Annotated in this window: 32 protein-coding genes and 1 pseudogene; 18 read left to right on the top strand and 15 right to left on the bottom strand. The window is 66.8% G+C overall.

Translation table 11 applies throughout. The features are described from left to right. Nucleotides 1–129: 129 nt before the first annotated feature. On the bottom strand, nt 130–996 hold the full coding sequence (locus ACOQFS_RS01305) for a creatininase family protein (protein ID WP_421561182.1): 867 nt from the start codon (nt 994–996) through the stop codon (nt 130–132). A gap of 39 nt (nt 997–1,035) precedes the next feature. Between ACOQFS_RS01305 and ACOQFS_RS01300 the strand changes: the two genes are divergently transcribed. The 4 genes from ACOQFS_RS01300 (at nt 1,036) to ACOQFS_RS01285 (ending at nt 8,916) form a co-directional block, all read left to right on the top strand. Next, nucleotides 1,036–1,788, top strand: a complete 753-nt coding sequence (locus ACOQFS_RS01300; protein WP_421561181.1) for an alanyl-tRNA editing protein — start codon at nt 1,036–1,038, stop codon at nt 1,786–1,788. A 188-nt stretch (nt 1,789–1,976) separates the two neighbouring features. Continuing rightward, entirely contained in the window at nt 1,977–5,822 is a 3,846-nt protein-coding gene (locus ACOQFS_RS01295) for a DUF748 domain-containing protein (RefSeq protein ID WP_421561180.1), read from the top strand. A 153-nt stretch (nt 5,823–5,975) separates the two neighbouring features. Further along, a complete protein-coding gene (locus ACOQFS_RS01290; RefSeq protein ID WP_421561179.1) occupies nt 5,976–8,243 on the top strand; it encodes a protein-disulfide reductase DsbD family protein in 2,268 nt (755 codons plus the stop codon). 58 nt (nt 8,244–8,301) lie between these two features. Next, entirely contained in the window at nt 8,302–8,916 is a 615-nt protein-coding gene (locus ACOQFS_RS01285; protein ID WP_421561178.1) for a thioredoxin family protein, read from the top strand. Between the two features lie 42 nt (nt 8,917–8,958). On the opposite strand, the gene ACOQFS_RS01280 is transcribed toward ACOQFS_RS01285, so the two are convergent. From ACOQFS_RS01280 to ACOQFS_RS01255, 6 genes are all read right to left on the bottom strand, one after another. Beyond that, nucleotides 8,959–12,108, bottom strand: coding sequence for a type I restriction endonuclease subunit R (locus ACOQFS_RS01280; protein ID WP_421561177.1), 3,150 nt, complete (start codon nt 12,106–12,108; stop codon nt 8,959–8,961). A 419-nt stretch (nt 12,109–12,527) separates the two neighbouring features. Beyond that, nucleotides 12,528–13,031: a hypothetical protein gene (locus tag ACOQFS_RS01275; protein ID WP_421561176.1), complete on the bottom strand. Its 504-nt coding sequence runs from the start codon at nt 13,029–13,031 to the stop codon at nt 12,528–12,530. Then, nucleotides 13,031–13,732, bottom strand: coding sequence for a DUF3800 domain-containing protein (locus tag ACOQFS_RS01270; RefSeq protein WP_421561175.1), 702 nt, complete (start codon nt 13,730–13,732; stop codon nt 13,031–13,033). The genes ACOQFS_RS01275 and ACOQFS_RS01270 overlap by 1 nt, the downstream gene beginning before the upstream one ends. A 163-nt stretch (nt 13,733–13,895) precedes the next feature. Then, entirely contained in the window at nt 13,896–15,179 is a 1,284-nt protein-coding gene (locus ACOQFS_RS01265) for an FRG domain-containing protein (protein WP_421561174.1), read from the bottom strand. Then, nucleotides 15,176–16,444: a restriction endonuclease subunit S gene (locus ACOQFS_RS01260; RefSeq protein WP_421561173.1), complete on the bottom strand. Its 1,269-nt coding sequence runs from the start codon at nt 16,442–16,444 to the stop codon at nt 15,176–15,178. Before ACOQFS_RS01260 ends, ACOQFS_RS01265 begins: the two co-directional genes overlap by 4 nt. After that, nucleotides 16,434–18,152 (bottom strand): type I restriction-modification system subunit M, encoded by a 1,719-nt coding sequence (locus ACOQFS_RS01255; protein WP_421561172.1) that lies wholly within the window; start codon nt 18,150–18,152, stop codon nt 16,434–16,436. Before ACOQFS_RS01255 ends, ACOQFS_RS01260 begins: the two co-directional genes overlap by 11 nt. A gap of 57 nt (nt 18,153–18,209) precedes the next feature. Between ACOQFS_RS01255 and ACOQFS_RS01250 the strand changes: the two genes are divergently transcribed. After that, a complete protein-coding gene (locus ACOQFS_RS01250) occupies nt 18,210–18,725 on the top strand; it encodes a CoA-binding protein (protein ID WP_421561184.1) in 516 nt (171 codons plus the stop codon). A gap of 56 nt (nt 18,726–18,781) precedes the next feature. Continuing rightward, nucleotides 18,782–20,106, top strand: a pseudogene (locus tag ACOQFS_RS01245) (O-acetylhomoserine aminocarboxypropyltransferase/cysteine synthase family protein). A gap of 154 nt (nt 20,107–20,260) precedes the next feature. Here ACOQFS_RS01245 and ACOQFS_RS01240 read toward each other — a convergent pair. The 3 genes from ACOQFS_RS01240 to ACOQFS_RS01230 form a co-directional block, all read right to left on the bottom strand. Then, complete coding sequence (locus ACOQFS_RS01240) at nt 20,261–21,946, bottom strand: response regulator (protein ID WP_421561171.1); 1,686 nt, start codon at nt 21,944–21,946, stop codon at nt 20,261–20,263. Between the two features lie 13 nt (nt 21,947–21,959). Continuing rightward, on the bottom strand, nt 21,960–23,495 hold the full coding sequence (locus tag ACOQFS_RS01235) for an ATPase domain-containing protein (protein ID WP_421561170.1): 1,536 nt from the start codon (nt 23,493–23,495) through the stop codon (nt 21,960–21,962). A gap of 210 nt (nt 23,496–23,705) precedes the next feature. After that, entirely contained in the window at nt 23,706–24,515 is an 810-nt protein-coding gene (locus tag ACOQFS_RS01230; RefSeq protein WP_421561169.1) for an IclR family transcriptional regulator, read from the bottom strand. Between the two features lie 142 nt (nt 24,516–24,657). Between ACOQFS_RS01230 and ACOQFS_RS01225 the strand changes: the two genes are divergently transcribed. The 3 genes from ACOQFS_RS01225 (at nt 24,658) to ACOQFS_RS01215 (ending at nt 27,669) form a co-directional block, all read left to right on the top strand. Next, nucleotides 24,658–25,614, top strand: coding sequence for an MBL fold metallo-hydrolase (locus tag ACOQFS_RS01225; protein WP_421561168.1), 957 nt, complete (start codon nt 24,658–24,660; stop codon nt 25,612–25,614). 194 nt (nt 25,615–25,808) lie between these two features. After that, nucleotides 25,809–27,461 carry an FAD-dependent oxidoreductase gene (locus ACOQFS_RS01220; RefSeq protein WP_421561167.1) on the top strand — a complete coding sequence of 551 codons (1,653 nt, stop codon included), beginning with the start codon at nt 25,809–25,811 and terminating at the stop codon, nt 27,459–27,461. Between the two features lie 13 nt (nt 27,462–27,474). Continuing rightward, entirely contained in the window at nt 27,475–27,669 is a 195-nt protein-coding gene (locus ACOQFS_RS01215) for a DUF2783 domain-containing protein (protein ID WP_421561166.1), read from the top strand. Between the two features lie 18 nt (nt 27,670–27,687). Here the strand turns inward: ACOQFS_RS01215 and ACOQFS_RS01210 are convergent, their stop codons facing one another. Beyond that, complete coding sequence (locus ACOQFS_RS01210; protein WP_421561165.1) at nt 27,688–28,668, bottom strand: TerC family protein; 981 nt, start codon at nt 28,666–28,668, stop codon at nt 27,688–27,690. Between the two features lie 176 nt (nt 28,669–28,844). Between ACOQFS_RS01210 and ACOQFS_RS01205 the strand changes: the two genes are divergently transcribed. After that, nucleotides 28,845–29,747, top strand: coding sequence for a LysR family transcriptional regulator (locus ACOQFS_RS01205; protein WP_421561164.1), 903 nt, complete (start codon nt 28,845–28,847; stop codon nt 29,745–29,747). 63 nt (nt 29,748–29,810) lie between these two features. On the opposite strand, the gene ACOQFS_RS01200 is transcribed toward ACOQFS_RS01205, so the two are convergent. Continuing rightward, nucleotides 29,811–31,139 (bottom strand): sulfatase, encoded by a 1,329-nt coding sequence (locus ACOQFS_RS01200; RefSeq protein WP_421561163.1) that lies wholly within the window; start codon nt 31,137–31,139, stop codon nt 29,811–29,813. 266 nt (nt 31,140–31,405) lie between these two features. Then, complete coding sequence (locus tag ACOQFS_RS01195; protein ID WP_421561162.1) at nt 31,406–32,362, bottom strand: Bug family tripartite tricarboxylate transporter substrate binding protein; 957 nt, start codon at nt 32,360–32,362, stop codon at nt 31,406–31,408. An 85-nt stretch (nt 32,363–32,447) separates the two neighbouring features. On the opposite strand from ACOQFS_RS01195, the gene ACOQFS_RS01190 reads away from it, so the two are divergent. The 5 genes from ACOQFS_RS01190 to ACOQFS_RS01170 all read left to right on the top strand — a co-directional run bounded on the left by ACOQFS_RS01190 (nt 32,448) and on the right by ACOQFS_RS01170 (nt 39,130). After that, nucleotides 32,448–33,020 (top strand): MarR family winged helix-turn-helix transcriptional regulator, encoded by a 573-nt coding sequence (locus tag ACOQFS_RS01190; RefSeq protein ID WP_421561161.1) that lies wholly within the window; start codon nt 32,448–32,450, stop codon nt 33,018–33,020. 70 nt (nt 33,021–33,090) lie between these two features. Further along, the gene (locus ACOQFS_RS01185; protein ID WP_421561160.1) at nt 33,091–34,671 is read left to right on the top strand and encodes an MFS transporter; all 1,581 of its coding nucleotides are present in this window, start codon (nt 33,091–33,093) and stop codon (nt 34,669–34,671) included. A 32-nt stretch (nt 34,672–34,703) separates the two neighbouring features. Then, nucleotides 34,704–35,816, top strand: a complete 1,113-nt coding sequence (gene hemE / locus ACOQFS_RS01180) for a uroporphyrinogen decarboxylase (RefSeq protein WP_421561159.1) — start codon at nt 34,704–34,706, stop codon at nt 35,814–35,816. A 702-nt stretch (nt 35,817–36,518) separates the two neighbouring features. Continuing rightward, complete coding sequence (priA, locus tag ACOQFS_RS01175) at nt 36,519–38,684, top strand: replication restart helicase PriA (RefSeq protein WP_421561158.1); 2,166 nt, start codon at nt 36,519–36,521, stop codon at nt 38,682–38,684. Between the two features lie 161 nt (nt 38,685–38,845). Further along, nucleotides 38,846–39,130 carry a cupin gene (locus ACOQFS_RS01170; protein WP_421561157.1) on the top strand — a complete coding sequence of 95 codons (285 nt, stop codon included), beginning with the start codon at nt 38,846–38,848 and terminating at the stop codon, nt 39,128–39,130. Nucleotides 39,131–39,152: 22 nt separating this feature from the next. Here the strand turns inward: ACOQFS_RS01170 and ACOQFS_RS01165 are convergent, their stop codons facing one another. Together ACOQFS_RS01165 and ACOQFS_RS01160 are read right to left on the bottom strand one after the other, a co-directional pair. After that, nucleotides 39,153–40,106 (bottom strand): AEC family transporter, encoded by a 954-nt coding sequence (locus ACOQFS_RS01165; protein WP_421561156.1) that lies wholly within the window; start codon nt 40,104–40,106, stop codon nt 39,153–39,155. 113 nt (nt 40,107–40,219) lie between these two features. Continuing rightward, nucleotides 40,220–41,407 (bottom strand): ABC transporter substrate-binding protein, encoded by a 1,188-nt coding sequence (locus ACOQFS_RS01160; protein WP_421561183.1) that lies wholly within the window; start codon nt 41,405–41,407, stop codon nt 40,220–40,222. A 431-nt stretch (nt 41,408–41,838) separates the two neighbouring features. On the opposite strand from ACOQFS_RS01160, the gene ACOQFS_RS01155 reads away from it, so the two are divergent. The 3 genes from ACOQFS_RS01155 to ACOQFS_RS01145 all read left to right on the top strand — a co-directional run bounded on the left by ACOQFS_RS01155 (nt 41,839) and on the right by ACOQFS_RS01145 (nt 45,651). After that, a complete protein-coding gene (locus ACOQFS_RS01155) occupies nt 41,839–43,917 on the top strand; it encodes an ATP-dependent helicase (protein WP_421561155.1) in 2,079 nt (692 codons plus the stop codon). 160 nt (nt 43,918–44,077) lie between these two features. Further along, a complete protein-coding gene (locus tag ACOQFS_RS01150) occupies nt 44,078–44,428 on the top strand; it encodes a hypothetical protein (RefSeq protein ID WP_421561154.1) in 351 nt (116 codons plus the stop codon). After that, nucleotides 44,353–45,651, top strand: coding sequence for a phospholipase A (locus ACOQFS_RS01145; RefSeq protein WP_421561153.1), 1,299 nt, complete (start codon nt 44,353–44,355; stop codon nt 45,649–45,651). Before ACOQFS_RS01150 ends, ACOQFS_RS01145 begins: the two co-directional genes overlap by 76 nt. Nucleotides 45,652–45,907 lie beyond the last annotated feature (256 nt).

Raw genomic sequence — 45,907 nt, 5'->3', positions numbered from 1 at the left:
CGCAGCCCTCGCTGCGGGGCGGCCCTTGCTCGGCTGCCCCGGAGATGGGGCCGCGCCCGTTGCGGTCGCTGTGACGAGGGCTTCGCTGTAGGGGTCTGGCCTTGCCGGTCCCCGGGGGTGCGCCACCAATCACGCGCCCGTGGGTGCGTCGCGCAGCGTGTCGAGCGGCAGGGCTGCCAGTTCCTGCAGTAGCGCGGCGAGCTGCACGCCGGCCGCCTCCACCACCGCCCGGCCTTTGTCGGCCGTGGCCGCCGCCGCGTTGCCCACCGCCCCGGCAGGGTGGTAGTCCTGCATCTGCCAGCCCAGCTTGGCGCTTTTGCCATTGCCCAGAATGGCGTGGCGCTCGGCGCGGTCTTGCGACGTCGACCGGAAATGCTGGGCATGCTGCATCTGCACCGTGCTGGGCGCCAGGTGCAGCATCATCGATGTCTCGATCTCGCCCGCGTGGATGCCGAAGCGGTGCTCCTCGGCGCTGAACTGGCCGGCCACCGCATCGGGCAGCGGCAGGCTGAACCAGCTGGCGCTGTAGACGATGAGGCCGCAGCGCGTGCGCAACTCGCGCGCCACGATGTCCATCACGCTGACCTGGCCACCGTGGCCGTTGAAGAGCAGCAGCTTCTTGACGCCCGCACGGGCCACGCATTCGCCCAGCTCCGTCCACAGCGCGATCACCGTGGCGGGCGACAGCGTGAGCGTGCCGGGAAAGCGGATGTGCTCGGGGCTCAGGCCCACGTTCTGCGGCGGCAGGAAGAGCACCGGCAGGTTGGCAGGCAGCTGCGGCAGCGCCGCGTCGATCACGCCCTGCAGCAAGGTGGCATCCACCGACAAGGGCAGATGCGGCCCATGCTGCTCGATGGCCGCCACGGGCAGCACGGCCACCACCTGGTCCGCCTGGCCGGTGGTTTTGAGGGCGGCAAAGTCGCGGGCGGAGAGCTCGGCCCAGAAACGGGAGGGCAGCGCGGCGAAAGCGGAGGGGGGCACGGCGGCAGCGGTCATGGCGCGATGGTAGTCGCAGCGGCCCGCTACCATCGCCGCATGACCCACGACCTCTTCCGCCAAGACGCCTACCTGCGCGAATGCAGCGCCCACATCACCGCCGTCACCGACGCCGGGATCGTGCTCGACCAGACCGTGTTCTACCCCCTGGGCGGCGGCCAAGCCGGCGACAGCGGCGTGCTGATGCTGGCCGACGGCAGCGAGATCGCCATCGCCGACACCCGCAAGGGCAAGGACGCCGAGGGCAAACCCACCAGCGACATCGTGCACATGCCCGCCCCCGGGCAAGACGACCGCCTGGCGCAGCTGACGGAGGGCACCGCCGTCACGGCCCGCATCGACTGGGAGCGCCGCCACCGCATGATGCGCCTGCACACCACCAGCCACCTGCTGTGCCATGTGGTGCCGCAGCTGGTCAACGGCTGCTCCATCACGCCCGACTACGCGCGGCTCGACTTCGCGATGACCGACCCGCTGGACAAGGAGCAGCTGACCGCCGCCATCGCCACCCTGGTCGCAGCCGCCCACCCGCTCACCGTGGCCTCGATCAGCGACGAGGAGCTGGATGCCAACCCCGCACTGGTCAAGAGCATGAGCGTGCAGCCCCCGCGCGGCACCGGCCGCATCCGCACCATCCGCATCGGCGGCGACGGCAGCACACCCCTGATCGACCTGCAACCCTGCGGCGGCACACACGTGGCCAACACCGCCGAAATCGGCCCCATCATCGTCACGAAGATTGAGAAGAAAAGCGCCACCACCCGCAGGGTGGTGCTGGGCTTTGCCCCGTGAGCGAAGCGAAATACGGCGCTTGCAGCGCTGGGCGGGGCTCGGCGTGCTGGGGCCGAACGTTGCATCGGCTTACGCGGGTCGCCGCGCAACACGGACAATAGCGCCCGCGCGCAGCGCGAGCCCGTCCCTTGGGCCGTGGTGACCGGCTCTGCCTCCCACGCTGCGGCGCCTCTCCCTGCTCCGTTGCCATGTCGATGTCCCTGCGCTCCGTCTTCGTTGTGTCCCTCCTGCGCCAGCAGCCCTGGTTTCGCCCCGTGGTGCGCGTGTTGGCCGGGTGGGTCGCGGTGTGCCTGGTCGCCTGGCTGGTCGTCCCGCCGCTGGCCAAGGGGCCGCTGGAGCGGCTTGCGTCCGAGCGCCTCGGGCGCGAGGTCACGGTGGGCGGCGTCGACTTCCGGCCGTGGAGCCTGGAGTTCACGCTGCGGGAGGTCACCGTGGCGGGCGTGCGGGGAGCATCCGCGCAGCTGACCATCGGCCGCATTCACGCCGACGGCGAGCTGCAGTCGCTGCTGCGCTGGGCGCCCGTGGTGGACGCCCTCACCATCGACACCCCCGTGCTGCGCATCACGCACCTGGGTGACGGCCGCTATGACGTGGACGACATCATCGCCAGGCTCACGGCGCCCGCCAGCCCCGCAGTGCCCGACACCGAGCCCGACAAAGGCCCCGCGCGCCTGGCCCTGTACAACCTGGCGCTTGCGGGCGGCAGCATTGACTTTATCGACACCACCGTCAGCGAGACCCACGAGGTGCGCGCGCTGTCCCTCAAAGTCCCGTTCATCAGCACCCTGCCGTCGCAGCGCGAGGTGAAGGTGGAGCCCCACCTGGCGTTCACGCTCGACGGCAGCCGCTTCGACTCGTCGGCGCAGGGCACGCCGTTTGCGCAGACCGGCCAGGCCGACGCGCAGATCCGGTTGGAAGGGCTGAACCTCGCCCCTTATCTGGCCTATCTGCCCGCCGGCCTGCCCTTCAAGGTGCAGGCCGCCACGCTGGATGCCCATGTGAAAGTGGCCTTTGAACAGCACCCGCGCCTGGCCGTGGCGCTGAGCGGCACCGTGCAGGCCAGCGGCGTGCGCATTGCAGACCGCCAGGGGGCCGAGCTGCTGAGCTACGAGCGGCTGAAGATCGACATGGCCGATGTGCGCCCGCTGGAGCAGATGGCACGCCTGTCGCATGTGGAGCTGACATCGCCCGTGCTGACGGTCACACGCGACGCCTTGGGCCGGATCAACCTGGCGCAACGGGCCGCGCCCGCATCTGCGGCCGACCTCTCGCCCTCTGCGCTGGGCGGCGCCCGCACCAGCGCGGCACCAGCCGCCTCGTCGGCAGCCTCACCGGCGACCGGTGCATCCAGCGCAGCCGCCCGCGCCCCCCAGGCCGCAGCCGCCACTCCTGCCTGGGCCGTGGAAGTCGCTACGGCCGCCGTGCGCGGCGGCACGCTGCGCTGGTCGGACCAGACCACGCGCCCCGCCGCCAGCCTGCAGGCCACGGCCGTCACGCTGGAGGCGGCCGACCTCGCGTGGCCCCTTGCCCCTGCGAACGCCAGGCCGCTCAGCTTTCAGGGTGGGCTCAACCTGCAGGCGGGCACGCTGCGCTTCACCGGCGAAGCAACGCGGCAAAGCGCCCAGCTGCGCACCACGCTGAACGCACTGTCGCTGCAACTGGCTGCCCCCTATCTGGCCGGCGTGCTGGAACCCACGCTGGCCGGACAGCTCAGCGGCGACCTCGGTGTGCGGTGGCAAGCCCCTGCAGAGCCGTCCGCGCAGAACGGCTCCACCGGCTCCACCGGCATCACCGTGCACGCCGGCCCGCTGGCGGTGGAGCAGCTCACCGTCCGCCAGGGCAAGGCCACATGGGCCAGCGTGGGCACGCTCGAGATCGCGGGCGCCGAGCTGCCCCTGGACACCCGCATCGCCACGCTGCAGCGCCTGAGCCTTCGCCAGCCGCAACTGACCTTGGAACGTGGCGCGGACGGGCGCTGGATGTTCGAGCGCTGGCTGAAGGCGGCCCCGCAGGCCCAGGGCGGTGCTGCCGACGCGCCCGAGGTGCCCGCGCCCTCAGAGCCGTCCCGCTGGACGCTGCGCGTGGCCGACTTTTCGCTGCAAGGGGGTTCGGTCGCCTTTGCCGACAAGGCCCAGCCGCGCCCCGTGGCACTCTCTGTGACGGGCCTGGGCATTGCCGCGCGCAACCTGGCCAGCGACGGCAGCAAGCCCGAGCCGCTGCGGCTCACGGCGCGCGTCGCGGCTGCCGGCCACGGCGACGGGTTGCCCCACGGCCAGATGGACTTCGAAGGCAGCCTGGCCGTGCAGCCGCTGGCCGTGCAGGGCCAGCTGGCGGCCACGCGACTGCCGCTGCACGCGCTGGATGGCTACCTGGCCAGCCAGCTTGCCGTGCAGCTGCTGCGCGCCGACGTGGGCTACCGGGGACAGGTCGCGCTGGAGCCGGTCCGCCAGGGCATGCGCCTGCGTCTGGCGGGCGACGGGGTGGTGGAGGCGCTCACGGCCCACAGCACCGCCGCCTTCACCCCCAAGACCGAAGCCCAGGTGGGCGAGGAGCTGCTGTCCTGGAAAAGCCTGAACCTGCAGGGCCTGGCCATCGACACCGGTGCGGGCACCGCACCGCGCGTGGAGGTCAAGGAAACCAGCCTCGTGGATTTCTTCGCACGCGTCACGGTGAACGAGGCCGGCCGCATCAACCTGAGCGACATCACCAAGACCCCGGCTGAAGTGCAGGCGGCAAACGCCGCCAGCGCGCAGGCCAACGCCCGCGCCGCCCCTGGCGCGCCAGCGGCGACCACCGCAGCGGCGCCGGTCCCGGCACCCACGGCGGCCGCTGGCCAGACCGACCCGCTGGCGCCCGTGGTGGTCATCGGCCCGGTGAGCCTGGTCAATGGCAAGGTGCTGTTCTCGGACTATTTCGTCAAGCCCAACTACACGGCCAACCTGTCCGAGCTGACCGGCAAGCTGGGGGCCTTCTCGACATTGCCGACCGGCGGTGCGCCCGCGCTGGCCGAGCTGGAGCTGCGCGGCCGCGCCGAGGGGTCGGCGGCGCTGGAAGTCACCGGCAAGCTCAACCCGCTGGCGCGGCCTCTGGCGCTGGACATAAAGGGCAAGGTGCAGGGCCTGGAGCTGCCGCCCCTGTCCCCGTACGCTGTCAAGTACGCGGGCCACGGCATCGAGCGGGGCAAGCTCAGCATGGACGTGCGCTACCAGGTGCTGCCCGGCGGGCGTCTCACGGCCAGCAACCGGGTGGTGCTGCAGCAGCTGGCGTTCGGCGATCCCGTGCCCGACGCACCCGGCAGCCTGCCGGTCAAGCTGGCCACGGCGCTCCTGGCCGACCGCCAGGGCGTGATCGACCTGGACCTGCCCCTCAGCGGCTCGCTGAACGACCCCGAATTCCGCCTGGGCCCCGTGATCGGCAGGCTGCTGCTCAGCCTGGTCGGCAAGGCGCTGACATCGCCTTTCAGCCTTCTGGCGAGTGCCCTGGGGGGCAGCGATGCGGCGCAGGGCCAGGTTCCGTTTGCGCCGGGCAGTGCCGCACTGACGGACGCGGCCCGGCAGAACCTGGACAAGGTGGCGCAGGCCCTTGCGGAGCGCCCCAGCCTGCTGCTCACGGTGACTGGCACCGCCAGCCTCGCGCACGAGCGCGACGGCCTGCTGCGCGCGCGCCTGGCACAGCAGCTGCTGGCCGAAAAGCGCCGCGCCACGCCCGGCGACGCCTCGGCGGTGCAGCCGCACGAGTACCCGGCCCTGCTGCGCGAGGCGTACCGCCGTGCCGACATGCCCAAGCCGCGCAATCTGGTGGGCGTTGCCAGGGAATTGAGCGAGCCCGAGATGGAGGCCCTGCTGCTGGCCCAGCACACCGCCACCGAGGCCCAGGCTGCCGAGCTGGCCGCACAGCGCGCCCAGGCGGTGCGCGCCTACCTCGTTCAGCAGCGCAGGCTGCCCGCTGAGCGCCTGTTCGTGGCCGCGCCCTCATCAGGCCCCGGCCCGCAGCCCTGGACACCGCGCGCCGAGCTGAGCCTGGCCACGCGCTGAGCCGGAAGGCGGCCGCCGCCGCCACGGGGCAAGGGGCATAGCGGGCACGGGTTGGGCGACCCGCCGCACAATGGCGCACCCGGCGGCACGCCCGGCGCCCGGCTTGCAGGGCGCCGGAACCAACGGCGCCGCGCCCGCTCCCACACCGCAACCATGTCGTCACGCCTGATTTCCCGCCTCGCGGTTACTATATTTTTGATAGCTGCCAGCGCTTTATGGACAAGCGCTAACGCCCAATTTGGCAACAAATCTTCCGCCGCGGGGGGCGGCAGCGTGGTCACCACCCCGCACGTGCGTGCCGAGCTGCTGGCCCATGCCCCCCAGGGCGTGGCGCCGGGCCAGCCGGTGTGGCTGGGCCTGTCGATCACCCACCAGCCCGAATGGCACACCTACTGGAAGAACCCCGGCGACTCGGGCCTGCCCACCGAGCTGGCCTGGACCTTGCCCGCCGGGCTGGACGCTGGCGAGATCGCCTGGCCGTTGCCCAAGAAGATCCCCATCGGCACGCTGGCCAACTATGGCTACGAGGGCACGGTGCTGCTGCCCGTGCCGGTCACCGTGGCCAGCACCTTCGCACCGGGCGCGCTGGTGCGGGACGCCACCATCCGGCTGCGCGCCTCGTGGCTGGTGTGCCGCAAGGAGTGCATCCCTGAGGAGGGCGAATTCACGCTGCAGCTGCCGATCCAGAGCACCACGGCACTGCACGGCGCTGCGTTCGACGCGGCGGCCCAAACCCAGCCCCGGCCCGTGCTGGCGGGCACGGGCGGCATCGTTCCCGACAGCCAGGCGCAGATTGCCGACGACGGCAAGGCGCTGAGCGTGAGCGTGCATGGCCTGCCCGTGGCGCTGCGCGGCAAAGCCCTGGACCTGTTCCCCGAGACCTCCGAGGTCATCGACAACGCCGCGCAGTGGCCGCAGGCCTGGAACGGCAGCGTGTGGACTGCGCAGATCCCCCTGTCGGCCCAGCGCAGCGCCAGCCCCAGCCTGATGCCCGTGGTGCTGGCCGAGCAGGCCGCGCCCGGCCATGGCAGCGGCCCCGACACGCGCACCGGCTACCGCGCCGAGCTGAAGGTGCTGGGCACCTGGCCGCAGGGCGCATCGGTGGCGGCCATATCGCCCGCGCTGGAGGCGGCCCTCAAGGCCAATGCGGCCAACGCCGCGCAGTCGGGTGGCGCGGCCGCGCCGGTGGCAGGCTCCGGCGCCTCGTCCCTCACCCTCACCGCCGCGCTGCTGGGCGCGCTGCTCGGCGGGCTCATCCTCAACCTCATGCCCTGCGTGTTCCCGGTGCTGGCGATCAAGGTGGTGGGCTTCACCCGGCACGCGCATAACCGGCGTGCGCACCGCATCAGCGGCCTCGCCTACACGGCGGGCGTGGTGCTGTCGTTCATGCTGCTCGGCGCGCTCATGCTGGGCCTGCGTGCGGCGGGCGAGGCGGTGGGCTGGGGCTTTCAGCTGCAGTCGCCCGCCGTGGTGGCATCGCTGGCGGCGCTGTTCACGCTGATCGCGCTCAATCTCGCGGGCGTGTTCGAGTTCGGGCATTTTCTGCCTTCTTCGGTGGCCAGCCTGCAGGCGCGCCACCCGGTGGCCGACAGCTTCCTCACCGGCGTGCTGGCCGTGGCCGTGGCCTCGCCCTGCACCGCGCCGTTCATGGGCGCGTCGCTGGGCCTCACGGCCACGCTGCCCGCGCCGCAGGCCCTGGCCGTGTTCGCGGCGCTGGGGCTGGGGCTGGCCCTGCCCTACCTCGCGGCCAGCTTGGTGCCCGCCGTGGCCCGCGCTCTGCCCCGCCCCGGCGCGTGGATGGAGACCTTTCGCAGGCTCATGGCCTTCCCGATGTTCGCCACCGTGGTCTGGCTGGTGTGGGTGCTGGGCCAGCAAAGCGGCATCGACGGCGCCGGTGCGCTCTTGATCCTGCTGGTGGGGCTGTCGCTGGTGGTGTGGGCGCTGTCGCTGGCGGGCCGCGCGCGGGTGTGGATGGCCAGCGTGTCGCTGGCGGCCATGGCGCTGTTGGTCTGGGCCTTTGCGCCGCACGTCACGCAGATCCCCGCCGCACAGTCCGCCACGGCGTCCACGCAGGCTTTGGCCGATGGCTGGCAGCCCTGGGCGCCGGGCGCGGCCGAACAGATCGTGGCCAGCGGCCGCCCGGTGTTTGTGGACTTCACCGCCGCCTGGTGCGTGACCTGCCAGTACAACAAGAAGACCACGCTGGCCGATGCCGGTGTGCTGGCCGACCTTGAGGCCAAGAACGTGGCGCTGCTGCGCGCCGACTGGACGCGCCGCGACCCCGCCATCACCGCCGCGCTGGCCGCGCTGGGCCGCAGCGGCGTGCCCGTGTACGTGTTCTACCGCCCCGGCCAGCCGCCGGTGGTGCTGACCGAGGTGCTCAGCGTGGACGAGGTGCGCGCCACCATCGCCCAGCTGTAGCCCTTGCTCCCCTCCCGCTTTCGCCCCCCCGCCAACCCCCACCGACAGGAGATTCGCCATGAAGCTGCTTCGCCGTACGTTGATCGCCACCGCCGCCCTGGTCGCCCTGGGCGCGCAGGCCGCCGCCACCGTGGGCCAGCCCGCGCCCGACTTCACGCTCAAGGACACGTCGGGCAAGACCGTGCGCCTGTCGGACTACAAGGGCAAGCACGTGGTGCTGGAATGGACCAACCCCGGCTGCCCCTTTGTGCGCAAGCACTACGACAGCGGCAACATGCCCGCCACGCAGAAAGACGCCACCGGCCAGGGCGTGGTGTGGCTGTCCATCAATTCCACCGAAAAGGCCAGCAGCGACTACCTGGAGCCCGCCCAGCTGATGGCCTGGAAGACCGAGCGCAAGGCCGCACCCACCGCCGTGCTGATGGACGAGGAAGGCACCGTGGGCAAGAGCTACGGCGCGCGCACCACGCCGCACATGTACATCGTCAACCCGCAGGGCGTGCTGGTGTACGCGGGTGGCATCGACAGCATCCCCTCGGCCCGCCCGGCGGACATCGAGAAGGCCACCAACTATGTGAAGGCGGGGCTGACCGAGGCGCTGGCAGGCAAGCCGATCTCGGCGGCGACGACGAAGCCTTACGGCTGCAGCATCAAGTACAAGTCGCCCGCCTGACCCGGTACTTTGTCGGGACGGCTCACCAAAAAATCCCCCCCGCTAAATCGTCCAAGCACTCGACAACGACTCCGCCTGCTTTAGCACCAACTCCACGGCCTCCAGCTGCATGTCAGGCGGGTACTTCCACTTCTGCAGACACCGCCGAACCAGGATGCGGAGCTTGGCACGCACGCTTTCGCGCACCTGCCAATCCACCGAAGTGCTAGCCCGCAGCTTCTCAGTGATCTCTATAGCGATCTTTTTCAGCACTTCATCGCCCAGCTCTCGCACGGCACTTTCATTGTTGGCGAGTGCGTCGTAGAACGCGATTTCGTCGCGCCCAAGTCCCAGCGCATCCTCGCGCTTGAGCGCCGCCTGAAACTCCTTGGCCATCTGGATCAGTTCTTCGATGACCTGAGCCGTCTCTACCGCACGGTTGTGGTACTTGCGCAGTGTCTCCAGCAGCCGGTCGCCGTACTTCTTTTCCTGCACCACGTTGTTGCGTGCCCGCGCCTTGATCTCGTCGCGCAGCAGCTTCTCCAGCAGCTCCACCGCCAGGTTGCGGCTATCCATCTGCCGCACGTCGTCCAGAAATTCGTCCGACAGCAGCCCAATGTTGGGCTTGTCCAGCCCGGCCAGCGCAAACACATCGGCTACACCGTCTGAAATGATGGCGTTGTCCAAAATCTGTTTGAGCGCACTGTTCTTCTCGGCGTCACTGCGCTTCTTGTCCACAGTGGTGAACTTGCCAATGGCCGCCTTGATGGCCGAGAAGAAGGCAATCTCCTTGCGCAGCGCAGCCGATTCATCCAGCGTGCCGCACAGAGAGAACGCCTTGGCCACCGCCACCATGGTGTCGAGAAAGCGCGTCTTGCCGTCCTTCAACCCCAGGATGTGGTTGGCTGCAGGCACTAGCAGTGGCAGGGCCTGGGCCTCAAACGCGCTGTAGTCAAAGCCTTGCATCATGCCGCGCACGATGTCCATTTTCTCCATCAGCACCGCCAACGCCTCCGCAGCGCTGTGCGTGGGGTCGCCCTTGCCTTTGGCGTCGGTATAAGCCTTCAGTGCCGCCTTGAGTTCGTTGGCAATGCCGATGTAGTCCACCACCAAGCCGCCCGGCTTGTTCTTGAACACGCGGTTGACCCGCGCAATGGCCTGCATCAGGTTGTGGCCCTTCATGGGCTTGTCGATGTACATGGTGTGGCAGCACGGCGCATCAAACCCCGTCAACCACATGTCGCGCACGATCACCAGCCTCAAAGGGTCGCGCACATCTTTGAAGCGCGCCTCCAGCCGCTTCTTCACCTGCTTGCTGTACAGGTGCGGCTGCAGCAGCGCCTTATCGGCGGCAGAGCCTGTCATCACGATCTTGATGGCGCCCCGCTCTGGGTCAGCGCTGTGCCAGTCGGGGCGCAGGCTGACGATGGCGTTGTAGAGCTGGGCGCAAATGTCTCGGCTCATGCACACGATCATGGCCTTGCCATCCGCCACAGAGATGCGCGCCTCAAAGTGCTGAATCAGATCGCGCGCCACCTGCTGCAGCCGGGGCTCGGAGCCCACCAGCTTCTCCAGCGCCGCCCATTCACTCTTGGTCTTCTCGCGGCTGGCAATGTCCTCTTCGTCCTCGACGACTTCATCGACCTGCGCATTCAGCGCATCAATATCGGCCTGGTTCACGTCCAGCTTGGCCAGACGGCTTTCGTAAAAGATGGGCACCGTTGCGCCGTCATCCACCGCATCCTGAATGTCATAGATGCTGACGTAGTCGCCAAACACCGCACGCGTGTCTTTGTCCTCCAGCGAAATGGGTGTGCCGGTAAAGCCGATGAACGTGGCGTTCTTCAGCGCATCGCGCAGGTGCTTGGCGTAGCCAAACACATAGCGCCCCGTCTTGGTGTCCAGTCGCCCCTTGGTGCCGTACTGGCTGCGGTGGGCCTCGTCCGAGATCACCACGATGTTGGTGCGCGTGGAGAGCAAGGGGTGCGCCTCTTCGCCATCCAGCAGCGCAAACTTTTGCACCGTAGTGAAGATGATGCCGCCCGCCTCGCGCGAGGCCAGCATCTGTCGCAACTCGTCGCGGTCGCCAGCCTGCACAGGGGTGGTTTTGAGTAGATCACTGGCGGCGCTGAAGGTGGCGAACAGCTGGCCATCCAGATCGTTGCGGTCGGTCACCACCACCAGCGTGGGGTTCTTCATTTCGGGCTGCTGCAGCAACTTGCCCGCGTAGCAGGCCATGGTGATGCTCTTGCCCGAGCCCTGTGTGTGCCAAACCACGCCCGCCTTGCGCGAGCCCGGCTGCACCTCTTTGCCATAGGTCGCGCGCTCTTCATGCACCTCCAACACGCTTTTGCCCACGTCTTGCGCCGCAATCACCGTGGCGCGCACCGCTTCGCGCACCGCATGGAACTGGTGGTAGCCCGCCACCTTCTTCACGATGTGGTCGCCATCCTGCTCAAACAGCACAAAGTGCCGCACATAGTCTAGGAACAGCTCGGGCTTGAAAAAGCCCCGCACCACCGTCTCCAGCTCCATCTGCAAGCGGGGCCGGTCATCTTCGTTGGCAATGGTGCGCCAGGGCAGCATGCGCTCCGCATTGGCCGTGAGCGAGCCCACCCGGGCCGTGAAACCATCGCTCACCACCAAGGCCGCGTTGGTGTTGAACAGGTCGCTGATCTCGTCCTTGTAGGTCTGCAGCTGGTTGAAGGCGTCCCACACGTCCGTCTGTTCGTTGGCGGGGTTCTTCAACTCCACCACCGCCAAGGGCAGGCCGTTGATGAAGGCGATCACATCCGGGCGGCGCGGCTGCTTGGTGCCGGTGATGGTGAACTGGTTCACCACCAAAAAATCGTTGTTGCTGGGCTGCGCAAAGTCGATGAAGTGCACCAGATCGGTCTTCTTCTCATCCCCCACCGCAAACTCCACCAGCAAACCGCCCAGCAACAAGCGGTGCACGCTGCGGTTGCGCACCACCATTTGCGGCTCGCTCACCGTTTGCAGCGCATGTGCAGCCTGCTCCAGCGCGGCGGGCGGAATGTGCGGGTTGATGCGCGCCAGCGCCGTGAGCAAGCGCTCGCGCAGCACCACCTGCCGGTAGTCGGTGCGCTCCGGGGCGCTGCTGTCGGGCGCAATGTCCGGGCCGTGGGCAAACCGCCAGCCAGCGTCCTGAAACCAGCCCAGGCAGAGTTCTTCGAGTTGTTGCTCGTTCAGCATGTGAAATTACTTGCCGTTGCACCCGCCACGATTTGCGATGAAATAAGAAAAACCATAACAATCAACGACTTGGCAAACATAGAACGACCATTCCGCATTTGCGATGGGATAGCAACGGGCACAAGACGCGATGACCTGTCGATGGATTCGACACGTCGCAAAAACATGTCGAAAAACACGAGAAAAATCGACCTATCTGGAGATCGGCCACCCCCATGCTCCCGGTTTGAGGCCCATGCTGCAGGGCCACATTAGTCACACAGAGCCCCAAAAAGTGAGAAGCTCGCCCCCACCGCGCACATCGCCCTGCATTACGCCGGGTTTGCCGGTTCCAGGTGCGTCTGGTAAACTCCTATGCAGCTCATCTACCACGTGTAGAAGGAGTATCCGAAGCCCTTGCACAGCAATGTGCCGGGGCTTCAGTCTTTTTGGGCTGCCCGCCATGCGTCCCGCTCCTTGGTGAATTTGCGGATCGTGTGCGACCGCAGGCAGTACGCGGTCTTGAGCAGATAGAAACGCGGGCCCTGTTGCGTCAGGCGCTTGGCTAGCACCACAGCGAAATCGTGCTCCTCCGCCCAGATCACCACATGGGTTTCTCGGCCACGCTCGTTCTCCCACCACGAAAAGCCTGCTTCATGGGCATTTTGAATACACCAAGCCACCCACCGTACACGCTCGCAACGGCGTAGATCGGGAATGCGCTCATCCTCATCGCGATTGCCCTGATCCGGCGCCTCCGAGATCAAGTGCCAAAAACCGTAGCCCTTGCGTTTGGACTCTGGCATGTAGCGCACCTTGACCGGGTCGCCCCTGAACACCAGGCCCGCATGTGCCACGGTCTCCAAATACGCTGCGTAGAGAGCATCCTCGTAGATGGCCCAGTCAGGGTAACTGGCCAACAACATCAGTTCTGGCGGCGGCATCAGGTCTGCGCCTTCCAGACGAACAGGTTGAACTTCTCCGCCCGCAACAGCGAGCTTTGCTCCAATCGAAGTCCCGAGCGGTGCCGCAGGTGTGCCACCAGCGCCTGTTTGGCGGGGCTGTCGTGCAGCCCCCGGTGCACATAAGACAGCGCACCAATCAGCACGTCGGCCAGCTGCAGCAACAGCACATCGTGGGACTGCACCAGTTCAATCGACTCAATGATGCTGCGATCAAAGTCGTAGTTGGCGTTGCACAGCACATCGTGCAGCTTGAGCACCTTCTTTTGCCCCCGCGTGTCCTTGATGTCCAGATAGATGCGGTAACGCTTCTCAGGGTCGATCAGGCGATTGAGCAGCGTGTACCACTGCTTGTAATAAAAATCGTCGTGGTTCTGCGCAAACCGCCCGTGGTCCAGCGCCTGCTTGTCTGGCACCACCAGCCCGCGAAAGTGCAGCAGTGGCTCATCAAAAAACAAGTCCAGCAGCGCCTGGTAAAACGGCAACTGGCCCGGCGACACCTTGACCCACTTGATTTCAAAACTGGCGGGCAAGCCATGCTCTGCCTTCAGCGCCTTGATCTTGCGCGCCAGGAATTTGCGGTGCGATGCCGGGCACCACAAGGCCCCGAGCACCATGGCCTTCATGCCATCGTTTTCCAGGTGACAGGACTCGTCGCAGTAGATGTGGATGGATTCGGTCATACTCCACCCTCCAATGCAGCGTCATAGTTTGCGACCATGGCGTTGGAGGTAGGCCAAAAATCGTCGGGCGGTGCAAACCCACCCGCGCATGTATAGGCCATTTTGTCTTCGAGTAACACGGACTCGCTTACGAAAGCTTGGTCTTTGAGGGCCCAAATTTCGATCATGGGACGGGGTCTCCACCAGCCTTCTTGACCAATTCCAAAACCTGCTCAGTCACCGTATCCCACAGAACTTGCGGGTAGCCATGCTTTCGCAGCGCAACACGGATACCGGTGCGCAGCCCCGCTTGCACCCCCTCGCGCTTGTCCCAATCCACCACTTGATTGCTGGCGAGAACCCTGGCCAGTTCCTGTGCAATCACCGCAACTCGACCTGGTTCTACCTGCTGCGCCTCTGCAAGTGCGCGTAGAACGTCCTCAATGCTGTGCGCAGAGGTTGCGTTCGCTGGAGGAACGTCGGCTGTTGGAACCGGTGGCTGAGCAGCGGGCGCAGAGACATTCGCCGCTGCTTTCGCCGCCTGGCGCGCAATCTCCGCGGCTTGCTCCGCCTCGGCCGTGAGGATGTTGCAGTAATCCGATGCGCCAATCAGATCCGGGAACAGACTGGCGTGGTGAACGTTCATGCGCCGCAAGTGGTGCACGCAGGCATCGCGTTCTTCGTTTCGGATGTAGATCTTGCAGATGTAGCGGGCGAGGATTTCTGGCTGCTCTTCTTCAGATGCAGACCGCAACTCTTCGTCAGTGAAACCCTCCTCATCGGCGAGCACATCTGTCAGTTTGTTTTCCAGCGTCGCGTCAAACGGCGAGAAGGTGAACAGACCAGCCTGATTCACCAGCCGCCCATGGTGATCTTTGCGCGGCTCAAAAACTCGGATGCCTGTTTCAGTTTCGTTATTTACCAAGAAGCTCTTGTTCAGAACATAGACCGCGCGGTAAGGGTTGTCCTTTTCGTCTCGGTCGTCTTCTTTGTGGAACGCGAAGAACAGAGCCACATAGGGCGAATAGGTCCAGTCGAGGAGCGGCGTCATCAACCCATGGTGTTGCCCCACAGACCACAGCTCGTCATCTTCGTTCACCAGCGCTGTGTCATTCAACCGCCCGCGCACCGCACGCTTGAAACGGTCTAGCTGGCCCTCGGCCAGTACCTCTGTGATGATGCCGTTGGTTGTTACCCGACCCAGCGTGGGCATCAGCCCCCAATCGTGACGGCGGTGCCCACGGAACACCAGCTGCACCCCATGACGATTGAAAAAATCGTTCTCCAGCAGATTCGTAAAGTCACGCCAGCTTTCTATGCGGGTCACTGGAATACGGCCGCTCAATTCATCAGCCATGACCTCGAAGCGCTTGGCGCTCCCATCAGCATCCCAGAGTGGAATTTTTTCGAAGTAGTCGCTTGATTGCGGCATGTTGCCCTCAGAGGACACAAGCTCTGTTTCACTCACGCTTCAGCCTCCGCCATGGCATCGGCAACCGACAGTTCGCCAGAGAGGAGTTTGGGGAGGAGTGCGTCGCGAAGATGGGCCAGTGACTGGCTGGATTCCAGATTTGAGCGCATTGCATTGCGCAGAGACACTACTTGAATATCAAACTGCTGCAGCGCAGTTGAATCAGGCAGAACTAATTCGAGGCGATAGACATTCTCTCGGTTGAGGCCGGGCACAGCCGCATCGGTATTCATCTTCTCCAGCCCCATAGTCTGCATTGCGTAGAAGCAAAACGTCAGTGGCGCTGCCAATGGCCTCACGTAGTAGGTCGTATCGATTGGGAAAAATGGCTTATCTTCCCAGTACAGACTGCCTACCGTGCCTTTACGGCCAACGATGATTGAGCCATTCGGAACAAGTGGCATGTTGTGATGGCCAGTGATACCGCCGGAGCCATAAACCGGCACATTGCCTTCCTGTCTGTCAGTTGACTTGAGTGCTTTACCATAAGCCAGTTCGATCACGCCACCTACTCGCTGAACAGACCACCCCTTCGGAATCTCCCCCAACTCCGACTCTTCCATCTCATCAGGAAACAGCGCGGCATTGGCGGCGAGTTGTTCGTATTGCTCGGGTGGCAGGGCGTCGAGTTCGGCGCCCCCCTTGCCGCTGAGGGCACTCATCGCGGCGCGCAGCGGGTCGCGGCCTTCGGCTTTGGCGGCAATCTTGGCTTTGACCGGGTCGAAATCGACAAACCACGATTGGAAGATGGCTTGCGCCATGGTTTCGAGGGTTTGGTTGATGCGGCGGTTGAGGTCGATCTTTGCGTCAAGCGAACCAAGCACCTGAACGATTGATCTTTGAGATTCAGGGTCAGGGTAGCGAACAGGAATTCGATTTAAATTGCCCTGCGTTAACTTGGGCATTACGGCACCAGTGAGGTAGGACTGAATATCGGCGTTCTGCAGGAAATAGTGCAGGTACTCAGTTGTCACTTCACCCTTTCCCGTCACGATATGGGCGTGGTTGTTGACCCAGAACTTCCCATCCGCCATGAAAGCGATGGGTGTCTGTCTAGTTCGAAGATTTTCGCCGTCCTCAGCAATCAAAAGATGGCGCCCTTCGAACAAGTAGCCGTCGACATAGTCAACGATTCCAGACGCTCCATAGTACGGGAACGGTCCCTTTTTTCGTTCAGACTCTTTGACGGGTCTTCTTTTCCCGTCATGGTTGACGGTGACCTCACCTAGTGGTTTCTCAAACCATTGAATATCAGAAGCCATAGCCTAACCCAGCCAAATTCTTCTTGATTTCCCCCTCCAGCTTGGCACTCTCAGTGAACTGATCCGCTAACTGCGCCGTTAGAATTTTCATCTTTTCGGCGAAGACTTCTCCGCTTTCCTCCTGCTCCTCAGCCCCTACATAGCGCCCCGGCGTCAGCACATGATCATGTTTGCGGATGTCGTCGAGTGATGCCGAATAACAGAAGCCCGGCGCGTCTGCATAGGCTTCTCCGTGCTGCCAGGCGTGGAAGGTATCTGCCACCTTGTTGATGTCATCAACCGTGAAGTCGCGCAGCACACGGTCCTTCATGTAGCCAAGCTGGCGGGCGTCTATGAACAGAAGCTGCCCGCGCCGGTCGCGCTTCTTTCTGTCCAGGTTGAAGCCATTGGCCTTGTCTTTGGTCAGGAACCAGATGCAGGCCGGAATCTGCGTGTTGGTGAACAGCTGGCCGGGCAAGGCCACCATGCATTCCACGTAATCGCGCTCCACCAACTGTTTGCGGATCTCGCCCTCGTTGTTGGTATTGCTGCTCATGGAGCCATTGGCCAGCAGCAGGGCCATGCTGCCGGTGGGGGCCAGGTGGTAGAGCATGTGCTGCAGCCAGGCAAAGTTGGCATTGCCTTGGGGTGGGGTGCAGCCAGGCAGCCAGCGCGGGTCGTTCTCCAGCTTGGCGCTCCACCATTCCTTCATGTTGAAGGGCGGATTGGCCATCACGTAATCGGCGCGCAGGTCGGGGTGCAGGTCGTTTTGCAGGGTGTCGCCGGGCTGGCCACCAAAGTTGAAGTCCAGCCCGCGTATGGCCATGTTCATGGCGGCGAGCTTCCAGGTGGTGGGGTTGCTCTCTTGGCCGTACACGCTGATCTGGCCCGTCTTGCCCTTGACCACGGCGCCGCCGTGCTCGGCAATGAATTCTTCGCTCTGCACAAAAAAGCCACCCGAGCCCATGGCCGGGTCGTACACGCGGCCTTTGAAGGGCTGCAGCATTTCCACAATCAGCGTGACGATGCTTTTTGGCGTGTAGTACTGGCCGCCCTTCTTGCCTTCGGCCAGGGCGAATTGGCCGAGAAAATATTCGTACACATGGCCCAGGATGTCTTTGCTTTTGAGGCTGAGTACCTGCCCACCAAAGGTGGGTTGGCTGAAGTTGGTGTCTGAGAAGTGGGCAATCAAGTCGGCCAGCTTGTGGCTGTCGATCTGGGTGCGTGCAAAGTCTTTGTTGAGCACGTTCTTGAGCTTGGGATTCTCGCGCTCCACGGCTTCCATGGCGTTGTCGATGAGCCAACCCACCGTGCGCATTTTTTCGGGGGTGTCTTTGCCTTGCGCATTCCACGGCAATGCATCGCCGGGCGGTATCTGGGCACAGTCGCGCAGGGTTTGCCAGCGGGCCTCCAGCGGCACCCAAAAGACGTTTTTCTCGGTGTAGTAGTCGCGCACCTCCAACTCGGCGGCGATGTTTTCTTCGTACTCTGCCGTGCCCACGCCACCGTATTCGGCAGGGTCCATGTAGTAGTCGTGCTCGGGGTTTTGGAACTGCGCGCGCAGCTCGTTCTGCCGTTCTTCAAATGCGTCGGAGACGTACTTCAAAAAGATCAGCCCCAGTACTACGTGTTTGTAGACCGAGGCATCCAGGGACGAGCGCAGTTTGTCGGCGGCGGTCCAGAGCTTTTTTTCGAGGTCGGTGAAGAATTGTTGTTCTATGGGATTCATGGCATGGGTTGGCTGGATTGCTCCACGCTATTCTGGCCCATGCGTACACTGCTGCGCATGCTGCACACCCCCGACACCATCAGCACCCTGCGCCACGTGCTGACCCACTGCCGCACGCTCGCGGTGGTGGGCCTTTCGCCCCAGTGGCACCGACCCAGCTACTTTGCCGCCAAGTACATGCAGGCGCATGGCTACCGCATCGTGCCGGTCAACCCGATCGTCGCGCGCGAGGGCGGGCAGATCCTGGGAGAAGCCGCCTACGCCAGCGTGACCGAGGCGGCCGCCGCGCTGGCCACGCAGGGGCAGAAGATCGACATGGTGGACTGCTTTCGCAAGAGCGAGGACATCCCGCCGCTGGCCGAAGAGGCCGTCGCCATCGGCGCCCAGTGCCTGTGGCTGCAGCTGGGCGTGGTGAACGAGGCGGCCGGGCAACGCGCCGAAGCCGCCGGGCTGCAGGTGATCCAGAACCGCTGCGTGAAGATCGAACACGCGCGGCTGTTTGGGGGCCTGGGCTGGATGGGCGTGAACACCAAGGTGATCTCCGCCAAGCGCCTTCGTCAGCTCCCTTATTGATAGCTTCCAGCGCTTACCCCATAAGCGCTGGAGGCCAATTTGATTCAAATCTTTCAATGACCACCACGCCCCCACCCTCCTCCGGCGCCGACCGCGCCTTCGGCTTTGGCACCCGCGCCGTCCACGCCGGCGCGCAGCCCGACCCGGTGACCGGCGCACGCGCCACGCCCATCCACCAGACCACCAGCTTTGTCTTCGACAACGCCGAGCACGCGAGCAGCCTGTTCAACCTGCAGACCTTTGGCAATGTCTACAGCCGCATCAGCAACCCCACGGTGGCGGTGTTCGAAGAGCGCATCGCCAGCCTTGAAAACGGCCGCGCCGCCCTGGCCTGCGCCAGCGGCATGGCCGCGCAGATGGCGGCACTGCTGGCCATCCTCAAAACGGGCGACCACATCGTGGCGGCCAGCACGCTGTATGGCGGCACGGTGGGGCAGCTGGGCGTGGGCTTCTCTCGCCTGGGCATCGAGACCACCTTTGTGGACCCGGCCGACCCCATCCACTTCGCGCGCGCCATGCGGCCCAACACCCGCGCCGTGTACGGCGAAACCATCGGCAACCCGCTGGTCAACGTGCTCGACATCGCCGCCATTGCCGACATGGCCCATACCTACGACGTGCCATTGGTCGTCGACAACACGGTGGCCAGCCCCTACCTGTGCAACCCGCTGGACTTTGGCGCTGACATCGTGGTGCACAGCGCCACCAAGTACATCGGCGGCCACGGCACCACCATAGGCGGCGTGGTGGTGGAAGGGGGCCGGTTCCCGTGGGACAACGGCAAATTCCCCGAGATGGTGGAGCCCAGCCGCGCCTACCACGGCGTGAAGTTCTAGAGACCTTTGGCGACTTTGGCTACACGATGAAGGCGCGCATGGAGGTCAACCGCACCTTTGGCGGCGTGCTGTCGCCCATGGCCGCGTGGCAGCTGCTGCAGGGCGCCGAAACCCTGCACCTGCGCATGCGCGAGCACTGCCGCAATGCGCTCGCCGTGGCGAAGTTCTTGCAGAGCCACCCGCGGGTGGCGTGGGTCAACTATCCGGGGCTGACGGATTCGCCGTACTACGACCTGGCGCACAAGCAGTTCCGTGCGGTGGACGGTGCACCGGGCGCCTCGGGCATCCTCACGTTTGGCGTGAAGGGGGGTGCGGCCGCCGGTGAGAAATTCATCGACGCCTGCGAGTTCTTGAGCCACCTCGCCAACATCGGCGATGCCAAGACGCTGGTGATTCACCCCGCGTCGACCACGCACCGCCAGCTGAACGAAGAGGAACTGGCCCGCGCGGGTGTGAGCGCAGACATGGTGCGGCTGTCGGTGGGTATCGAGGATCTGGATGACATCCTGTGGGACATCGATCAGGCGCTGGGGCGCTGCGGGTGACGGCGGAGGACGTCGGCGACACACAAGGTTCGGCAATCAGCCAATCACTCACATATTGATAGCGCTAAGCGCTTACTGGATAAGCGCTGACGGCAAAAAACATTCAAATTTTCAGCCAGCCAGGCACCCGTGCCTGTCGCCCGCCGGGGGCGGGCTACCCCCGCTGCCGCGCCAGTTCCGCGCCCACCGCCGCGTTCAGCGTTTCCAGGTCAAACGGTTTCTTCAGGATGGACTGCGCCCCCACCAGGCGCTCCACCTCGGCCATGTCGGCGTAGCCGGTGGCCACCAGCACGGGGATGTGGGGATAAAGCGCGCGGGCGGCGACGATGAACTCGGCGCCATTCATGCCGGGCATGAGGTAGTCAGCCATGATCAGGTCGGGTTGGGTGCGGCGCAGTTCGCGCAGGCCGGCTTCGCCGTCGCAGGCCTCGCGCACGCTGTATTTCAGCAGCCGCAGGCCCTCGGCAATGCCTTGGCGCACGGCTTCATCGTCTTCCACCACCAGCAGTTCCACGCGCCTTTCGGCCTGGCCGTTGCCTCCGCCGCCATTGCGCGCAGCCGCATCGGCGCCGCCCGCGCCACCGTGCGCGGCCTGGGCCACCTGGGGGAACTGCAGCACCACCGTCGTGCCTTCGCCTTCCACGCTGTGGATCTCTGCGCTGCCGCCCGACTGGCGCGCAAAGCCGTAGACCTGGCTGAGCCCCAGGCCCGTGCCCTCGCCGTCGCCCTTGGTGGTGAAAAAGGGGTCGAACACCTTGGCCTGCAGGGCTTCGGGGATGCCGCAGCCGGTGTCCTCCACGCTGATCTGCACGCGTGGCGTGGCATGTTCGGCCGATGCGGGCTCGGTGCGGGTGCGGATGGTGAGCCGGCCACCATCGGGCATGGCGTCACGCGAGTTGACGGCCATGTTGAGCAGCGCCATCTCCAGCTGGGCTCCGTCGAGCAGTGCCCAGGCGTCGGTGTCGGCCAGCTCCATGTGCACCTGCACCTTGGAGCCGACCGACACCTCGATCAGCTCGCGCAGGTTGCTCACAAGCGCGTTCACTTCGTGCAGCTTGGGCAGCAGGCTCTGCGCACGCGCGAACGACAGCAGCTGCCCCGTGAGGCGTGCGCCCCGGTCCACCGATTCCTTCGCGCGGCGCGCGAAGTCGGCAATGCGCGCGTCGCTGCCCAGCCGCATGATGAGCTGCAGGTTCAGGCTGACCGCGTGCAGCAGGTTGTTGAAGTCGTGCGCTATGCCGCCCGTGAGCCGACCGATGGCTTCGAGCTTCTGGCTTTGCACGACCTTGTTCTGGATGCGCTCCTTCTCGGCGATCTCGCGCATCAGCAGGTCGTTGGCGCCCGCAAGGTCGCTGGTGCGTTCGGCGATGCGGTTTTCGAGCGCGGCGTTCAGCTGCTCCACCGTCTGCTTGGCGGCCTCGATGTCGAGCAGGTGCCTTCGCGTGGCGTACTGCCGCGCGCGGGCGCGCATGGCCGAGCGCACGGCACTCATCAAAGTTTCGGGATTAACCGGCCGCTCCAGCAGCACTACGTTGCCCAGCGCCTGCAGCGATGCCGCCGCCGACGCAGAGCGCCGGCTGGCCTGGCGGGTGCTCAGCACCACAAACGGAAAATCGGACCACGCGGGCTGCTGCACCAGGAACTGGCCCAGCGCCTGGTCCAGCCCCCGGCCCAGCACTTCCTCGGTCACGATCGCGGCGGCGGCGGAATTCTCCAGCTCGGCCAGCAGGCAGGGTGCGTCGGGGCAAACCATGCAGCGGATGTCGGCGCCCTGCAGCACCGACGCAATCACCTGCGCGTCGCGGCCATGGGGCGCAAGGATGAGAACGCGGCTTTCCATGCAATCCTTGCGGTCAGCCGCCGGGGGTGACGTTGTCGGCGTCGCCCAGCAGCGCCTGGCGGCCCCCATAGTGCGCGGCCCCGGCCAGGATGCCCTGGAAATCGGTCAGCGGCTCGCCGATCTCCACCCCGGCGGCCCCCAGGCGAAACTCCCGGATCGTGGACTCGTGCTGCAGCGTGCGGCTCTTGATGACCGTGATCGCCTTGAGCACGCTGCCCCCCGCTTCGAAATAGCGGTAATACACCATGGCGTCGCTGAGATAGCTCAGGTCGATATCCGAGCGGATGTCGCTCACGGTGCCATGCAGCGACAGGATGACCAGCGTGACGATGCCCTGCTGGTTGAGATAGGCCAGCAGCTCGTGCATCTGCAGCAGCAGAAACTGCCCGCCCGGCATGGCCTGCATGTAGGAGTTGAGGCTGTCGATCACGACCATCCGCACGCCATCGCGTTCGACGGCGTCGCGCACGGACTGGGCAAACTGCCCGGGCGACACCTCGGCAGGGTCGAACGAACGCAGCAGGAACTGGCCGGATGCCAGCTCGGATTCGATCGGGAGCCCCAGCGCCTGCGCGCGCTGGCGCAGGGTGTGCTGGCCCTCGTCGAACAGGTAGTAGGCCACCTTCTCGCCGCGCGCCATGGCCGCCACCGCGCAGCTGACGGCCGTGGTCGACTTGCCGACGCCGGCCGGCCCGGCAAACAGCAGGTTGCTGCCCGGCGTGAGGCCGCCGCCCAGCATGGCATCGAACGCGGCACTGCCGGTGGACAGGGGCGTGGGGTTGAAGGTGCGCCCATGCTCGCCGGCGGCCAGGCGCGGAAAGACAACGAGACCGCCCCGCTCCAGCGAGAAATCATGGTCGCCGCTGCGGAACTGGACCCCGCGCAGCTTCACCACCCGCAAAGAGCGCTTGTCGGGCCCGTAGTCGTGGGTGTTCTGGTTGAGGTGAATCACGCCGTGCGCGATGCTGTGCAGCTGCTGGTCGCCCTCGCCGGCCGACTTGTCGTCCAGCATCAGCACCGTGCAGCCCTGCTGCGAGAAGAACCGCTTGAGCGCCAGGATCTGGCGGCGGTAGCGCAGCGGGCTTTGCGCCAGCATGCGCAATTCGGACAGGCTGTCGAACGCGACCCGGTGCGGCTTGAGCCGCGTCACGAGCTGCATCACATCGCGCGTGGTTTCGCCCAGCTCGAACTCCGAAGGGTGCAGGATGGTCTGCTCGGCGTCTTCGCTCAGGCCTTCGTCGCTCACCAGGTCATACACCTCCACGCCGTTCAGGTTCCAGCCATGCGACTGCGCCACCTGGGCCAGCTCTTCGGAGGTTTCGGACAGCGTGATGTACAGGCCCCGCTCGCCCTTGTCGCGTCCGCACAGCAGAAACTGCAGCGCCAGAGTCGTCTTGCCCGTGCCGGGGCTGCCTTCGACCAGGTACAGGTGCTTGGGCGGCAGCCCCCCAAAAAGCACGTTGTCGAGCCCGCTGATGCCCGTGGAGGCCGGGCTTGGAAGCGCCGGCGCCGGGGCCGGCGCGGAGGAATGGGGGGCGTTGTCTGGCAAGCTCGGTCCTTTCAGCAGATGCCCCCCGCCGGGGGCACGGGCGGGGTGGGGCACGACGGCGATGACGACTCGCGGCGTGCACGGCGGCCACTCGTGGATCGGGCGATTCTAGGAGTGCGGCGCAGCCAACCGTGTCAGCCGAATGCGACGGATGCATTGGCGCAAATTCCTACGTTAGCGCCCTCGCGCGTCCGGGATGTCGGCGGTGCCTCAGACGCTGACCGGCGCGCCCAGGCGCTGCGACATGGCCTGTGCGGCATCGCAGAGCAGCCGGGCCGTCTCGCTGCCCGGGCCAGTAGTCAGCGTGGCGCTGGGGCCGATCACCGCCAGGCACAGCACCAGCTGTCCGAAGCCGTCGAACACCGGCGTGGCCAGGGCGCTGATGCCGGGCAACAGCTGGTCGGTGACCTGCGCCACACGCTGCGCGCGCACGGCCTCGAGTTCTGCGGCAAAGGCAGGCTCGTCCAGCGCCCCCGCGAACCCCTCGGCCTGGAGCGCCGCGGCGGCGCGCGCACGCGGGCCAAAGGCGGCAAACACCTTGCCCGTGGCCGTGTGCCGCACCGAGGCCGTAGTGCCGTGGCGCATGGCCACATAGACCGCCGTGGGCCCTTCTTCCACGCGGATGACGGTGGGGCCGCTGTCGCCCCACACCGAGGCCGACACGGTGTAGCCGATGCGCTGCGCCAGCGCGGGCAGCTCGGCAATCGCCAGCCGCACCGGGTCGACCTGCTGCAGGCTGATGAGGCCAAGCTGCATGGCCAGAGGGCCCAGGCCGTAGTGACCGCTCACCGCGTCTTGCTCGATCAGGCCCAGCTTGCCAAAACTGACCAGATAGGGATGGGCCTTGGCGGCCGTCATGTCGGCGGCGCGGGCCAGGTCCTTGAGGGCCATGCGGCGGCCAGTGCGGGCCAGCACCTTGAGCAGCTGGCCGCCCACCTCCACGCTCTGGATACCGCGCGGCGTGCGCGCGGGGGTGTCGTCGTCGTCCGGGCTGGGCAGGTCGGGGGGGAGAAAAGGCATGGCGCGATTGTCCATGCGACGGGCGGTCAGACGCAGCTGCGGGTTTACACCTAAGCAAATGCGTTAGACATAGGCAAATCTTTTGCCTAGCATGTCGACATTCTGTTTAGTTGAATACATTCATCCATTACAAATTTTCGCCATGAACACCAAGACCTTTGCCTCCGCCGCCGACCTCGAAGAAAAGAAGGTGAGCTTCGACAAGCTCTCTGACCATGCGTACGCCTACACGGCCGAGGGCGACCCCAACACCGGCATCATCATTGGCGACGACGCCGTGATGGTCATCGACACCCAGGCCACACCGGTGATGGCGCAGGACGTGATCCGCCGCATCCGCGAGGTGACGGACAAGCCCATCCAATACGTGCTGCTGAGCCACTACCACGCCGTGCGCGTGCTGGGCGCGAGTGCCTATGGCGCCGAGCACATCATTGCCAGCGAGGACACGCGCGACCTGATCGTGGAGCGCGGCCAGTTCGACAAGGACAGCGAGATCGGCCGCTTTCCGCGCCTGTTCCAGAACGTGGAGAGCGTGCCGGACGGCCTGACCTGGCCCACGATGACCTTCCGCCAGAAGATGACGCTGTGGCTGGGCCAGCTGGAGGTGCAGATCCTGCAGCTGGGCCGGGGCCACACCAAGGGCGACACGGTGGCCTGGCTGCCGCAGGAAAAGATCCTGTTCAGCGGCGACCTGGTGGAGTTCGACGCCACGCCGTATGCGGGCGACGCGTACTTCAAGGACTGGCCGCAGACCCTGGACAACATCGCAGCCCTCAAGCCCGAAAAGCTGGTGCCCGGCCGCGGTGCCGCGCTGCAGACGCCCGAGCAGGTGCAGGCGGGCCTGGCGGGCACACGCGCCTTCATCAGCGACCTGTATGAGAGCGTGCAGGCCAGCGCTGCGCAAGGCGAAGACCTGCGCAAGGTGTACGAGGCCACGTTTGCCAAGCTGCAGCCCCAGTACGGCCACTGGGTGATCTTCAACCACTGCATGCCGTTTGACGTGACCCGCGCGTACGACGAGGCCACGCAATACCCGGACCCACGCATCTGGACGGCCGAGCGTGACATCCAGATGTGGAAGGCTTTAGAAGGCTAGGCAGAGAACAACCCCCTGAGGCGCTGCGCGCCTTCCCCCTTCTCTCGAACCGCTGCGCGATTCGGGAAGGGGGACGCAGCCCTCGCTGCGGGGCGGCCCTTGCTCGGCTGCCCTCGTCCAGGGCGCGCCGGTTGCAAAGGGCTGTGCTCTCAACAGGCATCGGTAAGACACACACATGTAAAGGTCGCAGAACCATGAACCCCAGAGACATCCCTGCCGAGGCCTTCCACGCGGCGGGCGCCGAGGTGCAGGCGCTCGACTTTGGCTACGTGCGCTCGCCCGACCAGGACGGCGTCACGCCCGCGCGGCACCCGGTGGTGATCGTCGGCGCGGGCCCCGTGGGGCTGTCGCTGGCCATCGACCTGGCCCAGCGCGGGCAGCGCGTGGTGGTGCTGGACAACGACCACCGGCTCTCCACCGGCTCGCGCGCCATCTGCTTTGCCAAGCGCACGCTGGAGATCTGGGACCGGCTGGGCGTGGGCCAGCGCATGGTGGACAAGGGCGTGTCGTGGAACGTGGGCAAGGTGTTCCTGCAGGATGCGCCGCTGTATGAGTTCAACCTGCTGCCCGAAGAGGGCCACGAGCGCCCCGCCTTCATCAACCTGCAGCAGTACTACGCCGAGGCCTGCCTGGTGGGGCGCGCGCTGCAGTTGCCGGGCATCGACATCCGCTGGCGCAACCAGGTGACGGCCGTGGCGCCCCGCGCGGATGGCGCTCTTTTGACCATCGACACCCCGGATGGCCCGTACCCGATGGACGCGCAGTGGCTGGTGGCCTGTGATGGATCGCGCTCGCCCACCCGGCAGATGCTGGGCCTGCAGGCGCCGGGCCGCACGTTTCACGACCGCTTTTTGATTGCCGATGTGAAGCTGGCGGGCGGCACGAACTTCCCGACCGAGCGCTGGTTCTGGTTCGACCCGCCGTTCCACCCGGGCCAGAGCGTGCTCTTGCACCGCCAGCCCGACAACGTGTGGCGCATCGACTTCCAGCTGGGCTGGGACGCCGACCCCGACGAAGAAAAGAAGCCCGAGAACATCATCCCGCGCGTGCGGGCGCTGCTGGGTGCCGATGCGCAGTTCACGCTGGAATGGGCGAGCGTCTACACCTTTGCCTGCCAGCGCATGGACCGCTTTGTGCACGGCCGCGTGGTGTTTGCGGGCGACAGCGCCCACGGCGTGTCGCCCTTTGGCGCGCGCGGCGCCAACAGCGGCGTGCAGGACGCCGAGAACCTGGCCTGGAAGCTGGACTGGGTGCTTCAGGGCCGCGCCAGCCCCGCGCTGGTGGGCACCTACGGCCCCGAGCGCGAGTACGCAGCCGACGAGAACATCTGCCACTCCACCCGCGCCACCGACTTCATCACCCCCAAGAGCGAGGTGAGCCGCCTGTTCCGCGACGCGGTGCTGCAGTTGGCGCGCGAGCACGCGTTTGCGCGCCGCATCGTCAACAGCGGGCGCCTGTCGGTGCCGGCCACGCTGCACACGTCGCCGCTGAACACGCCCGACACCGACACCTTTGCCGGCACCCAGGTGCCGGGCGCCGTGCTGCTGGATGCGCCCTTGGAGAAGCACGGCCAGCCCACCTGGCTGCTGCGCGAGCTGGGGCCGGACTTCACGCTGCTGGTGTTTGGGGCAGCGCCCGCCTGGGCGCAGGGCCTGCCCCATGTGAAGGTGCTGCAGATGGGCCCCGACGTGGCCGACCCGCAGGGCCTGGCCGCACAGCGGCTGGACGCAACGCCGCACACTGCCTATCTGGTGCGGCCCGACCAGCATGTGTGCGCCCGCTGGCGCGCCCCCACCGAGGCCGCCGTGCGCAGCGCGCTGGCGCGCGCCACCGCCTCGGTGCATTGACGAGAACACGCCCATGCTGAACACCGCCCCCCACCTGCAGGCTTGCGACGACTTTTACGAAGCACTGATCGCCGCGCACCAGGGCCTGTCTGCGGCTGAGAGCCACGCCATGAACGCGCGCCTGGTGCTGCTGCTGGCCAACCACATCGGCGACCAGGCCACGCTGCAGCATGCGCTGCTGCTGGCCCGCGGCGCCGCCGACCACTGACGACGCTGCACCCGCTCGTCAGTCTTTGCGGCCCAATGCCGGGCCGCCGTGGCCGCTTTCGCTCGAGTTGCGCAGCGACAGCACGATGGAGCCGGCAATCAGCGTGGCCGTCACCAGCAGCGCATAGCCGATCGGGATCTTCACCAGGTCGATGAGCAGCATCTTGCCGCCGATGAACACCAGCACCAGGGCCAGGCCGTAGGCCAGCAGGTGGAAGCGGCTGGCCAGGTCGGCCAGCAAAAAGTACAGCGCGCGCAGGCCCAGGATGGCGAAGATGTTGGCAGTGAGCACGATGAACGGGTCGGTGGTGATCGCGAAGATCGCCGGGATGCTGTCCACCGCAAAGATGATGTCGGTGGTGCCGATCAGCACCAGCACGGCAAACAGGGGCGTGAAGTGCTTGACGCCGTTGACCATGGTCGAGAGCTTCTCGCCGTCGAACTGGTCGGTGATGGGGATGCGCTTCTTCAGAAACTTCAGCACCGGGTTGGAAGAAATCTCCGGCTCCTGCCCGGCCGCAAACCACATCTTGACGCCGGTGATCACCAGGAAGGCGCCGAACACATACAGCAGCCAGTGGAAGGTGGCCAGCAGCCAGGCGCCCGCCAGGATGAGCAAGGTGCGCAGCACGATGGCGCCGATGATGCCGATGATGAGCGCGCGCTTCTGGTACTGTGGGGGCACGGCGAAGTAGCTGAACAGCATCAGGAACACGAAGATGTTGTCCACCGACAGGCTCTTTTCCACCAGGTAGCCGGTGATGAACTGCATCGACACTGTGTTCGCCACCTCGCGCCCCTGGCTGCCGTCCAGGTACCACCACAGGATGGCCACAAACACAAAGGCCAGCGAGAACCACATCAGGCTCCAGTTCAGCGCCTCCTTCATCGTCACCCGGTGCGCGCCCTGTCGCTCCATCACCAAGAGGTCGATGGCAATGGCCACCACCACAAAGACGGCAAATCCCGCCCACATCCACCACGTGCCTATCGTTTCCATGCGTGCTCCATCAAGGGAATGGCATTGGCCAGCACCCTGCCCGGCCGCCAAAGCCCCGCACTGTAGGGACGCAATTGATTCTTTAAAACCTGCCTTATTGGTAGGATTGGTTCGGTTTTTACGAACCAAAATTGCGGTAGACGCGCGCCCCGCGCGCAGGCACCTGAGAGGACACGATGAGCCAGAGCTTCAACTACCGTCATCTTTTCTACTTCTGGGTGGTGGCCAAGGAAGGCGGCATCGCCCGGGCCGCCGAGCGGCTGGACATGGCCGTGCAGACCATCAGCGCCCAGGTGCGCGAGCTGGAGAAGTCGCTGGGCGTGAGCCTGCTGCGCACCGAGGGCCGCAGCCTGACGCTGACGGAGGCCGGGGTGGCCGCGCTGCACGAGGCGGACCACATCTTTGCGCTGGGCGAGCAACTGCCGCAGCGCGTGCGCGAAGCCGCCAGCGGCCCCACCGTGCGGCTGAACCTGGGCATTTCGGACGGCATTGCCAAGCTGGCCGTGCACCGACTGCTGACCCCCGTGCTGAACGAGCCGCACCTGCGCCTGCTGTGCCACGAGGGCGAGTTCCAGCCGCTGCTGGGCGAGCTGGCGCTGCACAAGCTGCATGCCGTGCTGGCCGACCGGCCCGCGCCGCCCAACCCGGCCCTCAAGACCACGAGCGAGCTGCTGGGCACCAGCCCCCTGGCCTGGTATGCGCCGCCCGCCTGGGCCGCTGCTGCGGCCGAGGGGTTTCCGCGCAGCCTGGCCAGCGTGCCGGTGCTGCTGCCCACCGACCATGCCGCCATGCGCGCGCGCATCGACCAATGGCTGGAGCGCGAACGCATTCGCCCGCAGATTGCCGGCGAGTTTGAGGACAGCGCGCTCTTGAGCACCTTTGCGTCCACCGGCATGGGCGTGATGCCGGCGCCGGTGTCGCTGGGCGCGCATCTGGCGCAGACGCACGGGCTGGTGCAGGTGGGCACCACCCCCGACGTGCAGGAGCAGTTCCACCTGATCTACAACGCGCGCAAGGTGATGCACCCGCTGCTCACGCGGCTGCTGGAGGCCGGCAAGGACGGAATGCTACTTAATTGATAGCTGCAAGCGCTTTACCAGTAAGCGCTGAAGGCAAAAAAACAATCAAAAAAATCGACCGCTTCACCGCTGCGGCATGTCCTTGGCCGAATAGCCCAGGCTCACCGTCGCGTCTTCCGGGACCGCAGGCATCGAGGCGTTCCACGCCTCCCATGCCGCCCGCATGTGCAGCAGCCGCTCGGGCTCCACGGGCGCCCGGTTGGCGCGCTCGCGCTCGTCCAGCGCCAGGTTGAACAGATAGTCGTTGCCGTCCACACGCAGGTATTTCCAGTCGCCCTGGCGCATGGCGCGCTGGCCCCGGTGGTTCATGCGCCAGAACAGCGCGGGCTCGTCATGCACGGAGGCATCGCGCAGCAGCGGCATGAGCGAGCGGCCATCCAGCGGGTGGTCCGGCGCGGCGGGCACACCGGCCGCATCCAGCATGGTGGCCGACCAGTCCATGGTCATGCAGGTCTGCGCACTCACGCCACCGGGCGCAATCACGGCGGGCCAGTGCGCGATCCACGGCACGCGGATGCCGCCCTCGGTCAGGTCCATCTTGCCGCCCACCAGCGGCCAGCTGTCTGAAAAGCGCTCGCCGCCGTTGTCGCTCGTGAACACCACCAAGGTGTCGCGCTCAATGCCATGGCGCTGCAGCGCGGCCATGATGCGGCCGATGCCCTCGTCCATGTGGTGGATCATGCGGCGATAGGTCTCGATGTTGCCGCCGTGCAGGTGGAACAGGTTGCCCTTGACCTCCTGCGCCAGCGCCTCGTCGTCGCGTGTTTCCCACGGCCAGTGCGGCGCCGTGTAATGCAGGCTCAGAAAGAATGGCGTGCCGTCTTTCGCGCCCTCCGCCATGCGCTGCACGTAGTCGAGCGCGTGGTCGGTGATGAGGTCGGTGAGGTAGCCGTCCTGCTGCTTTTCTTCTTCGCCCAGGTACAGGTCGTGTTGGCCGCCGGAGCTGCAGTGCGTGAAGTAGTCCACCCCGCCCGACATGGGGCCAAAGAACTCCTCATAACCCGAACGCAGTGGCCCGAACGCGGGCGGGTAGCCCAGGTGCCACTTGCCCATCAGCGCCGTGCGGTAGCCCGCTGCGCGCAGCAACGAGGGCAGCGTGGGGTGCTCGGGCGGCAGGCCCAGGGTGGTGCTGCCGCGGCTCTTGCTGTTGATGGGCTCCTCGGCCGCGCCGCGCAGGCGGTATTGGTAGCGCGCCGTCATCAGCGCAAAGCGCGTGGGCGAGCAGACGGGCGAGTTGGCATAGCCCTGGGTCAGCTTCAGGCCGTGGGCCGCCAACTGGTCGAGCACCGGTGACACCGGGCCAAAGGCCGCGTTGCGGCCGCCGTAGCAGCCGAGGTCGGCGTAGCCGAGGTCATCGGCGACGATAAAGAGGATGTTGGGGCGCTGGGGCATGGGGCTGGTACCGGGGAATCGGGTGATCGGTTTGCACTCACCACCGCCTTGGACCGTTCGGGCTGAGCTTGTCGAAGCCTTGCGCTGCGCTTCGACGGGCTCAGCGTGAACGGTTGGCGCGGGGTGGCTGGCGGCGGAGCTGGGAACCTATGAACAACGCTCGGCGACGTCGTTAAAACCGTTCGGGCTGAGCCTGTCGAAGCCTTGCGCTGCGCTTCGACAGGCTCAGCGTGAACGGTTGGAGGTTGAGTCACTGCCCATGGACATCAAGGCTTGAACCCCGAGCGCTGTACCACCGGCGCCCACTGCGCGCGGTAGGCCTTGAGCATGGCTTCGGTCTGCGCCATGGTGGCCGCCACGGGCTCCATCTTGGCGGCCTCGAACTTGCGCTGGGTGTCGGGGTCTTTCATCACCTCGTGGATCAGCGACGCCAGCCGATCGGCCTGGGGCTTGGGCATGCTCAACGGGGCGAAGAAGGTGTTCCAGCCCGTCGCCGCAATGTCGAGCCCGCCCTCCTTGAAAGTGGGGATGCCGCTGGCCAGCGCGCTGCGTTTGGCACCCGACACGGCCAGGATGCGGATCTTGCCGGCCTCGTGCTGCGGCAGCAGCGTGTCAAAGGTATCGAACGCCACAGGCACCTGGCCGCCCAACAGATCGTTGAGCAAGGGGCCGGAGCCCCGGTAGCCCACCACCTCGCCATTGACCTTGGCGGCTTCGCCCACCATCAGGCCAAAGAAGTGCGGCAGGCTGCCGGTGGCGGGCACACCGAAGTTGGCTTTGTCGGGGTTGGCCTTCAGCCAGGCCATGAGGTGAGGCAGTTCCTTCACCGGCACGGCGCTGCCCACGGCCACGCCAAACTCGTAGCTGTTGACATGGCTCACCGGGCGGAAGTCGCGCTCGGGGTCGTAGCCTGCGTCCGGGAACACCAGCGGCGCCACCAGCATCACGGCCGGGTTGGCCAGCAGCAGCGTGGGCTGGTGGGCGGGCGCGGCCTTGACGGCCTGGGCCGACAGGCGGCCGCCCGCGCCGGTCTTGTTCTCCACGATGACGGGCGTGCCGAGCTTGGCCCCCAGCTTGTCGGCCACGATGCGGGCCACGCGGTCGGTGGAGCCGCCGGGGGCATAACCCACGACGATGCGCAGCGGGGCGTCCTGCGCCTGTGCCAAGGTGGCGCACAGGGCCAGCACGGCGGTGAGGGCAGAGGTGGCAAGGGGTTTCCACATGGTTGGTGTCTCCTCGGTCAGTGGCAGTGCCACGGGTTGATGGGCGCAATGTATTGGCCACACAATCGATTGATCTAATCAACTCATGCCCGTGGATACCCTGATGCCCGTGCCCGCCCCGGCCCCTCCTGCCGACCCCGCCCCGCCGGGCCACCGCCTGACCCACCCGCAGGCCGCCAACGACCTGCTGATGTACCGCTTGAACCGCCTGCTCGCGGTGGCGGGCAGCCTGGTGGTGCGCTTGTGCGAAGGCGGCTACGGCATCACACGGCGCGAGTGGGGGCTGCTGATGATGCTGGCCCAGCACCCGCGCATGCCCCCGGCCGAGCTGGCCCAGCGCCTGGGCCTGGACCGCGCGCGCACCTCGCGCGCCATCACCTCGCTGCTGGCCAAAAAGCTCATCACCCGCAACGCCATGCCCGGCGACCGGCGCCAGGCGGTGCTGAGCCTCACGCCCGCGGGCCAGGCCGTGCACGATGGGCTGCTCCCGCAGGTGAAGGCGCTCAACCAGGACCTGCTGGCCGGGCTGGGGGCCGACGCCGTGGCAGGCCTGGACCAGGCCCTGGCCCACATGCAGCAGCGGGCCGAGGCGCTGGTGGCGCGCCGCACCGATGTGCCGCGCACCTACCGGCTGCGGGGCGGGCGGCATCCCGATTGAATGCAGGGCCAGCCCAGCCCCACCAGCCCTATACGCCCCCAAGAACAACACGGAAGCGAACCCCACGACCATGTCCCAGACCTCGAACTCCCTGTGGAGCCCCCTGCGCCAGCCCGCGTTTCGGGGCCTGTGGATCTGCGGCGGCATCTTCTTTGTGGGCAGCGGCATGCAGAGCATGGCCGCCGCCTGGCTGATGGTGGAGCTCACGGGCTCGTCGTTTCTGGCGGCGCTGGTGCAGACAGCCGTTTTCTTGCCGATGTTTTTGCTGGCCCTGCCCGCAGGCGTGCTGGCCGACACCACGGACCGCCGGCGCCTGATCTCCGGCGCGCTGCTGGCACAGGTGGCCGCCTGCGCGCTGCTCACGCTGCTGGTGCTGGGTGGCTGGGGCGGGCCCGGGGCCGTGCTGCTGCTCGTGTTCGTGTGCGGCTGCTGCACGGCCATGCTCACGCCGGCATGGAACTCTTCGGTCATCGACCCCGTGCCGCGCGACGAATGGCCGCAGGCCATCACCGCCGTGAGCATTGCCTACAACGCCGCGCGCGCCGTGGGCCCCACGCTGGCGGGGCTGGTGTTTGCGCAGCTGGGCGCTGGGTGGGTGTTTGCCATCACGGTGACCACCTCGCTGGTGATGTGGGAGTCCATCCGCCGCTGGCCGCCCAAGGAACACCCGCCGTCCAAGCTGCCGGCCGAACGCCTGTGGGGCGGCACCCTGAGCGGCCTGCGCTTTGCCTGGCACTCGCGCATGATCCTCGCGCAGCTGGTGCGGGTGATGGCCTTCAGCGCCGCAGGCTCGGCCCTGTGGGCGCTGCTGCCGGTGATTGCCCAGCGCCTGGGCACGGGCGCACCGGGCTTTGGCTTGCTGATGGGCTGCATGGGCACGGGCGCGGTGGCCGTGGGGCTGGTGCTGGGGCGGCTGCGGGCGCGGTTCGGGCTGGAGGCCATCGTGGGCACGGGCGGCGTCGTTTTCGGCGCGGCCATGCTGGTGGCGGCGCTCACCCAGATCGCCTGGGTGGTCTACATCGCCATGCTGTTTGCGGGCGCGGCCTGGATGTCGGCCATGTCCACCTTCAACACCGCCACGCAGGCGAGTGCGCCGCAGTGGGTGCGCTCGCGCGCGGTGGCCATGCACATGGTGGCGGCGCTGGGTGCGTTTGCGATGGGCTCGGCGTTCTGGGGCGCGGCGTCGGACATCGTGGGCCTGTCGCCCACGCTGTGCGCCGCCACCGCGCTGATGGTGGCCGGTCTGCTGCTGGCGCGCCCCATGCCGCTGCGCATGGGCGCGCTGCATGAAGTGACCCAGGCCACGCCCTGGGACGAACTCTTCATCGAGGCCGAGCCCCTGCCCGAGGCCGGCCCGGTGGCTGTGGAGGTGGGCTACCGCATCGCCCCCGGCACCGACGCCGCCTTTCTCGACACCATCAGCCGCATGAAGGCGCCGCGCCGGCGCGACGGCGCCACCTTCTGGCGCGTGTACAAGGACCTGGGCGACCCCTCGCACTATGTGGAGCGCTTCATCGTCGAGTCCTGGGCCGATTACCTGCACCAGCGCGCCCGCGCCACCATGGCCGACCAGGCGCTGGAAACGGAGGTGCGGGCTTTCTTGGCGCCCGGCGAGGTGGTGCGCATGTCGCACTACATCGCCGAGCGCTGACCCTGGGGGGAAGCGCCTGCGACAATCGGTGCATGACTTTCGCCCCCCTGCAAAACGACACCTTCCTGCGCGCCTGCCGCCGCCAGGCCACCGACTACACCCCCCTGTGGCTGATGCGCCAGGCCGGCCGCTACCTGCCGGAGTACAAGGCCACGCGCGCCCAGGCGGGCAGCTTCATGGGGCTGGCCACCAATGTGGACTACGCCACCGAAGTGACCCTGCAGCCGCTGGAACGCTTCCCGCTCGATGCGGCCATCCTGTTCAGCGACATCCTCACCGTGCCCGACGCGATGGGCCTGGGCCTGTCATTTGCCGAGGGCGAGGGCCCGCGCTTTGCCAAAGTGGTGCGCGATGAGGCCGCCGTGGCCGAGCTGGCCGTGCCCGACATGGACAAGCTGCGCTATGTGTTCGACGCGGTCACCAGCATCCGCAAGGCGCTCAACGGCCGTGTGCCGCTGATCGGCTTTTCGGGCAGCCCCTGGACGCTGGCCTGCTACATGGTCGAAGGCAAGGGCAGCGACGACTACCGCCTGGTCAAGAGCCTGATGTACGCACGCCCCGACCTGATGCACCGCATCCTGGCTATCAATGCCGACGCCGTGGCCGCCTACCTGAACGCCCAGATCGACGCGGGCGCCCAGGCCGTGATGATCTTTGATAGCTGGGGCGGGGTGCTGGCCGATGGCGCCTTCCAGGCATTCAGCCTGGCCTACACCCGGCGCGTGCTGGCGCAATTGAAACGCACGGGCGTGGACGGCACCGACGTGCCCCGCATCGTGTTCACCAAGGGCGGCGGCATCTGGCTGCCCGAGATGAAAGACCTGGACTGCGAGGTGCTGGGCCTGGACTGGACGGCCAACCTGGGCGCCGCCCGCGCCATCGTGGGCGGCCAAGCGGGCGGCCCTGGCAAGGCGCTGCAGGGCAACATCGACCCCAATGTGCTGTTTGCGCCGCCGGCGCAGATCGAGCAGCAGGTGCGCCATGTGCTCGACAGCTTTGGCGCCCCCCACACCGACCGCAGCACCACCGGCCCCACCCACATCTTCAATCTGGGCCACGGCATCAGCCAGTTCACACCGCCCGAGCATGTGGCGGCGCTGGTAGAGGCGGTGCACAGCCACTCTCGGGCGCAGCGCCGCGGCTGAGCGTGGGCCGTAGCCCGGCAAAGCCCCGCACTATCGGAGGTCAGTGGACGATGACTTATGCACAAAAGCGGGGCATCGGGCTTGCGCGCGGGGCGCGCGCAACTGGTTTCTTCAAATACTTTTCCAAAATGCTAAGTGCTTGAATTTGCTGGGTTTTTAAACCCTGCTTTTTTGACAGGCATTCCAGCGAAAGCACGGATTTTCAAGGGCTTGCAGGCCAAACACAGTGGATATCAACAAAGTTATCCACAGAAATTCTGGATTTCTTTCATTTACCGAAACAAATCAAGCACTTGGGACGCATATCGGAGAAAGCGCTGAACATCGGGGGCCCCGCGCTAGCACAGAAATGGGGCTCAAAAATCCCTTGACGCGCCCGGCCTGTTCGACTTATGCACACGAATCTTGATGCGGCGCAGCATTGCCCGCTCTTGCCGCAGGAACGGCCAATCGATTCAAAAATCTCTTCAAGCCATTGATTCATAAGGATTTTTTCTCTTTTCCATTGCCAAAGCCCGTGCCAGCCTGCCCCCGCATCCTGGGTGTTGCAGCCCCATGCGCCTGCGGATGTCAACAAAGTTATCCACAGAATGCGGCAGGCAAGCCGGCGGGCGGCCGCAAATCAAGCACTTAGCGTGTAAAGCTCCACCGCACTGTCGTCCGTGCGGCCCCCATCGCACCGCGTACCCAGAGACCTTTCGCATGCCTTCGTTCACCGTCCCCGTGGCCCTGCACACGCCTTCGCACAGTGGCGTGGGCGACCTGCTGAGCTATGCCAGCGACCGCCCGCTGGCGCCCGGCACCCTGGTGCGCGTGCCGCTGGGCGCGCGCGAGGTGCTGGGCGTGGTGTGGGACGCGGAAGACGCCACGGGCGAACTGCCCGAAGGCGCCAGCCTGCGCGCCATTGCCGGTGTGCTGGACGGCGTGGCCCCGCTGGACCGCCCCTGGCGCCGCATGGTGGCGTTCGCTGCGCGTTACTACCAGCGCGCGCTGGGCGAGGTGGCCCTGTCCGCCCTGCCCCCGCAGCTGCGCGACCTGGGCCCCGCCCAGCTGGCCCGCCGCCTGCGTCGCCCGGTGCCGGCCGCCGAGCACGGCGATGACGCTATACAAAACATAGCACTCAGCCCAGAACAGGAAAGCGCTAGAGCCCAAATTTCTTCAAATCCTGGCCCCTTCCTGCTGTTTGGCAGCACCGGCAGCGGCAAGACCGAGGTGTACCTGCGCTGTGTGCAGGAGGCGCTGGAGTCGTTGGAGGGCCTGGAGGCCGACGACCGCAACGGGATCCCGGCGCAGGCGCTGGTGATGGTGCCGGAGATCAACCTCACGCCCCAGCTGGAAGAACGCTTCACCGCCCGCTTCGCACCCCGCTTCGGCCGCCAGGCCGTGGTCTCGCTGCACAGCGGCATGACCCACCCCCAGCGCCTCAAGAGCTGGCTGGCCGCGCACAGCGGCACGGCGCGCATCGTGCTGGGCACGCGCATGGCGGTGTTTGCGAGCCTGCCGGGGCTCCGGCTGATCGTGGTCGACGAGGAGCACGACCCCAGCTACAAGCAGCAGGAGGGCGCGCGCTATTCCGCCCGCGACCTGGCCATCTGGCGCGGGCGCGAGCAGGGCGCCAAGGTGATCCTGGGCTCGGCCACGCCGTCCCTGGAAAGCTGGCACGCCAGCCGCCCGCCCACACCCGAAGACCCCGGGGGCGGCCGCTACCTGCGGCTGCACATGCCAAGTCGCATAGGGTCAAGCATCGGCGCCGGTGCCCTGGCCCGCGTGCGCCGGGTGGACATGAACCAGCAGCCCCGGCGCACCGTGTTCAGCGCGCCGCTGCTGGCCGCCATCACCGAGCGCGTCGCGCGCGGCGAGCAGAGCATGGTGCTGCTCAACCGCCGGGGCTACGCGCCCGTGCTGCACTGCGTGGACTGCGGCTGGAAAAGCGACTGCCCGCACTGCAGTGCCCACCAGGTCTTCCACAAGACCGACCGCACCCTGCGCTGCCACCACTGTGGCTACACCGTGCGCGTGCCCCGCCACTGCCCCACCTGCGGCAGCGCCGACATCCACCCCATGGGCCGGGGCACCGAGCAGCTGGAGGAACAGCTGGCCACCCTGCTGCGCAACGTGGTGCGCCCCGACGGCCAGGCCGCCCGCGTGGCCCGCATCGACGCCGACACGACCAAGGCCAAAGGGGCGCTGGAGGCCCAGCTGGCGCAGGTGCATGCGGGCGAGGTGGACGTGCTGGTGGGCACGCAGATGATCGCCAAGGGCCACGACTTCCGGCGCATCACCCTGGTGGCCGCCGTGCAGCCCGACGGCGCGCTGTTCAGCAGCGACTTCCGCGCGCCCGAGCGCCTGTTTGCCCTGCTGATGCAGGCCGCCGGCCGCGCCGGGCGCGACGCCGCCTATGTGGCGGCGCAGGGCACGCGCAGCGAGATGTGGGTACAGACCTGGCACCCGCAGCATGCCGTGTACGAGGCGCTGCGCCAGCACGACTACGAAGCCTTTGCCGCCCGGCAGCTCAAGGAGCGCGAAGAGGCCGCCATGCCGCCCTTTGCCTACCAGGCCCTGGTGCGCGCCGACGCCCGCACACAGGACGTGGCCCAGGGTTTTCTCACCGGCGCCACCGCCGCGGCCCATGCGGCACAGCTGCCCGGGCTGCCTGACGGCACCGTCATCCTGTTCCCGCCCGTGCCGCTCACCATCCAGCGCGTGGCGAACGTGGAGCGTGCCCAGATGCTGCTGGAAAGCAGCAGCCGCACCACGCTGCAGCGCTTTCTGGCCGCCTGGCAGCCCGTGCTGCAGGCCACGCGTGCCCAGCCCGAGCACAAGGGCCTGGTGCGCTGGCTGGTGGATGTAGATCCGCTGGTGATTTGACCGCGTGGGGGTGATGCGGCCGCAGTCTTGCTGATTCCATCGCGCCCCGCAGCGGCACCAGCACGAAGCGCCCAGCGCCTACACTGGCGTGCCCAGGATGGTTAACACGCCCTCGCCACCCGGTGCCAGCCATCCCTCAAGCCCCGCAGGAGACAAGCCCCATGACCCCCGAACAATTTGCCCAGGAACTGGCCCGCGAAGGCTTTGAGCCCCCTGTCACGGTGACGCGCGAAGCGGCCGGCATGCTGGGCGACCACACGCATCCGTTCGAGGCCAAGGCGCTGATCCTGTCGGGCGACATCCGCATCGCGACGGCGACGTCGGAGCGCGTGTACGAGGCGGGCGAGGTCTTTCACCTGGCCGCGGGCGAGCCGCACTCGGAGTTCTACGGCCTGTTTGGCGTGCAGTACCTGGTGGGGCGCAAGACGCCGCCGCCTGCGGCCTGACCCCCTGCGGGCTTGGTGCCGCTCAGGTCAACAGCGCCACGCCGGCGGAGAAGCTGAGAAAGGCCAGCGCCGTCGACACCAGGATGATGCGCGCCACGCGCCCGTTGTTGGCACCGAACTTCTCGGCCAGCAGCGACACATTGCTGGCGCTGGGCAGCGCCGCCAGCAGCACCAGCACGGTGAGCGCAAACGGCGTGAGCGGGACGCCCAGCGCGATGGCGACCGTGCCCACGGCCCACACCAGCAGCGGGTGCACCAGCAGCTTGGCCAGTGCCACGGGCACGTACAGGCGCGCCGGCACCTGCTCGTGCTGGTTCATCTGCGATCGGGCCAGCACCGCGCCGATGGTGAACAGCGCCACGGGCGAGGCCGCGTCGGCCAGCATGGCGATGGTCTTGTCCACGGGGCCCGGCAATGTCCAGTGCATGGCCGAGGCCAGGGCGCCCAGTGCGATGGCCCAGGGCATGGGGTTGGTGGCCATGCCCTTGAAGGCGTTCTTCAGCGCCACACCCACGCCATGCGTGCCCGCGCCGTCCAGCCGCGACAGCGCAATGCACAGCGAGCTGGTGATCACCATGTCCACCACGATGGTGACGATGGCCGGGCCCGCGCTTTGCGCGCCCACCAGCGCCACCAGCAGTGGCACGCCCATAAAGCCGGTGTTGGGGAAGGCCGCCACGAGCGCGCCGAAGGCGGCATCGTTCCAGCCGATAGGGCCGCGCCGCGTGAGCGCCACGGTGCCCCCCACCATGATGAGCGCGCACAGGCCGTACACGCCGGCCACGGCCGGGTCCAGCAGCTGGCCGATGGGGGTGCTGGCGCCAAAGCGGTACAGCATGCACGGCAGCGCGAAATACAGCACAAAGGTGTTGAGCCCCGGAATGGCCGGCTGCGGCAGCACGCCCCGCCGTGCAGCCAGATAGCCGCAGAGCACCAGCGCGAAGAAGGGGAAGGTGATGAGGAGGACGGACAGCACGGCGCTATTGTCTGTGCAGCGCCGCGCGCCTTTGGCCCCGGCGGGTGCAGCGGTCAGCGCAAAGTCAGGCGGCTGCCGTCGCGCACGGCGAGGCGCTCACGTTCGGCAGCGACTTACTGCTTGCGCTGGATGATGAGGTTGCGCTTGGCGTCCTCGGGGTAGGCAAAGGTGATGGCGCCGTTCTTCACCTGCCCGATGACCAGCATGTTGCGCGTGATGGCGTCCTTGTCCTGTACGCTGAACGGCTTGTCGTAGGTGGAGACGACGCCGTAGTAGGTCTTCATGCGGCCCTCCAGCGACTCCTTGATGGCCCGCCCGTTCAGGTTGCCGTCGCGGATGCCCAGGAAGGAATACATGAGCAGATAGGTCGCGTCGTACGCATTGGCGGCCGCCATGGGCACGGCCACCTTGCGCTGGTACTTGCGTGTGTAGTTTGCAAGAAAGGACGCGCGCCGCTCGTTGCTGGGTTCGGCAATGAAGGTCTGCACCATCAGCGCACCTTCTGCAGCGTCCTTGGCACCTTCGATGAAGTTGGGGAACGACAGCGGCCACGCGCCCACCTGCGGCACCTTCCAGCCCAGGGCCTTGCGGCCATTGGCGATGACGGCGTTTTCGGGCCCCACGGTGTAGCTGTAGACCACGTTGGCGCCCGCGGTGCGCGCGGCCGCAAGTTCTGCGCTGAGGTCCTTCACGCCCAGGTCGAAACGCGCAACGTGCACGGGCTTAAGGTTCTTGGCAGCCAGCGCCGCCACCACGTCGTTGTAGCCGCCCTCGCCGTAGCCTGTCTTGTCGGCAAAGATGGCGACCTTGTCCCAGCCGCGCTTGAGGATGTCGTCCACCATGAACGGCGCCTGCAGTGCGTCGCGGGCCTGCACCCGGAAGATGTAGCTCTCCGGCGCCGGGTATTTGGCCGTGACGGCAGTGCCCGACGAACAGGGCACGATGAGCGGCGTTTTCGCGTCCTGGAACAGGTCGATGGACTTCAGCGCCACTCCGGTGTTGCAGAAGCCGATGGTGGCCACCACCTTCTCGGCCAGCAGTTCCTGGCTCACCTTGCGGCCCTCGTCGGGGTTGGCCTTGTCGTCCTTGACCACCAGCTCCAGCGGGCGGCCGAGGTAGCCGCCCACGGCATTGATCTCGTCCACCGCCAGCTGGATGCCGTTGAGCATGGGCACGCCAAAGTCGGCCGATGGCCCGGTGAACGGGCCCACCACGCCGACGCGCACGGGTGTGCTGCTGCCCAGCTGCGCCCGCGCGGGCAGCGCCGCCAGCGCTGCCGCCACGGCCACCGTGGCCGCCATCGCCGCAGCGACCCAGGGGCGTGCGCTGCTGTCGGCGCCGTGCGCTTTCAAGTGCGCTGGCCCGTGCATTGAATGCACCGATTTCAGCGGGCGCAGCGGGAGCAACAAGGGCGAGGCGAGCGTGTCGTCAGCAGCGGCGGGCAGGGGTGTCATGGCGGGTCTCCGTACATCGACCGCGCGCGGCGGACGCACGGTGGGGGCAGACACCAGTATCGAAGTGGCGCGCAGCGGCGCCCTAGCGGGGTTTCCCGCAGCGCCCGGCACTGCGGGCCGGGGCCGTAAGCACCTCGTCAGCCCGGGCAGCGGGCGGGCCCGCCGGTATCATTGCGCGCTTTGACGGCGGGGCGCTCGCGCTGGCCCGCCCGCGCGCCGCGCCTGCGTCCGCTGCGCCCCCTGCCGCCCCTCCCTCGCTCTGCTTGCTGCTCTCCCCCATGTCTGCCGGTCTCAATCTCGCCCAGCTTCAGGCTGTCCACTACACCGACGGGGCCTGCCTGGTGCTGGCCGGCGCGGGTTCCGGCAAGACGCGGGTGATCACGCAGAAGATCGCCCACATGATCGAGAAGGGCATGGACCCCAGGCGCATCGCGGCCATCACCTTCACCAACAAGGCAGCATCGGAAATGCGCGAGCGCGCGGGGCACCTGATCGGCAAGCGCGCGAGGGACGTGCTGATCTGCACCTTCCACGCGCTGGGCGTGCGCATGGTTCGCGAGGACGGCCATGTGCTCGGCCTCAAGCCGCAGTTCAGCATTCTTGATGCGGACGACGTGACGGGCATCCTGAAGGAAGCCTCCGGCGGCACCACCGACATGGCCACCGCGCGCCAGTGGCAGTGGGTGATCAGCAAGTGGAAGAACATGGGCCTGAACTCGGCCGAGGCACTGGCCCAGGCGGCGGACGACAACGAACGCATCATCGCCACGCTGATGGCGCGCTACGAAGAGCGCCTGACGGCCTACCAGAGCGTGGACTTTGACGATCTGATCGGCATGCCGCTGCGCCTGCTGAGGGACTTTCCGGAGGTGCGCGCCAAGTGGCAGGCCGCCCTGGGCCACGTGCTGGTGGATGAATACCAGGACACCAACGCCACGCAGTACGAGCTGCTCAAGCTGCTGGTGGGCGACAACGGCCACTTCACCGCCGTGGGCGACGACGACCAGAGCATCTACGGCTGGCGCGGCGCGACGCTGGACAACCTCAAGAAGCTGCCGGTCGACTTCCCCCACCTCAAGGTCATCAAGCTGGAGCAGAACTACCGCTCCACCAGCGCCATCCTGCGGGCAGCCAACAACGTGATCGGCCCCAACCCCAAGTTGTTTCCCAAGACGCTGTTCAGCGAACTGGGCGAGGGCGAGCCTGTGCGCGTGGTCGATGCCGACAACGAGGAACACGAGGCCGAGCGCGCCGTGGCCCGCATCCAGAGCCTGCGCGCAGCCAGCAACCCGCCGCCGGACTGGAAGAGCTTTGCCATCCTGTACCGCGCCAACCACCAGGCCAAACCGTTTGAAAAGGCGCTGCGCAAGGCCAACATTCCCTACAAGGTGTCGGGCGGCACCAGCTTCTTTGACCGGGCGGAAATCAAGGACCTGTGCGCCTGGTTCCGCCTGTGGATCAACAACGACGACGACCCGGCGTTTCTGCGCGCCATCACCACGCCCAAGCGCGGCATCGGCCACACCACGCTGGCGGCCCTGGGCGCCTTTGCCACGCAGCACAAGCAGAGCATGTTCGGCGCGCTGTTCAACGGCATGCTGCCTGCTGCTGTGCCCAAGCGCGCCATGGATGGCCTGCACGAATTTGGCCGCTACATCAACTACCTGGAGTACAGCGCCCGCCGCACCGTGGGCGCCGAAGACGCCCGCGCCTTTCTGAACGAATGGCTCAAGGAAATCGGCTACGAGCAGCACCTGTACGACAACGAGGACAGCGAAAAGGTGGCCGCCGCCCGCTGGAGCAACGTGATGGAATTCTGCGACTGGATGGCGCAGCGCGCGGGCGGGCAGATCGACGACACCGCAGGCGCCGTGGTGGCCAAGGAAACCAAGAGCCTGCTGGAGGTGTCGCAGACCATCGCGCTGCTCTCCACCATCAGCGAGCGTGAACAGGAGCAGGACATGGTCACGCTGTCGACCCTGCACGCCAGCAAGGGGCTGGAGTGGCCCCACGTGGTGCTGGTCGGCGTGACCGAAGGCATGCTGCCCTTCAAGCTGGATGACGACGAAGGCCGCCAGCAGAAGGTGACCGACGACACCCTGCAGCGCCTGCAGGAAGAGCGCCGCCTGATGTACGTGGGCATCACCCGCGCCCAGCGCACGCTGGCCGTGAGCTGGACCAAGCGCCGCAAGAAGGGCCGCGAGTACGTGGCCGCCCAGCCCAGCCGCTTCATCGCCGAAATGGGCCTGGACAAGGCCACGGTGCGCGAAGACCCGCGCGAGAAGCTCAAGGCCCTGCGCGCCGAATTTGCCGCCAAGGCCAAGGCGCAGGCCGGCAGCGCGCAGCCGACACCCTGACCCGAACGATATGGCCACGCCGTACCCCTCCCGAATTCGCCCCAGCCCCGCAACGCGGATGTTCTGCGCCGTTGTTTTCATGGCCGCCAGCGCTTGTCCTACAAGCGCCGGGGCCCAAACCGACCCAAAATCCACCGCCGCCTGCCCGGCAGCGGCCGCGATGGACCACCGCCACCTGCAGGGCCGCTGGCGGGCCGAGCTGGCCGCCACGGACAATGCACCCGCCGCCACGGCCGTGCTGCAGCTGGGAGCACACCCCGAGCTGGCACAGAGCGTGCGAGGCAGCGTTCAGCGCGGCGCAGCCACGGCGCTGGTCAGCGGCGATGTGGATGACGGCGACCTGACCCTGGAAGAATCGAACAACGGCACGAACATCAGCGCCACCTGGATCGGCCGGGTGGTGGATGGCAGCTGCGGCAAGGAAATACGCGGAACATGGAACAACGCACAACCGACCCCCACCACCCCCTCGGCCCCCTTCGTGCTGCGCAAGCAGTCCGGCTGGCAATGAACGGCGGCTCACCCGCTGCGTCCAGCGCGGGCTCTGCGGCGCGGATGCTGCTGGCCGCAGCGCTGGCGGCATCGGCCGGCGGCGCGCTGGCGCAACCCTCCACACCGGTGGTTCCCAAGCAGGTCCCCTCGGGCGCGGGTACCGGTTCGGGCGCTGGTTCAAGCGCCGACAGCGCGCTGCGCCGCTGCACCGCCATGACCACCGATAACCAGGCCCGCCTGGCCTGCTTTGACCAGTGGGCGGCGCAGCAGGCCTGGCAGGCGCCCGGGGCCTCGGCCGCAGCCGATGGGGCTGCCGTGCCCTCGCCGGTGGACACCACACTGCCTGCCACCCGCATCATCGACGTGGCCCGCGTGGACGGCTGCCGCGACACACAGTACAGCGACCTCTCGCGCTTCTGGGAGCTGGAGTCGGGCTCCGACTGCGGCACCTTCAGCTTCCGGGGTTACCGGCCCATCACCGTGTCGGTGGTGGGGGCCAGCAATGTCAACCGCCAGCCCACGTCGGACGCCGAGGGCAATTCGGCCACCGAGTCGACGCCCTACCGCCGCGCCGAAAACCGCATCCAGCTGTCGGTGCGCACCAAGGTCGCGCAGGGCCTGCTCACGCAGGGCCACCCCACGCTCAAGGATTCGGTGTGGTTCGGCTACACCCAGCAGTCGTACTGGCAGCTGTTCACGCCAGAGATCTCGCGCCCCTTCCGCGCCACCGACCACGAACCCGAGGTGATGTATGTCTACCCCACCACGGCCGAGTTGCCGTTTGGCTGGAAGTGGCGCTACAGCGGCATCGGCCTGGTGCACCAGTCCAACGGACAGAGCAAGCCGCTGTCGCGCAGCTGGAACCGCGTCTATCTGATGACCGGGATGGAGCTGGGCAACCGCGTCAGCGTGAACGCCCGCATCTGGAAGCGCATTCCCGAAAGCTCGGGCAGCGACGACAACCCCGGCATCACCGATTACATCGGCCGCGGGGAGCTGTCGGCGTTCTGGAACTACGACCAGAACAACACGATCGGCGCCACGCTGCGCCATTCGCTGGCCCGCAGCGACCGCGGCTCGGTGCGCGTGGAATGGCTGCAAAGCCTGGGCACGGGCCTCTTTGGCGGCAAGAGCAACCTGCGCCTGCACACGGCGCTGTTCAGCGGCTACGGCGACAGCATGATCGACTACAACCGCAAGCGCACCGTGTTCAGCCTGGGGGTGAGTCTGGTGGATTTTTAGCAGAGACATCCCCCTGAGCGGCTGCGCCGCTTCCCCCTTCTCTCGAATGGCTGGCGCCATTCGGGAAGGGGGACGCAGCCCTCGCTGCGGGGCGGCCCTTGCTCGGCTGCCCTGGTTTGGGCCGCGCGAGTTTCGTAGCATCCGCCAATTTCAGATCAAATCTGCCTGACTATGTACATGCCTCAGATGCCTGCCCCCCATCCGTTCGGGCTGAGCTTGTCGAAGCCGGGGCGCCCTTTGCCAGCAGCCCTTCGAC

This window comes from Paracidovorax sp. MALMAid1276, from assembly GCF_049198005.1.
Lineage (GTDB): Bacteria > Pseudomonadota > Gammaproteobacteria > Burkholderiales > Burkholderiaceae_C > Acidovorax.
The sequence above is the reverse complement of the archived record's forward strand: the minus strand, read 5'-3'. Positions and strand labels throughout refer to the sequence as shown.

Excerpts from the sequence above, each read along its gene's own strand:
- ACOQFS_RS01305 (WP_421561182.1), bottom strand. The coding sequence starts at position 996 with ATGACCGCTGCCGCCGTGCCCCCCTCCGCTTTCGCCGCGCTGCCCTCC.
- ACOQFS_RS01300 (WP_421561181.1), top strand. The coding sequence starts at position 1,036 with ATGACCCACGACCTCTTCCGCCAAGACGCCTACCTGCGCGAATGCAGC.
- ACOQFS_RS01295 (WP_421561180.1), top strand. The coding sequence starts at position 1,977 with ATGTCGATGTCCCTGCGCTCCGTCTTCGTTGTGTCCCTCCTGCGCCAG.
- ACOQFS_RS01290 (WP_421561179.1), top strand. The coding sequence starts at position 5,976 with ATGTCGTCACGCCTGATTTCCCGCCTCGCGGTTACTATATTTTTGATA.
- ACOQFS_RS01285 (WP_421561178.1), top strand. The coding sequence starts at position 8,302 with ATGAAGCTGCTTCGCCGTACGTTGATCGCCACCGCCGCCCTGGTCGCC.
- ACOQFS_RS01280 (WP_421561177.1), bottom strand. The coding sequence starts at position 12,108 with ATGCTGAACGAGCAACAACTCGAAGAACTCTGCCTGGGCTGGTTTCAG.
- ACOQFS_RS01275 (WP_421561176.1), bottom strand. The coding sequence starts at position 13,031 with ATGCCGCCGCCAGAACTGATGTTGTTGGCCAGTTACCCTGACTGGGCC.
- ACOQFS_RS01270 (WP_421561175.1), bottom strand. The coding sequence starts at position 13,732 with ATGACCGAATCCATCCACATCTACTGCGACGAGTCCTGTCACCTGGAA.
- ACOQFS_RS01260 (WP_421561173.1), bottom strand. The coding sequence starts at position 16,444 with ATGGCTTCTGATATTCAATGGTTTGAGAAACCACTAGGTGAGGTCACC.
- ACOQFS_RS01255 (WP_421561172.1), bottom strand. The coding sequence starts at position 18,152 with ATGAATCCCATAGAACAACAATTCTTCACCGACCTCGAAAAAAAGCTC.
- ACOQFS_RS01250 (WP_421561184.1), top strand. The coding sequence starts at position 18,210 with ATGCTGCACACCCCCGACACCATCAGCACCCTGCGCCACGTGCTGACC.
- ACOQFS_RS01240 (WP_421561171.1), bottom strand. The coding sequence starts at position 21,946 with ATGGAAAGCCGCGTTCTCATCCTTGCGCCCCATGGCCGCGACGCGCAG.
- ACOQFS_RS01230 (WP_421561169.1), bottom strand. The coding sequence starts at position 24,515 with ATGCCTTTTCTCCCCCCCGACCTGCCCAGCCCGGACGACGACGACACC.
- ACOQFS_RS01225 (WP_421561168.1), top strand. The coding sequence starts at position 24,658 with ATGAACACCAAGACCTTTGCCTCCGCCGCCGACCTCGAAGAAAAGAAG.
- ACOQFS_RS01220 (WP_421561167.1), top strand. The coding sequence starts at position 25,809 with ATGAACCCCAGAGACATCCCTGCCGAGGCCTTCCACGCGGCGGGCGCC.
- ACOQFS_RS01215 (WP_421561166.1), top strand. The coding sequence starts at position 27,475 with ATGCTGAACACCGCCCCCCACCTGCAGGCTTGCGACGACTTTTACGAA.
- ACOQFS_RS01210 (WP_421561165.1), bottom strand. The coding sequence starts at position 28,668 with ATGGAAACGATAGGCACGTGGTGGATGTGGGCGGGATTTGCCGTCTTT.
- ACOQFS_RS01205 (WP_421561164.1), top strand. The coding sequence starts at position 28,845 with ATGAGCCAGAGCTTCAACTACCGTCATCTTTTCTACTTCTGGGTGGTG.
- ACOQFS_RS01200 (WP_421561163.1), bottom strand. The coding sequence starts at position 31,139 with ATGCCCCAGCGCCCCAACATCCTCTTTATCGTCGCCGATGACCTCGGC.
- ACOQFS_RS01195 (WP_421561162.1), bottom strand. The coding sequence starts at position 32,362 with ATGTGGAAACCCCTTGCCACCTCTGCCCTCACCGCCGTGCTGGCCCTG.
- ACOQFS_RS01190 (WP_421561161.1), top strand. The coding sequence starts at position 32,448 with ATGCCCGTGGATACCCTGATGCCCGTGCCCGCCCCGGCCCCTCCTGCC.
- ACOQFS_RS01185 (WP_421561160.1), top strand. The coding sequence starts at position 33,091 with ATGTCCCAGACCTCGAACTCCCTGTGGAGCCCCCTGCGCCAGCCCGCG.
- hemE (WP_421561159.1), top strand. The coding sequence starts at position 34,704 with ATGACTTTCGCCCCCCTGCAAAACGACACCTTCCTGCGCGCCTGCCGC.
- priA (WP_421561158.1), top strand. The coding sequence starts at position 36,519 with ATGCCTTCGTTCACCGTCCCCGTGGCCCTGCACACGCCTTCGCACAGT.
- ACOQFS_RS01170 (WP_421561157.1), top strand. The coding sequence starts at position 38,846 with ATGACCCCCGAACAATTTGCCCAGGAACTGGCCCGCGAAGGCTTTGAG.
- ACOQFS_RS01160 (WP_421561183.1), bottom strand. The coding sequence starts at position 41,407 with ATGGCGGCCACGGTGGCCGTGGCGGCAGCGCTGGCGGCGCTGCCCGCG.
- ACOQFS_RS01155 (WP_421561155.1), top strand. The coding sequence starts at position 41,839 with ATGTCTGCCGGTCTCAATCTCGCCCAGCTTCAGGCTGTCCACTACACC.
- ACOQFS_RS01150 (WP_421561154.1), top strand. The coding sequence starts at position 44,078 with ATGGACCACCGCCACCTGCAGGGCCGCTGGCGGGCCGAGCTGGCCGCC.
- ACOQFS_RS01145 (WP_421561153.1), top strand. The coding sequence starts at position 44,353 with ATGGAACAACGCACAACCGACCCCCACCACCCCCTCGGCCCCCTTCGT.